General features: G+C 36.6%; 51 protein-coding genes and 1 tRNA gene (2 of these 52 running past the window's edge). 36 read left to right on the top strand and 16 right to left on the bottom strand.

Annotation, left to right across the window (positions count from 1 at the left end; all coding sequences use genetic code 11):
• The 15 genes from LGQ90_RS10105 to LGQ90_RS10035 all read left to right on the top strand — a co-directional run.
• On the top strand, positions 1–67 hold the end of the coding sequence (locus LGQ90_RS10105) for a hypothetical protein (RefSeq protein WP_229340738.1). Its footprint begins 515 nt before the window's first position; only the last 67 of its 582 coding nucleotides appear in the window; its start codon lies off the left edge, out of view; its stop codon occupies positions 65–67.
• 9 nt (positions 68–76) lie between these two features.
• Positions 77–610 carry a hypothetical protein gene (locus LGQ90_RS10100; protein ID WP_229340736.1) on the top strand — a complete coding sequence of 178 codons (534 nt, stop codon included), beginning with the start codon at positions 77–79 and terminating at the stop codon, positions 608–610.
• A 12-nt stretch (positions 611–622) separates the two neighbouring features.
• Entirely contained in the window at positions 623–1702 is a 1080-nt protein-coding gene (locus tag LGQ90_RS10095; RefSeq protein WP_229340734.1) for a DUF4917 family protein, read from the top strand.
• A gap of 162 nt (positions 1703–1864) precedes the next feature.
• Complete coding sequence (locus tag LGQ90_RS10090) at positions 1865–2287, top strand: hypothetical protein (protein WP_229340732.1); 423 nt, start codon at positions 1865–1867, stop codon at positions 2285–2287.
• A gap of 68 nt (positions 2288–2355) precedes the next feature.
• Positions 2356–2574: a hypothetical protein gene (locus tag LGQ90_RS10085; RefSeq protein ID WP_229340730.1), complete on the top strand. Its 219-nt coding sequence runs from the start codon at positions 2356–2358 to the stop codon at positions 2572–2574.
• Between the two features lie 3 nt (positions 2575–2577).
• Positions 2578–2868: a hypothetical protein gene (locus LGQ90_RS10080; protein ID WP_229340728.1), complete on the top strand. Its 291-nt coding sequence runs from the start codon at positions 2578–2580 to the stop codon at positions 2866–2868.
• Between the two features lie 139 nt (positions 2869–3007).
• Entirely contained in the window at positions 3008–4588 is a 1581-nt protein-coding gene (locus LGQ90_RS10075; RefSeq protein ID WP_229340726.1) for a type I restriction-modification system subunit M, read from the top strand.
• Positions 4585–5871, top strand: a complete 1287-nt coding sequence (locus LGQ90_RS10070; protein ID WP_229340724.1) for a restriction endonuclease subunit S — start codon at positions 4585–4587, stop codon at positions 5869–5871. Before LGQ90_RS10075 ends, LGQ90_RS10070 begins: the two co-directional genes overlap by 4 nt.
• Positions 5872–5873: 2 nt before the next feature.
• On the top strand, positions 5874–7919 hold the full coding sequence (locus LGQ90_RS10065; RefSeq protein WP_229340722.1) for an AAA family ATPase: 2046 nt from the start codon (positions 5874–5876) through the stop codon (positions 7917–7919).
• Positions 7920–8091: 172 nt separating this feature from the next.
• On the top strand, positions 8092–9375 hold the full coding sequence (locus LGQ90_RS10060) for an McrC family protein (protein WP_229340720.1): 1284 nt from the start codon (positions 8092–8094) through the stop codon (positions 9373–9375).
• Position 9376: 1 nt separating this feature from the next.
• Positions 9377–12571 carry a type I restriction endonuclease subunit R gene (locus LGQ90_RS10055; RefSeq protein ID WP_229340718.1) on the top strand — a complete coding sequence of 1065 codons (3195 nt, stop codon included), beginning with the start codon at positions 9377–9379 and terminating at the stop codon, positions 12569–12571.
• A 23-nt stretch (positions 12572–12594) separates the two neighbouring features.
• Positions 12595–13461, top strand: a complete 867-nt coding sequence (locus tag LGQ90_RS10050; protein ID WP_229340716.1) for a hypothetical protein — start codon at positions 12595–12597, stop codon at positions 13459–13461.
• 10 nt (positions 13462–13471) lie between these two features.
• Positions 13472–15436, top strand: coding sequence for a DUF2779 domain-containing protein (locus tag LGQ90_RS10045; protein WP_229340714.1), 1965 nt, complete (start codon positions 13472–13474; stop codon positions 15434–15436).
• A gap of 70 nt (positions 15437–15506) precedes the next feature.
• Entirely contained in the window at positions 15507–17213 is a 1707-nt protein-coding gene (locus tag LGQ90_RS10040; protein WP_229340712.1) for an AAA family ATPase, read from the top strand.
• Positions 17191–17544, top strand: a complete 354-nt coding sequence (locus tag LGQ90_RS10035) for a cyclic-phosphate processing receiver domain-containing protein (RefSeq protein ID WP_229340710.1) — start codon at positions 17191–17193, stop codon at positions 17542–17544. The genes LGQ90_RS10040 and LGQ90_RS10035 overlap by 23 nt, the downstream gene beginning before the upstream one ends.
• Here the strand turns inward: LGQ90_RS10035 and LGQ90_RS10030 are convergent.
• The 7 genes from LGQ90_RS10030 to LGQ90_RS10000 all read right to left on the bottom strand — a co-directional run bounded on the left by LGQ90_RS10030 (position 17541) and on the right by LGQ90_RS10000 (position 22402).
• Entirely contained in the window at positions 17541–18434 is an 894-nt protein-coding gene (locus LGQ90_RS10030) for a helix-turn-helix transcriptional regulator (RefSeq protein ID WP_229340708.1), read from the bottom strand. The genes LGQ90_RS10035 and LGQ90_RS10030 overlap by 4 nt on opposite strands.
• 11 nt (positions 18435–18445) lie before the next feature.
• Complete coding sequence (locus tag LGQ90_RS10025; RefSeq protein WP_229340706.1) at positions 18446–18940, bottom strand: YqiA/YcfP family alpha/beta fold hydrolase; 495 nt, start codon at positions 18938–18940, stop codon at positions 18446–18448.
• 307 nt (positions 18941–19247) lie between these two features.
• The gene (locus tag LGQ90_RS10020) at positions 19248–19595 is read right to left on the bottom strand and encodes a BfmA/BtgA family mobilization protein (RefSeq protein WP_229340705.1); all 348 of its coding nucleotides are present in this window, start codon (positions 19593–19595) and stop codon (positions 19248–19250) included.
• A gap of 553 nt (positions 19596–20148) precedes the next feature.
• Positions 20149–20820, bottom strand: coding sequence for a P-loop NTPase family protein (locus LGQ90_RS10015; RefSeq protein WP_229340703.1), 672 nt, complete (start codon positions 20818–20820; stop codon positions 20149–20151).
• Positions 20813–21622, bottom strand: coding sequence for a hypothetical protein (locus LGQ90_RS10010; RefSeq protein WP_229340701.1), 810 nt, complete (start codon positions 21620–21622; stop codon positions 20813–20815). The genes LGQ90_RS10015 and LGQ90_RS10010 overlap by 8 nt, the downstream gene beginning before the upstream one ends.
• Before the next feature lie 4 nt (positions 21623–21626).
• Positions 21627–21806, bottom strand: a complete 180-nt coding sequence (locus LGQ90_RS10005; protein WP_229340699.1) for a helix-turn-helix domain-containing protein — start codon at positions 21804–21806, stop codon at positions 21627–21629.
• A 164-nt stretch (positions 21807–21970) separates the two neighbouring features.
• On the bottom strand, positions 21971–22402 hold the full coding sequence (locus tag LGQ90_RS10000) for a hypothetical protein (protein ID WP_229340697.1): 432 nt from the start codon (positions 22400–22402) through the stop codon (positions 21971–21973).
• A 568-nt stretch (positions 22403–22970) separates the two neighbouring features.
• On the opposite strand from LGQ90_RS10000, the gene LGQ90_RS09995 reads away from it, so the two are divergent.
• Complete coding sequence (locus LGQ90_RS09995) at positions 22971–24062, top strand: Fic family protein (RefSeq protein WP_229340695.1); 1092 nt, start codon at positions 22971–22973, stop codon at positions 24060–24062.
• Positions 24063–24468: 406 nt separating this feature from the next.
• Entirely contained in the window at positions 24469–25491 is a 1023-nt protein-coding gene (locus LGQ90_RS09990) for a TolB family protein (RefSeq protein WP_229340693.1), read from the top strand.
• A gap of 911 nt (positions 25492–26402) precedes the next feature.
• Here the strand turns inward: LGQ90_RS09990 and LGQ90_RS09985 are convergent.
• A complete protein-coding gene (locus LGQ90_RS09985; RefSeq protein WP_229340692.1) occupies positions 26403–27506 on the bottom strand; it encodes a glycoside hydrolase family 130 protein in 1104 nt (367 codons plus the stop codon).
• A gap of 167 nt (positions 27507–27673) precedes the next feature.
• Here LGQ90_RS09985 and LGQ90_RS09980 point away from each other — a divergent pair, with 167 nt between their 5' ends.
• Both LGQ90_RS09980 and LGQ90_RS09975 read left to right on the top strand, forming a co-directional pair.
• Positions 27674–28867: a GAF domain-containing sensor histidine kinase gene (locus LGQ90_RS09980; protein ID WP_229340690.1), complete on the top strand. Its 1194-nt coding sequence runs from the start codon at positions 27674–27676 to the stop codon at positions 28865–28867.
• An 89-nt stretch (positions 28868–28956) separates the two neighbouring features.
• Positions 28957–30984 carry a protein-disulfide reductase DsbD family protein gene (locus LGQ90_RS09975; protein WP_229340688.1) on the top strand — a complete coding sequence of 676 codons (2028 nt, stop codon included), beginning with the start codon at positions 28957–28959 and terminating at the stop codon, positions 30982–30984.
• Here the strand turns inward: LGQ90_RS09975 and LGQ90_RS09970 are convergent, their stop codons facing one another.
• From LGQ90_RS09970 to LGQ90_RS09960, 3 genes are all read right to left on the bottom strand, one after another.
• Complete coding sequence (locus LGQ90_RS09970) at positions 30985–31494, bottom strand: hypothetical protein (protein WP_229340685.1); 510 nt, start codon at positions 31492–31494, stop codon at positions 30985–30987.
• Between the two features lie 89 nt (positions 31495–31583).
• On the bottom strand, positions 31584–31805 hold the full coding sequence (locus LGQ90_RS09965) for a hypothetical protein (protein ID WP_229340683.1): 222 nt from the start codon (positions 31803–31805) through the stop codon (positions 31584–31586).
• 32 nt (positions 31806–31837) lie between these two features.
• Positions 31838–32578, bottom strand: coding sequence for an SDR family oxidoreductase (locus LGQ90_RS09960; protein ID WP_229340682.1), 741 nt, complete (start codon positions 32576–32578; stop codon positions 31838–31840).
• Between the two features lie 203 nt (positions 32579–32781).
• On the opposite strand from LGQ90_RS09960, the gene LGQ90_RS09955 reads away from it, so the two are divergent.
• The 8 genes from LGQ90_RS09955 to LGQ90_RS09920 all read left to right on the top strand — a co-directional run bounded on the left by LGQ90_RS09955 (position 32782) and on the right by LGQ90_RS09920 (position 43390).
• Positions 32782–33714: a hypothetical protein gene (locus LGQ90_RS09955; RefSeq protein ID WP_229340679.1), complete on the top strand. Its 933-nt coding sequence runs from the start codon at positions 32782–32784 to the stop codon at positions 33712–33714.
• 151 nt (positions 33715–33865) lie between these two features.
• Positions 33866–36391 (top strand): type I DNA topoisomerase, encoded by a 2526-nt coding sequence (gene topA, locus LGQ90_RS09950; RefSeq protein ID WP_229340678.1) that lies wholly within the window; start codon positions 33866–33868, stop codon positions 36389–36391.
• A 3-nt stretch (positions 36392–36394) separates the two neighbouring features.
• Positions 36395–37555 carry a formimidoylglutamase gene (locus LGQ90_RS09945; protein ID WP_229340676.1) on the top strand — a complete coding sequence of 387 codons (1161 nt, stop codon included), beginning with the start codon at positions 36395–36397 and terminating at the stop codon, positions 37553–37555.
• Between the two features lie 115 nt (positions 37556–37670).
• Positions 37671–39035 carry a T9SS ring complex lipoprotein PorK/GldK gene (gene porK, locus LGQ90_RS09940; protein ID WP_229340674.1) on the top strand — a complete coding sequence of 455 codons (1365 nt, stop codon included), beginning with the start codon at positions 37671–37673 and terminating at the stop codon, positions 39033–39035.
• Between the two features lie 59 nt (positions 39036–39094).
• Positions 39095–39742: a type IX secretion system motor protein PorL/GldL gene (gene porL / locus LGQ90_RS09935; protein WP_229340672.1), complete on the top strand. Its 648-nt coding sequence runs from the start codon at positions 39095–39097 to the stop codon at positions 39740–39742.
• 50 nt (positions 39743–39792) lie between these two features.
• Positions 39793–41334, top strand: a complete 1542-nt coding sequence (porM, locus tag LGQ90_RS09930; protein WP_229340670.1) for a type IX secretion system motor protein PorM/GldM — start codon at positions 39793–39795, stop codon at positions 41332–41334.
• Between the two features lie 11 nt (positions 41335–41345).
• The gene (gene porN, locus LGQ90_RS09925) at positions 41346–42239 is read left to right on the top strand and encodes a type IX secretion system ring subunit PorN/GldN (protein ID WP_229340668.1); all 894 of its coding nucleotides are present in this window, start codon (positions 41346–41348) and stop codon (positions 42237–42239) included.
• 98 nt (positions 42240–42337) lie between these two features.
• Positions 42338–43390, top strand: coding sequence for an NAD(P)/FAD-dependent oxidoreductase (locus LGQ90_RS09920; RefSeq protein WP_229340666.1), 1053 nt, complete (start codon positions 42338–42340; stop codon positions 43388–43390).
• On the opposite strand, the gene LGQ90_RS09915 is transcribed toward LGQ90_RS09920, so the two are convergent.
• Entirely contained in the window at positions 43387–43773 is a 387-nt protein-coding gene (locus tag LGQ90_RS09915) for a DUF983 domain-containing protein (RefSeq protein WP_229340664.1), read from the bottom strand. The genes LGQ90_RS09920 and LGQ90_RS09915 overlap by 4 nt on opposite strands.
• Positions 43774–43838: 65 nt before the next feature.
• On the opposite strand from LGQ90_RS09915, the gene LGQ90_RS09910 reads away from it, so the two are divergent.
• The 8 genes from LGQ90_RS09910 (at position 43839) to LGQ90_RS09875 (ending at position 52986) form a co-directional block, all read left to right on the top strand.
• Positions 43839–45755, top strand: coding sequence for an ABC-F family ATP-binding cassette domain-containing protein (locus tag LGQ90_RS09910; RefSeq protein WP_229340662.1), 1917 nt, complete (start codon positions 43839–43841; stop codon positions 45753–45755).
• Positions 45756–45807: 52 nt separating this feature from the next.
• Entirely contained in the window at positions 45808–46977 is a 1170-nt protein-coding gene (locus tag LGQ90_RS09905) for an efflux RND transporter periplasmic adaptor subunit (protein ID WP_229340660.1), read from the top strand.
• Positions 46974–50237, top strand: a complete 3264-nt coding sequence (locus tag LGQ90_RS09900) for an efflux RND transporter permease subunit (RefSeq protein WP_229340658.1) — start codon at positions 46974–46976, stop codon at positions 50235–50237. The genes LGQ90_RS09905 and LGQ90_RS09900 overlap by 4 nt, the downstream gene beginning before the upstream one ends.
• A gap of 6 nt (positions 50238–50243) precedes the next feature.
• Positions 50244–51578 carry a TolC family protein gene (locus LGQ90_RS09895; protein WP_229340656.1) on the top strand — a complete coding sequence of 445 codons (1335 nt, stop codon included), beginning with the start codon at positions 50244–50246 and terminating at the stop codon, positions 51576–51578.
• A gap of 3 nt (positions 51579–51581) precedes the next feature.
• The gene (locus LGQ90_RS09890; protein WP_229340654.1) at positions 51582–51764 is read left to right on the top strand and encodes a CPXCG motif-containing cysteine-rich protein; all 183 of its coding nucleotides are present in this window, start codon (positions 51582–51584) and stop codon (positions 51762–51764) included.
• Positions 51765–51829: 65 nt separating this feature from the next.
• Positions 51830–52183, top strand: coding sequence for a SpoIIAA family protein (locus LGQ90_RS09885; RefSeq protein ID WP_229340652.1), 354 nt, complete (start codon positions 51830–51832; stop codon positions 52181–52183).
• Between the two features lie 276 nt (positions 52184–52459).
• Positions 52460–52532 (top strand) — tRNA-Met (locus LGQ90_RS09880).
• A gap of 127 nt (positions 52533–52659) precedes the next feature.
• Positions 52660–52986 carry a YegP family protein gene (locus LGQ90_RS09875; protein WP_229340650.1) on the top strand — a complete coding sequence of 109 codons (327 nt, stop codon included), beginning with the start codon at positions 52660–52662 and terminating at the stop codon, positions 52984–52986.
• A gap of 515 nt (positions 52987–53501) precedes the next feature.
• Here LGQ90_RS09875 and LGQ90_RS09870 read toward each other — a convergent pair.
• The gene (locus tag LGQ90_RS09870) at positions 53502–53738 is read right to left on the bottom strand and encodes a hypothetical protein (RefSeq protein ID WP_229340648.1); all 237 of its coding nucleotides are present in this window, start codon (positions 53736–53738) and stop codon (positions 53502–53504) included.
• A gap of 267 nt (positions 53739–54005) precedes the next feature.
• Between LGQ90_RS09870 and LGQ90_RS09865 the strand changes: the two genes are divergently transcribed.
• Positions 54006–54959, top strand: a complete 954-nt coding sequence (locus LGQ90_RS09865; RefSeq protein ID WP_229340646.1) for a calcium/sodium antiporter — start codon at positions 54006–54008, stop codon at positions 54957–54959.
• A gap of 81 nt (positions 54960–55040) precedes the next feature.
• Here the strand turns inward: LGQ90_RS09865 and LGQ90_RS09860 are convergent, their stop codons facing one another.
• The 3 genes from LGQ90_RS09860 to LGQ90_RS09850 all read right to left on the bottom strand — a co-directional run.
• Positions 55041–55580, bottom strand: a complete 540-nt coding sequence (locus LGQ90_RS09860; RefSeq protein ID WP_229340644.1) for a lipid-binding SYLF domain-containing protein — start codon at positions 55578–55580, stop codon at positions 55041–55043.
• 205 nt (positions 55581–55785) lie between these two features.
• Positions 55786–56385 carry a fasciclin domain-containing protein gene (locus LGQ90_RS09855; RefSeq protein WP_229340642.1) on the bottom strand — a complete coding sequence of 200 codons (600 nt, stop codon included), beginning with the start codon at positions 56383–56385 and terminating at the stop codon, positions 55786–55788.
• Between the two features lie 209 nt (positions 56386–56594).
• Positions 56595–57671: the 3' portion of an SLC13 family permease gene (locus LGQ90_RS09850; protein ID WP_229340640.1), read on the bottom strand. 402 nt of this gene lie beyond the right edge of the window; the window shows 1077 of its 1479 coding nt (coding positions 403–1479); its start codon lies off the right edge, out of view — the gene reads right to left on this strand; it ends in the stop codon at positions 56595–56597.

Raw genomic sequence — 57671 nt, 5'->3', positions numbered from 1 at the left:
TTATCTCGATAAGATCTGGGGAGAGGAAAAAACTTTTGATGATACCTATAGAAAGATCCAAATCTAATTGTACAGCATGATGAAGAAAATCTATTTTTTATTATTAGTGGGATTGACGAGTGTTTTTAGTATGAACGCGCAGACTGCCTACCAAACTTTTGAAAGTGCGGGATTTAAGGTGAAGTCGGATTGTATCTTTAGTAAGAACACCACCTTTGTTCGAATGGCCAGAGAGCAGGGTATGAATAATGTTTTAGCCGCATATATCTGTGGGGAGAATACTGAAGATCCTCAAACAGGTGTTATTACTAATATCAATATTTATGATGAGTCTTCTAACTACAAATATCTCAGGCCTTCAGAGTATTCTGATTTTGAAGCAAAGTATTTAAAACAATACAGTAGCAATCTCAGTGCTGCCGGTATAACCTATAATTATATAAACTACCAGGGTGTCTCTGCCATAGAGTATACTTTTTCTCAACAAGGATTACCTACAAAAGCGATTGTCTTTCTAAAAGATAAGAAATCTTATTTAATACAGGTAGGTACCAGAACGAATCTGGATTCAAAATTTAATTCGTTGAAGAGCGGGTTTGAAATACTTTAAAAAAAATATTAAATGTTAACCTTCCAAGAAGCAATAAAAAAATCCGAAAGTTATTCTACAAGACACTTAGTTTTAGGAAATGGTTTTAGTATTGCTTGTGTACCTTCAATTTTCACTTATACTTCTTTATATGAACAAGCAGATTTTAGTGAATATCCAGAAATAGAAAAAAGTTTCGAAATTTTAAAAACCACAGATTTTGAATTAATTGTAAATGCAATGGAAAATTCTTCTGCCGTTCTTCCAGCATATTTAGAAAACCACAAAAATATTTGTAAGAAAATGAATTTTCATTCATTAAGAATTAAGGAATTGTTGATTGAAACTGTAGCTAATAACCACCCACCTTTTCCTTCGGAAATTCCAGAAGAAAAGTATGAATCTTGTAGAAAGTTCCTGTCTCATTTTATCAGTAAAGGTAAAAAAGGTAGAATTTACTCACTGAATTATGATTTACTGCTTTACTGGACCCTGATGCATGAAATAGAGAATGAAACATTTAGTTTAATACATAACGATGGTTTTGGAAGAGATAGTTGGTTAGATGATGGCGAACCACAATTCTCTGATGAGTTAATTTGGCAAGGTAAAACTGACGGCCAAAACATTCATTATATTCATGGTGCTCTTCATTTATATGATCAAGGAAGTCAATTGGAAAAATTCTCATGGGTAGATACTGGCTTAAGATTAATTGATCAATCAAAAAAGGCCTTAGAAGAAAATAAATTTCCTCTTTTCGTAACAGAAGGGGATTCAACTAAAAAAATTGAAAAAATAGCACATAATCCGTATCTGTATAATTCCTATAAGAGTTTTGATGGAGTCACACAATCTGGAAAAGGTAAAAAGCCAGGAAACACCTGCATATTTACTTATGGAATATCTTTCAGCGATAATGATAAGCATATTTTTGAAAAAATTTCAAATGGTAGGATTAAAGCCCTATTTGTAAGTATATATGGTGAACCAGAATCTGAAATAAATAAAAAAATCATACAAATGGCAGCAGGGTTATCTGCAAAAAGATCGGAACATCCATTGAAAGTTTTCTTTTATAATGCTGAATCAGCACAAGTTTGGAATTCATAATAACATTGCTAACCTTGACATATCTTAATAGGTTTAATTTTAATTATACCGATAGAAGTGGTTAATCCGGAAACTCTGCATTATTATTATTCTATCAACTTCGGATAACCATTAAAAAATATCTTTTTTGTGTTTCTTATTCGACATTACAGACTTAGATTAATGAGATCCTTATTTTCACTGCTTTTACTGTTGGTATCCTTTACCTGCTATTCCCAACATATTTTATCAGAAGACAGATACGGCGACAAACTCTTTTTTATAGATGATCATACGCTTCATAAAGAGAGCCGCTACGGTGAAAAATTGCTTTACTGGGACGGCAGGAGCATACAGGAAAAAGACAGGTATGGAAAGGATCTTTATTTTATCAATAGAAATACGGTAAGAATTAAAAACCGTTATGGAAATAAAATCTATTTTTTCGACGGATTTACTATAAGATCAAGAGATCGCTATGGAGATAAATTATACTTTCTGGATGGTCAAATTTTAAGGCATAAGGACAGATATGGTGCTCCTATCTATTTTTTTGAAGGGATTCCTGATCGCTGGGTCATTATAGCTGTTATTCACTTTTTGTGATTGATATAAAAGTAAGGCGACATATTTTGTCGTTATTGTATCCTATACTTGTATGAAACAAAAAGAATATGAGAAAACTAGAGATCACCCTTACCGAAGAACAATACCAGCACATAGTGGCAGAACGGAGTTATGGCAACAGGGCTAATCTGGAAGAAGAGACTTTTGGAGGTTGCGATATCTGTTTACATGTGGGTAGTCCCGATGTTTTTACGGCATCCCTGGAAATGAAAATGATCAATACCATAGATCTTGGCGAAGTGGATTGGAAATTTTCTAAAATTTAGAATATGGAACCATATAAAGAAAAACTGATCATGACCTACCGGGAACTTCTAAAGTTTGATGAACAATTGCTCGAGCGAATCATAAATGTAGGTATGACCGGCGAATTAGCAGAAATCAATGAAACATTTCAGAAGAATGATATTTTTCAATTCGATAAGGAAATGTTTCGTGGGACCAAAGACCAGAATTTGAATTTGCTTTTGGATCTACATGACAATTTGGAAGATACGATGAATAGCTTTGTAAATATCAATAATATCACCCAGGAAGAGTTGGATGATTTTGAAGAATAATTCCAGTAATTGCGCTTTTCCGCTTTTTCTTCTTTAAGAAAATCTTTAGATTTACTCCGCTATCATTTAATCTTCCATCTAACCCTACTTCCGGAAGATTTTATGAAGCCTCGAAACCGATAATAACCTATTTACATATATGACTTACGAACAACTCAAAGATCTTGAAAAGCAACTTTGGGATGCTGCCGATGATCTTAGAGCAAATTCAAAATTGACTGCTGCCGAATATAAAGATCCGTTACTGGGGCTGGTTCTGCTTCGTTTTGCACAGAACCGTTATGAAGAGGCAAAGATCTACATAGAAAATAAATTAACTGTTAATCCAAGAACGGGTAAAAAGAGGGAAGCCACCAAGGAAGATTTTCTTGGTGCCGGTGCAATAAGACTTCCGAAAAAAGCACAATATGATTACCTGGTGAATCTTCCCAGCGATGTGAATATTGCTGAAAAGGTAAATGAAGCTATGAAACTGGTGGAAGCTGAATATCCTGATCTTGCCGGGATACTTCCAAAAAATTACCAGGAAATGGACGAAGCTTTACTTCGTTCCCTGGTGCGGACATTTAATTCTGATGCCGTAAAAAAAGCTTCCGGAGATGTTTTTGGAAGGATCTATGAATTTTTCCTGATGAAATTTTCAATGCAGGGTGCCGGCGCACAGGAAGGTGGTGAATTCTTTACGCCTCCATCACTAGTAAACCTTATTGTTAATTTTATTCAGCCCGATCATGGGATTATTCATGACCCTGCCTGTGGCTCGGGTGGTATGTTTGTACAATCTGCTCATTTTATCCAGGATCATGAGAACAGAAATGTGAATGAGGCAATCACGGTTTATGGAACCGAATATAAAAGCAATAACACCAAACTGGCCAAAATGAACCTTGCTATTCATGGGATCGAAGGCAAGATCATTAATGAGAATAGTTATTACAGCGACCCGCATCACCTGCTTGGGAAGTGTGATTTCGTGATGGCCAATCCTCCATTTAACATGGATAAGATCGATGCGAAGAATAAGTTCCTGGCAGAAGATAAGCGTTTGCCTTTTGGACCACCATTAACCGGGAAAGGAACTATCTCTAACGGAAATTACCTCTGGATACAGTATTTCCATTCTTATTTGAATAAAAACGGAAGAGCTGGTTTTGTTATGGCTTCCTCTGCTACCGATGCCGGCCATGCTGAAAAACGAATTCGTGAGCAACTGGTGGAAACCGGGGACATTGATTGTATCGTGGCTGTTGGTAACAACTTCTTTTATACCCGCTCGTTACCCTGCCATTTATGGTTTTTTGATAAAGGAAAGAAAAAGGAAAATAAGGATAAGATCCTGATGATCGATGCACGTAATGTATTCCGAAAAGTGAGCAGTACGGTGAACGATTTTAGTCCCGACCAGATGGAAGGTTTAACCGCGATTATTCAGATGTATCGTGGAGAACAACCAGAACTTAGTGATGATAACAAATGGTTTCAAGAGTATTTTTCTGAAGGAAATTATGAAGATATAGAAGGGCTTTGCAAAATAGTTGATCTCGAGGAGGTAAGAGAGCAGGATTATAGTCTGACTCCCGGCCGATATGTTGGATTAAGTATCGAAATAGACCATGATTTTGATTATAAAGGACGCATTTCGGAGATAAATACAGAATTGGCTAAGCTAAATAAGGAAGCTAATGGATTGATGAATCAAATTCAGTCTTTCAACTTATGATTGGAAACTGGGAAAATATAAAGTTCGGAACAATAGCCTCTTTCCGCAATGGATTGAATTTCACAAAAAATAGTCATGGGAAAGGATTAAAGTTGATTGGAGTTCCAGATTTTCAAGACTATTTCAAACCTGTTTATAGATCTTTAAGTGAAATTTCAATAATTGAAACTTTAAAGGAAGATGATTATTTAAAAAAAGGTGATATTCTATTTGTAAGGTCAAATGGTAATAAAGCTTTAGTAGGGAGAAGTTTATTTATTGATAAACCTATTACTGCAGTTTTTTCTGGTTTTTGTATAAGAGCTAGAATAATTAGTAAAGGTGTTTGTCCTCTTTTTTACGCTTATTTTTCTAGAACCGAAAAATTTAGGGCTTTGCTTTCTGCCGCCTCTGGAGGTACTAATATTCAAAATTTAAATCAGAAAATTTTAAATAATGTATTAGTACCGAGACCACCAATTGAAATTCAGCAAAAAATTGCCTCTATTCTTTCGGCTTATGATGACCTGATCGAAAACAATTTAAGGCGGATTGATTTAAACTGCGAATTAGCAGAAACTATGTTTTTGTCTTTGTTTAATAATAAGGTGAATTGGGGGGAATTTGAGCTCAATGAAGTATCCAAATATTTTGGACGTGGAGTAACACCTAAGTATGAGGAAGGTACGGGGCTCTATGGGATCAATCAAAAAGCAAACAAAGGATTGACTTTAAATAAAGATGTTTTTAAAGAATATAGAAAAGGTGATTGGATTCCTGTTGAGAAATATGCTTCAAAAGGCGACGTATTAATTAATAGTTTAGGGGAAGGAACTATTGGAAGAGTTCACTATTACATGGGGGATAATAAAAAATTCCCTGTTGATCAACATATCTCGATTTTTAGAGCAAAAAATATGGCAGTCGGTTTATTTGTATTTCAATTTTTCAATTCTGAATACGGTCAAGGTCATTTACATACTTTAAAAAAAGGAGGTACAAATATGACAATGTTAAATATTGGTGATTTAAGAAAAGTCCGTATTAGAATGCCTTCATCGGATATTTTAGAAAATTATTACAAATCGGTAATTGATTTATTTAAAGCTAAGGCTATTCTCGAAAAGAAAAATGAATTATTAAAAGAAGCCCGGGATATTTTATTACCCAGGTTAATGACGGGGATGATCGACCCTTCGGAAATCTCAGGGCAGGTTATGGAGAATTTGGACCTTGAAGAAATAAAAGAGCAGCCTTTGGATATGGTTGCGGAGGATGAATTAAATTATAGTAGAGAAAAATAGTTATGCAGTATTTTAAAATGCAAATTCGTGACGGAAGCGATGGAAAAAATTATGTTGATGAGGTTCTTGACGATAATAGAATTACTGCTCATATTGACTATGCAGGTGAGCAATTTGAGAAACTCCAATATGGAGATGTAGGTCTAATTCATAAAGGTAGTAACCCACATTCTCTTGTCAAAGTTCTCCACAAGATTCAGGATAAAACTAAAATTAACGGCACTACATTCGGAATAGATTATCGAGTTGAAATCTTAAATTTTTATGAGGACTTAGATTCATCTTTTCCATTTTATGATAAAAGCTTCAAGGTTGGTCATAATGGAACATTCAGTTATTTGAATGAGCCAAAAAAGACTAGAAAATTTATTAAAAAGTGGTATACATATATTAGACAAAATAACATTATGGATAATTGTAAACTTTCCGATAATAGAATACAAGAAATTACAACCCTATGGAAGAATTATAGAAAAAGAATTGACAAGAATGAAATAGATAAGGTTCGTAAAGAAATTGATGTTCTTAAAAATGGTTGGGAAATTTATAGAAGGAAACTTATAGATGATTCCTTAGAGCTTCAGGATTATACCAATAGGAAAGAGAATAACCATAATGTCCCTGGAAAGTACTTGTGTAATTTTCTTGAAAGAACCACAAAAACCGTATTTGGCTCCTCCAAACCTCCTGGGTCTGCTCATGGTTTTGAAGTAAAGCTGAATGATGATAATTCCAGTTATTTTGTGCTAAATGTAGATCCAAATTGCTCGTTGGATAAAGCAAATGATTACTATGAAAATAATATTAAACCATTGATTTGTGAAATTGCTAAAGAAGAAGATCCACTTTTGAAAATTTCACTTATCGAAGATTCTGAATACAGGGCAAAACAAATATTAAGGAAATTAGCCGTATTGAATCATTTGGATGATTTCCTCTTTATTTATAATGACACCATCGATATTCTATACGATGAATTTCTTATGCCAAATGAGAATTCAAACCTGGGAAAAAATTATGAATTGAGACAGTTACTAAATGAAATTTTTGATATTGATAAAACTGATGAGGTAGAATCAGTTCTGTTATCTTGGTTTATCTGGAAATACTCGAATGCAAAGAGTATAGTTGATAATAAAACACCAAATGTTATCTTTTATGGACCGCCTGGAACAGGAAAAACATATACTGTAAAAAATAATTTGGAATTTGTCTGTCAGGGTGATCAAACCAGATATAAAATATTACAATTCCACCCTTCATTTACTTATGAAGATTTTATTGAAGGTATTAAACCGAAAGGAGTTATAAATGGTAATATCAAATTTGAATTAGTTAACGGAATTTTCAAACAGTTCTGTATAGACGCTAGAAAACAACCCGAAAAAGATTTTTATTTTGTAGTAGATGAAATCAATCGAGCTAACTTATCTACAGTTTTCGGTGAGACCTTAATGTGTTTAGAAAGTAATTATCGTCATGATCTGGAAAAAGAGAATTGTTCTAATCTTGTAAAAACCCAATACTCCACTCTAATTGAAGATTTAATTGCAGATGGTGCCTCGCAAGATTTAGCGTATGATTATTCTGATGTTAATGGAGCTAGATTTGGAGTTCCAAACAATGTTTTCTTTATCGGTATGATGAATGATGTGGATAAAAGTATTGACACTTTTGACTTAGCCTTGCGCAGGCGCTTTAAATGGATTAGAAAGGATTGTGATTATGAAGTTATTCAGGAAGAAACCAAATCTGAAAAAGGTAATGAGTTTGAAAATATAGAATCATATTCAAAAGCTTGTAAGAAATTGAACAATTATATATCGGAGGAATTGGGGCTTGGGAAATCCTATGAGTTTGGTCATTCCTTCTTTATGAAAATTAGTGATATTGCTAAAAAAAGAACCATTACTGAAACAAATATTGAGAATTTATTCAATCTTTATTTACGCCCTACTTTAAAGGAGTATTTGAGAGCATTATTTCCAGAAAAAGATTTAGATGTTAAATTAGAAATCGCATTGAGTAAGTTTAAAGCAGCATTGTAAGGAGTTTTTTAGTATGGAAATAAGTATACCAAATAATCATAATTTTTTTGAAGAAAAACCTTTAATAAAATCAGATTTAAAGGGGACATTTGGATCGAGGTCCCAAAGAAAAGTTTGTGACTTATTCTCTTCAGTTTACGAATTAAATACCGGGAATGCTAGAATAAAAAGCTTGAAAATTATAGGTTTTAAAGATTTCTATAAAAAAGAAGATGAAAACAGATTAATTCTAAAGCTATATTCGAAAGAAAGCGATCAGGCCGAGAAAAAATATTATGTGCAAACTGGTTTGTTTTCTGGAATAGTTTTTCATAAAGAATGCCGATTTAATATAACTACCCGGTACGGGGATGTTTTTCTTCGGCGGATGCTGAATTATGTAAATGATATTTATGTTGATACTGAAAAATATAAAGCCTCCAAAAAAGAGAATTTCAACGAATTTCAATTTATTCTCGCTTATTTATTTATTCAAACCTTAGAGAAAGCATCTGTTCTAGGCTTACCCAAGGAATATCAAAATGTAACTGAAAGAAGTCATAAGGTTAGAGGAAGAGTAGATATAAATGCTTACCTGAAACATGATATGCCTTTTAGAGGGAAACTTACTTCAAGTTACAGAACTCAAAAATATATTCAGGAAATCATTGATGTTCTCTATTTATCATTACTTAAACTAGAAAAAACTTTTGGAAAAGATATTAATGATAAAATATTTGGAGTAAAACAGTTACTTAAAAGAGAATATTCAGGGATATATGTCAGTCAGGAAACTTTACTGAAGGCTAAAAATCATCGTGTCTTATCAAATCCTCTATTTGCATCTTTCAAAAAAGTTTTAGAATATGCTGAAATAATTTTACTTGATTATGAATTGACTCCAGAGAAAAAAAAGGATAACAAGCTCGAGACTACAGGTTTTTTATTTGATATTTCCCAATTATTTGAACTTTATCTGGAGAAATTACTGGCTAAGCGTTTTTCTGATTGGGAGGTGAAAGGACAGGAAGAAATTAAGCTTTATTCGAGTCAATTTTATAGCAGAAAAATGTTACCTGATCTTGTTCTAAAACATAAATATTCTGATAAGGTGATAGTTTTCGATGCTAAGTTTAAATCTATGAGAATGGAAAGAAAACCAAGTAAGATTTCAGATCTTGATAGAAATGATTTTTACCAGATCCATACTTATATGCAATATTATCAATCTGATTTAATCTTTGGCGGATTAATGTATCCATTATCCAATGAACTGAAACTAGATAATACGCATTCAGATTATTTGTTCGGTCATATAAACCATTCAAATACTAAATTCATTGTGGATGGTATCTATGTAAATGATAAGATGACTATGAAGAAAATTCTGGAATCAGAGAATAGATTTCTTGATAGAATCGAAAATTTAATTGAAGAACGCTTAGAAAGAAAAGAGGTTAAGTTAAAAGCTGTATAACATGAGCTATGAATACTCAGAAGATGCTTTAATAGAACAGGCTACCCAGGATACCCTGGAAGATTTAGGCTGGTGCGTTACTACCGCCTGGAGAAATGAGACTTTAGGGGAAGCAGGTCTTCTGGGTAGAGAAGATAAGACCGAGATCATCCTAAAAGGTAAATTGGAGAAGGCCATAAAAAACCTTAATCCCGGTTTGCCACAGCAGGCTTATGACCAGGCTATTGAAATTATAGATCAACGTGAGGCAGATAAAAAGCTTGCCCGGATCAATAAGGAAAAATACGATCTCTTTAAAAATGGGGTGCCGGTTTCTTTTACTAACGATAAGAATGAAGTTGTAAAGAAGAAACTAAAAGTCTTCGATTTCAGGGATTACCATAACAATGATTTCCTGGCGGTCAGACAATTTGAGATTTTCGGTCAGCATTATAATCGCAGGCCTGATGTGATTGGATTTGTAAATGGGATTCCTCTCATATTCATAGAACTAAAAGCTCATCATACAGATCTTCGTCACGCTTACGATGATAATTTAAAGGATTATAAAGAAGCGATCCCGGAGCTCTTCCATTCCAATGCTTTTATCATATTGAGTAATGGTACAGATTCAAAGGTTGGCACTATTACGAGTCCGTATAAGTACTTTCTGGACTGGAAAAGAATTGAAGAAGAGGAAAAAGGTCTGGTTAGTTTAGATACCATGCTTAAAGGCACCTGTGCACCTCATAGGTTTATGGATATTTTTGAGAACTTTCTTCTATACGATAATGCTGGAGGAGAAGTTGCTAAATTAATGGCCAAGAACCACCAGTATCTTGGGGTAAATAAGGTGATGGAAAACGCCAGAAATATAGATGACCTTAAAGGAAAACTCGGGGTTTTCTGGCATACCCAGGGAAGTGGAAAATCCTATTCGATGGTGTTTCTTAGTGAAAAGATCCATCGGAAATTTGGAGGCTCCTATACTTTTTTAATCGTGCTGGACCGAACCGAATTACAAAACCAGATCTATGATACTTTCTCAGGCGTTGGTGCTGTAAATAATAAAAATGTCATTGCAGGGAATAAAAAAGGCAGGACCGGACGGGAACATTTAAGGGAACTGCTCGCGGAAAACCATAAATATGTCTTCACCTTAATTCATAAGTTTTCGATAGATCCTAAAGAAGAATTAGAATATCCATTAATTACAGATCGAAAGAATATCATAGTGATTTCAGATGAAGCCCATAGAACCCAGGCCGGAACTTATGCCAGGAATATGCGTTATCATGGAATTCCCAACGCTTCCTATCTAGGGTTTACCGGAACTCCAATCATTAAAGAAGAGGAAGAAATTACAAAGAATATTTTCGGGGATTATGTTTCTATTTATGATTTTAAAAGGGCGATCGAGGATGAAGCAACACTTCCTTTACTTTATCTAAATAGGGGTGAGAAGCTTAATATTGAGAATCCTGAGCTGGATGAACAAATGGCTGAGGTTTTTGAAAATGAGGACCTGGATGAAGATCAGAAGAAGAAATTAGAATACCTGTTTAAAAAAGATTACCCGGTTCTAACGGCTGAGCCCAGATTGAGAACTATAGCCAAAGATTTGGTCTGGCACTTCAATGAAAGAGGATATCAGGGTAAAGCTATGTTCGTTGCCTTAGATAAGCCTACGGCCGTAAGAATGTTCGATTATGTGAAAGAATACTGGCCGGAATATCTTTTAGCACTTGAGAAAAGAATTCAGGATTGCGAGGATATTCAGGAAGAGCGGGAACTTAGAAGAAAATATCAGAGGGTAAGTGAAACTGAAGTTTGCGTAGTGGTAAGCGGAGAGCAGAACGAGATCGATAAATTCAGAAAACTAGGACTCGATATTGGTACGCATCGCCAGAAGATGGTAGAACGTAACCTGGAAAAAGAGTTTAAAGATCCCGAAAATCCATTCAGATTGGCAATTGTTTGCGCGATGTGGATCACCGGTTTTGATGCCCAATGTGTTTCTACCGTTTATCTGGATAAACCCATAAAAGGTCACACTCTTATGCAAACCATAGCCCGGGCTAACCGTGTTTATGATGATGAGAAAGAGAATGGGTTAATTGTAGATTACGGGAATGTATATAAACAATTAGAAAAAGCTTATTCTGTTTATGGAGAAGGAGGGAAGTCGCAACCAGAAGGAAGTAAGAATGAACCTCAAAAACCGGTTGAACTAGTTAAAGAGCAGGAAGGGGAATTAAGGACAGCAATAGAAGAAACCGAAAATTACTTAAAAGAATTAGATTTCGATCTAAGCAGTATGATGGATGTAAAACCGATGGAAAAAATAGGTCTTCTTAACCATTCTACTGAAAAAATAAATCTAAATGAAACCTCCAGAGCTTCTTTTGAAGTGATGGCTAGAAATGTTTTTAGAAAATATAAATCATTATTTCCAGATGATGTGGTGAAACCATACATTAATAAATATAATGCGATAGATGCAATTTATTCAGCTTTAAATCAAAAGGTGAAGTCTGCTGATGTTTCCGAGATCATCAAAGAACTTCAGTCTATTGTAAGCGATAGTATTTTGGTTCAGGAAAACGGAATGGTTCAAGAAGAGAATGTGTATGTGGATTTATCCAGTCTCGACTTTGATAAATTGAAGCAGGCATTTTCCAGGTCAAAAAAGAAAAATTCCATCGTCTATAATTTGCAGGAAGCAGTAGAGAAGAAAGTGCAGCAAATGATTCAGGATAATCCTTTGCGATTGGAGTTTTATGATCGTTATAAAGAGGTCATAGACGAATATAACAGAGGAAAGAGTTATGAGGACACGATCAAAGCTTTTGAGAGGCTGAATGAGTTTATACGTGATCTTGATTTTGAGGATAAACGGGCGATGCGTGAAAGTGTAGATCAGGATACTTTAGCCATTTTTGATTTACTTAAGGAAGGAAAGAAATTAGGTGATCAAGAACTCAAATCTATCAAAAAGATTGCTGTAGAAACCTTAGCTACTCTAAAGGAAGAGAAACTGAAAATTGATAGATGGAGAGAGAGCCGGATGCTGAGGTCGCAAATCAAAACGCTGATTTACGAGAAGCTTCTTTATCTGCCTGAAGATTCATATTCTGATGCTGAGGTAGGACAAAGAGCTGCTGATGTATATCAGCATATATATACGATGAGTAAAAGACAAACGATTAACTACTGATTTAATTTAAAAAGATAACCGTAATGAAATTTATTTCAACCACGGCATTAGCCAAAAAAAATAACCTTGAACCTAACGAATTATTTAGAAAGCTAACAGAAAAACAATGGATTTATAAAAAAGAGGGGACCTGGATTCTAACCAAAGATGGAAGGATTGCCGGCGGGGATTCGAAGTATAATCCAAAATTTGGTGAATATGTAGTTTGGCCAGAAAATTTAAATTTTAATAAAACTGTAAGCTCGACTAATACAGTTAATGCTACAAAAATTGGAGAGTATTTTAGTATATCGAACAGGAAAGTTAATCTTTATCTATCAGAATTAGGATGGATTGAAAAAGGGAAAGGAGGTTGGATTTCAACAAATTCTGGAGTTAGAAACGGCGCTAAGCAAATGGAAGCTCGAAATGGAAAGCCTTATATAATTTGGGACGAAAGTGTATTGTCCAATAAGCATTTAATACGAGAGATAAAAGAAAGTCAGGGTGATATCGATATTCAGGCCGAAGATCATGAACAGGAAAGTTTAGATGATTTTAGAACTAAGTTTCCTGCTACTTTAAGAACTCCAGATGGTCATTATGTTAGAAGTAGAGCTGAATTATTAATTGATGATTTTCTTTATAAAAATGGAATTGTACATGCCTATGAAAGGAAATTAAATATTGACGAAGATATGTACTGCGATTTCTATATCCCCAAGGAAAAGCTATATATAGAATATTGGGGTCTTGAAGAAAATGAGAAATATGCCCAGAGAAAAAAGGTAAAACAAGATTTGTATAAGAAGTACAATATTAACCTTATAGAGTTAAATGGCGATGATATTACTAACTTAGATGAAAGGTTAGCAGCAAAACTTCGTAGGTTCAATATAATTGTAGATTAAATTATATACCATGTCCCAACGCCTACTAACCAAATCCCGTTTTAAACTTGCCTTAGAATGTCCTAATAAGCTCTATTATACCAAAAAGCCTGAGTACGCCAATCAGCAATTGGAAGATACTTTTTTACAGGCGCTGGCTGAAGGTGGATTTCAGGTAGAAGAGCTGGCGAGAATGGAATATCCAGAGGGAGTTCTTATTGAAAATAATGATTGGGATTATGATCTTTTAGTTGAGCAAACCAATGAGTTGCTTTATCAGGAAAATGTTGTCATTTTCGAAGCGGCTTTTAAATTTGATAATCTTTTTATCAGGACTGATATTCTGGTAAAACAGGGAAATAATATTCAACTGATAGAGGTAAAGGCGAAATCTTTTGACCCTGCTGATGAGAATTTATTAGTTGGGTCTAGGGGAGGACTGGTAAGCGGTTGGAAACCGTATTTGTTTGATGTTGCTTTTCAACGTTATGTGATACAAAAATGTCATCCTGAATGGAATATCAAATCCTATCTTAAACTTGCGGATAAGAGCAAGACGGCTAAAATTGATGGTTTGAATCAGCTTTTCCGTATTTCAAAACAAGCTGATAATAGAACGGGAATTATTAGAAAGGTCGATAGCCTGGAAGAAACCGGAGGAACTGTTCTGGGAAATGTTGGTGTAGACGAGATACTAAATGATATCGAAGTAGGGAAACACAGAATTTATGAAGACCTGGGTTTTGAAAAATCCATAAAAGTCTTTGCAGATCATTACCAAAAAGATCAATATTTCAATTACCCGGTATCCTGGGCCTGTAAAAGTTGTGAATTTAAAACTACTCCGGAGCAAGACCATGAGGGATTAAAATCTGGATTTCAGGAATGTTTTGAAAAACAGCTGGGATGGAAACCTGAAGATTTTCAAAAACCTAATACTTTTAATATCTGGAATTTCAGAAAAGGTTCCAGGCTATTTGAGGAGGGATTGATACATCTTGAACATATAGATGAAAGCCATGTTGGATTACAGGAGGAAGCAGAAAAATTTTCAACCTCCCATAGACATTGGACACAGATAGATAAGACTGTGATGGGAGATTATTCGGTTTTTCTATTTAAAGATGAGTTGAGAAGAGAGATGGGAACCTGGAAGTTTCCATTAAACTTTATCGATTTTGAGACCTCAATGAGTGCATTGCCTTTTAACAAGGGGAGACATCCTTATGAGCAGATCGCGTTTCAATTTTCACATCACACCGTGAGTGAAAATGGAACTATCAAACACGCTTCGGAATATATAAATTTTGAAGCTGGTAAGTTTCCAAATTTTGAATTCGTACGCGAACTAAAAAAGGCATTATCTGGAAATGACGGCAGTATTTTTAGATATTCTAATCATGAAAACACGGTACTTAATCAAATACACGACCAGTTAAGTGAATCGAATGAAACAGATCAGGAAGAACTCAAAATGTTCATTGAGTCAATTACCCAACCAAGGAAGAATGATATAAGAAAAGATGCAGGAGATCGAAATATGATCGATCTTTTTCAGGCTATCAAGGACTATTATTATAGTTTATATATGGGAGGTTCAATTAGTATAAAATCTGTTCTCCCAGCCGCCTTGAAAACATCTGAGTTTTTACAGGGTAAATATTCCAGAACTATAACTGAAATTGGTTTAAGTTCGAAAAACTTCCCTGGAGATCATACCTGGCTACAGGAAATAGATGGTGAAATTCAAAGTCCGTATAAAACCTTACCGCCACTTTTTGAAGACTGGGACGAGGAACAATTGGATGCCACTATTTCAGAAATGGAAAATATTGCCGATGGGGGAGCAGCTCTTACTGCCTACGGAAAACTACAATATACCGATATGCCGGAAGAAGAGCGAATGGAAATAAAAACTTCTTTACTAAAATATTGTGAATTGGACACTCTTGCTATGGTGATGATCTATGAGCATCTGAGGGAACTTACCACTTAATTCTTACTAAGATTTTACGGCGACACCTTTTGTCCCCAACCACCTGTATTCTTGTAGGAAAGAATTACAAATGAATACAGAAAAAATCAACCAGCCCTTATATGCCATCTCCGGGATCTATACCGCTGCGAAAGGAAATCAGTTTGCCGGTTCCGTTACTGAAGAATATGAAAAGGAATTACAATTACTGTCCGAAAAACTTGGAATAGGTACTGAAAGTGCCTTTATCTTTTCGCTGATCTTCACCCAGAATATGGAGAATGACAGCGTCGGGTATTCTTCCATTGGAAAATATTTAAAAATCAATGTGGTCGAGGTGATGGCCAGATCTGGGAATTTTAGGGAACTAAAAGAAACTGGTTTGATAGAGGAAAAGAGAAGAAGGGGAAGGTTCAATAGAGGAAATGTTGAATTTATTGTTCCCGATCCGGTACAGGAGGCTATTCTAAATAACCGGTTGCCATTCGTTAAAGAAGAACCTGAAATAAAATCTTCTCTGGATATCCTTGAAAGGATCTCTGATTTGATAGATGAGTGCGGTGACGAAGAAATTTCTCCTGTGGAACTGTTTATCCAAACCAATGCCTGGCTTGATGAGTTTGAACATTTTCCTTTATTGGGAAATGTTAAAAAGCTTCGCTTAAGCGATTTTGAAAAAGCTATATTCTTTGATGTGCTATGGAATTCAATAACAGGGAGCGAATCCACGAGTATGTCCAGAACGGTGGAGGCTTTTATTAGGAGTATCAGTGCTAGGGTAAAATTTTGTCAGAGGCTGGTCTCGGGTGATACTAAGCTTTTAAAATTAAACTTGATTGAACTGGAAAAAGCAAATTTTTTCAATGACTCTGGACTAAAATTAGGTGAGTCCGGTTTTAAAATGCTGGAGGAAGAGGGAGTAAAGCTGGCTGAAGTGGATCAAAAAGATGTTTTAGATCATAAAGCCATAAAAGACAAAACACTATTTTATAACGAGCAGGAGCTTAGCAGCATTGAAATGCTAACTAAAACTTTTGAGGCCCAAAGATTTAAAGAAGTTCAGCAAATATTAGAAGCTAAATCTTTACCAATTGGAGTAAACTGTATTTTCTACGGACCACCGGGTACCGGAAAGACCGAAGGTGTTTTGCAATTAGCAAGGGAAACCGGGAGGGACATCGTGCGGGTGGATATCAGTGAAACCAAATCAAAGTGGTTTGGAGACAGTGAGAAACTGATCAAAAAAGTATTTACCCGATATCAAAAACTGTATGATATAAAAGAGGTGGCTCCTATACTATTGTTCAATGAAGCGGATGCGATTTTGTCCAAACGGACCGGTAATTCAGAGCAGGGAGTGGATCAAACCCGAAATGCCATTCAGAATATCCTTCTGGAGGAACTGGAAAATTTTAAAGGCATATTTATCGCTACCACCAACCTTATCGATAACCTGGATGCGGCCTTTGAAAGACGCTTCCTTTTTAAAATAGAAATCAAACGTCCGGGAATCGCTGCCCGTCAAAAAATATGGCAGAATAAAATTGATTTCTTATCACCAGAACACTGCCTTGAGCTGGCTCAACAATTTGATTTTTCAGGAGGTGAGATCGAGAATATCACCCGTAAGATCTTAATGCATGAAATTATCAATGCTGAAAAAATTGATTTCAAAGCGATTCTGGATTTATGTCGTCAGGAAAAGTTTGAAACAAGTTCAGGAACAAATGTTGAAGAAAAGAAAACTACCATCCTTGGATTCCAAAACTATAAAAATGAGGACCCTTATCTGGCTTGATGATTTACGAGATCCAAAAGATTTGAGGTTAGATTGGCTTGCTTATAGTCCTATTGGAAAAGAGGTGGAAGTGATCTGGGTGAAGAATATGCAGGAATTTGTAAGCTGGATTCAGGCTAACGGATTGCCAGAGGGAATCTGCTTTGACCACGATCTGGGAGAAAACGAACCTACGGGTTATGAGTGTGCCAAATGGCTTGTGGAATATTGTCTGGATAATAAAGTATTGCCACCATTATGGGCTTGCCAAAGTGCAAACCCGGTGGGGAAGGTGAATATCAATAGATTGTTTAGGAGTTTTATACTGAGATTTGAATCTGGATTTCACTAATACCGATTTAGTGCAGCGGTTAAATTTTCGAATATAGTCTCTCTTAAACTTTCAGGCTGCAGAACTTTCACCTGATCGCCATAAGATAGTATCTCCATTTTAAAATCGTAGGTTGGGCTTATAAAATAGCTAAATCTTATTTCCTCTTCATTTTCGAGAATCAGTTCCTGACTGTGGTGGAGAGGAAGTGATTTTATGTATCTGCCCTGCTGTAATGTAAAGGATAAAATTACTTCTATGGCCTTTTCTCCTGTTCCGTTAATGATTCCGAAGCTGTCTTTAAATTCTTTAGCAACATTATAGGAAGCACTTTTAAATTTTTCTGCGGATATAATTAATTCCTGAATTCGATCCAGTGAAAAATTCTTTATACGGTCGTCTTTATCATCCATGCCAATGAGATACCAACGGTTCCTGGCTTCTTTTAATGCAATAGGTTTTACTCTACGATTACTTTTAGAACCATCCCAGAATTTAATATAATTGAACTCGATAAAGAGATTGTTTTGGATAGCATGTATCAAGCCGGCCATATGTTCTGTCCCCAAATGCCGTCTTTCTTCAAAAATTAGGGTATTTCCAAATCCTCTGGACATTCTTATGGCATTCACTATCTCAAAATTTTCCCTTAATCTTCGGGAATGTATTTCTTCAACATCTTCTTTTATGTAATATTTATTAGTGCTCTTATTAGAATCTATTTCAATCTCGTAAATAGAGGCGATGTCAATAATATCTCGTTGTAAAGTTCGCTGAGAGGTTAGTAGCTTTTCATCTATAGCATCTGGATCCAGTGATATTTCATCCTGAATTTCCTGATAACTCATAGGTCTTCTTCTTAGAAGGGAAATGATTTTTGTATAGCGTTTTAAACTTTGTCGTACAGACATAATTGCTGATTTTAATAACAAATTTTACTGAAGAATTCTTTTACTTCAGCTTCAAATACATCCAATGGAATTCGGTGACCAAGTTGAGGATGGATTTTGATTACCACTTCATCACCACAGAGGCGACTCCCAATATAGTTTAAAGTCTCCTGCGGATTTACAACTTCATCTCTGGCTCCTAACACCATTTGTTTTAAAGCAATACCCCTGATAAATTTCTCCTTCGGATGCATAATACTCCAGGGGTGTTTAGACAAAGGAGGATTGAATAATAGAGCAGGGCGGCCAATCCAGTTTGAAATGATATAGGAATTTAGAGCACCCATACTGCTACCTATAATAACATTGAATTCGGTATTAGGAAATTTTCGAAGAACTTCTGTATACTGAACATGATCTTTGGAATAGTCAATATCTGGAGCGAAAACTTTGCCGTATTGTTCTAAAATTTTTCGTTTTTCAGTACTCAATTTACTTTTGAGTCCGTGTAGATATAAAATATTCATCCTGTTAATTTAGAAGTTCAAAACAAATAAAATGAAAGTAAGCGACAAAATATGTCGTTTATATGAATTTTATGGAGATGAAGAACAAACGCTAATAGACCGTGTAGAATATGATCCTAATTTTTGGGGTAATTTTCAGCTGAACTAATCAATTATATTCCAGCCCCATTTCTACCATAACTAACCTTGCGCGGGTTCCTTTGCTGTTTTTATAGTGTTCCGTAGATAAACGTGAAATAAAAACAGCATAGGGCGCATTATGAGGATTTGATCTAGAATTGAATTTTCCTCTTCTTTAAGCTTATAGCTATTTATAAAAATCGGGGTGCGTATCATCCTCTTCATAATCCCTTTTCTTTTGGTTCCTGGGATCTGCAGCGTTTATAAGTTTTAGAAGGATAGTAAGAGTAGGTTCCAGGGTTTCTTTTTCCATTTTACGCAACAGGGATTCTACCGCATCCATTCGTTTATTGAGAACATGAACCAAACGGGCATTCGTATATGGAAAAGGTTCAAAAGGTGAGATATAATTACTCTCAAAAAAGTCCAGCATAGCCTCTAAGGTTTCTGTATAATTGACCTCATTTTTAATGGAGTATTTTTTAAAACGTTCCACCGTTTCATTGTGGAAATTAATCCGTGAAAATCTACTCATGGTTCCTTTTTTTTAGAAATTAGGATAATGCACTGTACTATTTATAAGGGTTGTCAGCCTTTTGTATCAAATGGTTCTTTTTTGTGGCTCCTTAAATTTTAAATATAATTCACAAGTATCTAAAAATCAGATATATAAGTAAAATGAGAAAATTATAACACCGCCCCGCGTGTTATCCTCTTGCTTCTCATTTTTCATTCGGGTCCCCCTCCTGAAACGAGAACTTTAATCCGTAGATTATCATGCGAGTTTTTCATTTTAAGACCATTTTATTTGTATCCATTTATGCTTATTTGATTAATTGAAAAACAATCCAAATAGCATCATTTTAACTGTTTTTAAATCTGTATTTATAAAAAAAATTAATGCCGCGGAGGTAAGCCAAAATAATTTTAAGTCAGTTTTATTTAGAATATTCCTTTAATGAAATCTTCAAAAATGTATGCAAATGGATTTTGGCTTACTTCCAATTCCAGATCCCAGGACGAACCTCTTTTTCCTAAGGTGAAGCCTTTTTGCTACATCGTGGAAAATGTGGTGAGGACTTTTAGGATCATTCTCTCCAACTCCTACCCTCCCATTTTATAATATTGAACATCTCCGGAAGCCGATCCCCAATATGATTTCCATACCGCTCTGCTATGGCCGATGGTTTTTCATTGGTGGTCACAAAAGTTTTTAATCTCCGCCGGTGTCGTTCAAAAAGCAATTTCCCGATAAGTTCCTCCCGATTATAAGCCTTGTCTTCTTTTCCCAGATCATCCAGATATAATTTTCCTCTATAATAGTTTTCCAGTTTAAAATCACTTGTAGGATCTTTTTGAGAATCATAATACCGGGTCAGCATATTTACGGTAGTTATCTTTGGAAACCAGAGCTGGGAAATATTCGTTTTAAGGATGATCGTTTTTCCAACCTCATGGATGATGTTGAAAAGGGTCGATTTTCCCACTCCGTAATCGCCATAGACTAGTAATCCTTTTTGAAGGCTTGCCCTGTTTTTTAAAATTCCATAGGCATTAAAATCTTCCAGCAGCAGAAAATAGCGCAAAATGGTATAGATGATCTTTTCGTTTTCAGCTGTGATCTTAAATTCCAGCCCCTGTCGACTTGCTTCCGCCTGGAACATGTTCCAAAAGACTCGTTTGCCAATGCGAGGCCGATCTTTACCTCCCACAGCTGGCAAAGACTTAGTCAAATTTGATACAAGTGTTAAACTAGTCATAGCTTTTTATTTTTTCAGTAGTGCGCAGATCCATTTCTTTTGTTTTTGGTGGTATTTTTCGTTGTGCGATCAGCTGTCCTATTTTCTGTCGAAGTTTATGTGTGTCCAGGATGATCCCTTTCCAGAATTCATCTTCAGCATCTAAAAGTTCGAAGGCCAGCTGCAGTTGTGCTTTGGAGATTTTGTCACTTTCCATCATCAACCGGATGGGAGTTACAAACTCTTTGAAACTGGCATTTTCTGTTTTTTTCAAAGGCGCCCCTTTATTTTTCAAATTTTTTAAAAAGAGCTTTTGAAATTTAAGCGCCCATTCAAAATAGTCCTGGTGGTTTTTTGGAATTTCAATTTTTTCAATTTCAAATAGACGCTTTTTGTTTAATAGGTTTATTAAGTTTAAAGGTTTATTGTTTAATAATTTATTTATACTAACAATGCTTTGGACCTGCTCAGGGTTATGCATTGTACAAGGCTCCGACACTGCTTTGTCTAGTGCTTCGGTGGGTGCTTTGGTCATTTTTACCAGGGCAATGACATTGGCGGTGTACTGGTTCCTGCTTTTTTGGATCCACTGGACAAATCCCCAGTCCACCAGATCTTGTAAAGCTTTACTGTAGGTTTTGTAATTTTTAATCCCTAAAACTTCCATGGCCAGGTCGGTAGGAAAACCAAATTCAGACTTCCACCCCAGCCGGTTACAACGTTCTATGGCAAAAAAGAAAATAGCGGTGTGCACAGGCTTTACTTTGCCGGAATTGGCAAAGCTGAAATCGAACCATGCTTTGGAAAACTCGTATCCGTTCATAGCCTTATTGCTTTAGATTTCCCAACAACCAGGCATTGAGTTTCGTTCTCTCAAAGTAGATGGATTTTCCCCGGGGTTTGGCGTAGGGGATCTTGTTCATCGAAGTAAGCTTGTACATGTAGTTTCTGGAAATACCTGTATATTGACAGGCTTCCTCCAGGGTCAGTACTTCTTTGTTTGCCATGAGCAGTTGTTCGATTCTGATCAACCGCTCTTTTAATTCTAAATGGTCCATGATTGCTATTTTTTTAAAGCCAACAACAGCGTTGGTTTGTGGTTTATAGCAACAAATGACTAATTAAAATTACTGATAATCAATATGGTAACAGGTAATCTAGTGGTAATTCCTTATAAACAGCTTTGAAAAAGTCTGGAAATGTCCTGGAGGTAGGGAGCCTCATTGGTACGCCAATCGGAGATGTTCTTAGTTGATAAGTGCAGCTGCTCTTTCCCGGCTGGATTTTTCAGAATGAAATAATGCCGTGCTAAATCTATCATCTGCTGATTTTCGAGGTTCTTAAAACCGATCAGCAGCTGATTTAAAAATTCAAGCAGGGATTGGCGGTTGACCTCTTTTGGTCTTTTAGGAGAAGTATCTATCCAGATAAGGCGTTTGTTGGGCGGAATGGGTGTTAATGCTGTTAATGCCCAAAAGCTTTGATAACTGCCACTCAGGTATTGTTTTGAAAATTCCCTGAACAGTTTTTCGGTCTGAACTTCGGTTAATGCAATCGCCTTAATATTATAAAAATGTAAATTTTCAAGGCCTTCTCTATCCAAAGTGTAAACTTCCAGTGTATTTGCATTCTTTCTGATCCTCTTTTGTTTGAGATGGAAATAAATTGCGGAAATACAGAATAGAAAGCATAGTAAATAAATAATACTGAAAATAAGTTTAATCCACAGCGAAGGAGAAAATATCCAAACATAATATAAAGCCAGAGTTAGAAAGAAAATGCAACCTAGAAAAAGGAGAAGGCCAATCTGTGAATTTGTATCCCTTACTAGAGAAATGAGAAATGTTTTAAGCTTTGCCCTCAACTGAAGTGTAAAAATTGCAAACCGCTCTAAAAACATACTGAATGTCTTATGATTAACTAATTAAAGATAACCAAAAGAAAGATGAAAGGTTATTTAGAAATACTGCTTCTATAAAAAAGTTTCTTCTCTTGTGTGCAGAATGATAATATACCGTAAGGGACGAGCTGAATTATTCCATCAGTTTGACGATGTTCTGGTTCATATTTGTGAAAGTCTTTTTGAAATTATTTAATTGTGAGCTATATAAAGATTTTTATAGCTCAAATATTGGCTATATATTGAGCTATAAATTATTAATTAATAGCTCATGACTTGGAACTGGCAACTTAAAAACTGGCCTAACTTCGAATACATATCAGAAGTTTTGCTTCCCTATGAAAAAGTATTTTTGGAAAAATCGGGAATGTTGTATGGTAGTATGAAGCATATTAGTACTGAAGGTCAGGATGAGTTAAAAGTAATGCTGCTTAGTGATGAAGCGTTTCAAACTTCTAAGATTGAAGGTGAACTTTTGGATAGGGATTCATTACAATCCTCAATTCGTAAACATTTTGGCCTTAAATCAGATAAAGGTAGAGTGTCTCCTGCAGAATACGGAATTTCAGAAATGATGATTGATTTATATACGAATTATTCATCTCCTTTAACTCATGAGCAATTATTTTTATGGCACGAAATGCTGATGAATGCACGCCGTGATCTTCAGAATATAGGTAGTTATAGAACGCATCCAGATCCAATGCAAATAATCTCAGGTTCAATGGGGCGGCCGATAGTTCATTTTGAAGCTCCTCCATCTCGTGCAGTAAAAAAAGAAATGGATAAGTTTATTTCCTGGTTTAATAGCACCACCTGTGAACGCTCAGGCCCAGTGATTAAGGCTGGTATTGCGCATTTATACTTTGAGAGTATCCACCCTTTTGAAGATGGAAATGGAAGAATTGGCCGTGCAATATCAGAAAAAGTATTGTCACAATACTTAGAACGGCCAACCTTGATTGCTCTTTCGCATATTATTGAAAATAATAAGAAGCTTTATTATAAATCCTTGCATCTCAACAGTAAGGAAATTGAAATTACTGGATGGCTGGAGTATTTTTGTAGAACGATACTTCAGGCTCAGGATTATACCCAAAGAATGATTGATTTTCTAATAGGCAAGACAAAGTACTTTCAGAGGTTTGATAAAAAGTTTAATGATCGCCAAAGGAAAGTGGTGAATCGGATTTTTAGAGAAGGTATAGAAGGATTCAAAGGAGGCTTAAGTGCAGATAATTATATCAAGATCACTGGGACAACAGCTTCAACCGCTACCAGGGATTTGAGAAAAATGGTAGATCTGGGAGCTTTAAGAAAAACCGGGGAGAGAAAAGGCACTCGATATTATTTAAACCTTTGAGCTGATTTTTAGCTATAAAATTAGCCCGCTCTAAAAACATGTTAATGTCCTATGATGGTCTAATTAAAAATAACCAAAAGAAAGAATAGCTATTTTGCTTTGTATCAACTCAAGAAAGAGATTCAGATCTCACAAAAATATAACGCAACCATTTTGTAAAATTATCATCTATAATATAAAGGAGTTATGGAAAGTCGAGTTTGCAAACTGATAATTATCTGTGTTTTATCATTGATTTTCGGTTCTTGTAATATCCTTCAATAGAAGTGATTTTGGGTTTTATAAATACGAGCTGACTAAGGAATAAACCATTTAATAGGAGATATTTAAGATTTTGTACATTAAGCAATTGCCAACTTGTAAAAAAAATTAAAAAACTGTGATCTGAAACGGCTATAACCACATCATGAAAAAATTCAAATTTTACCTTTTTATTTTTGCTGTCTTTATCAGCTGCAGTTCAAGTGACGATAGTTTTGATGAAACCGAATCACGAAACCTTATATCTTTTGAACTAACCCAGTCCTTTGGAGATTATTTCGGAGATCCCAGATTGTTTTTATATAATATTGATAAGGAGGAACAAATTGAATTTTTGACAGATTACGATTATTACGACTGGCATAAAAATGTTATTTATTACACCAAAGGTTTAGACGTATGGAAAAAAAGTTCTCGTGGGGATAATAGACAAATTGCTTCTATAGATGCACCAAGGGTGTGGGATATAATGATTAGCCCAGACGAAAAACTATTGGCATTCTCTACCAACGATGCGATACTTGTTTTGGAACTTTCTTCAGGAAGTCTGACAAATATTACTTCTTCACTTCCCGAAGCACGTTATAGAAAACCTATATGGTCTGCGAATGGTAGTTCATTATTAATGCAGCAACAACTTCATAAAGTTAGAGAAGGCGACGAGTATCCAACAGTAACGGGTAATTATTTTGTTTACAACATTCGAAACGAAGATTTTATAGAGGTAGAGATGTTTGATGAATTTGCTTTTCCAGGAAGTGCCGGATGGTTTCCCGATGGAACTGCAATAGTATATGAACAGTATAACGGCATATTTAAATATGTTTTAGCAAATGACGAATTAATTAGAATGACCCCGGAAGATATTTATGCTATTAGACCAAAAATTTCACCTGATGGAAATAAAATGAGCTATAAGATGCGAAATAATGTTGAAGGTGTCTATGATGATGGATTGAATATACTTGCGATAATGAATACAGTTACACTGGAAAATGAAATTGAAACAGATTTTTCAGGAGGGCCGTTAAATTGGTCTCAAGATTCTGAAAAATTAATTTTACCCTATAATGGAATCTCAATTTTTAATGTGAATACTGGTACCCTAGAAAATGTTATAGGACCAATCGAATCTTATTATATTTCAGATCCTACCTGGCTACAATAATTTACTTATAAAGAAATTTTTACCTGCAGTAATATTCTTATTTTTCTTACAGATCATTTTCTACTAAATAAAGCGAAAAATTTATTTGTATAGTCGAAATAAGAAATTGTATATTTGCCAGCCCTCTTTGAAAACCTAGGTTGACATCGAGTTTGTTCTTAGAAAAATAGTATCCGAATTATATCATTTGCATTCAAATAGCACTCATTGAGTATTTACTCCTTGAGAGCTTGTTAAAAGCTGTTAAAAGGTGGCGAATTCGGTGCTCCTAAAATATAGGCCTTTGGAGAGGCCTATGAATAAAGACATTATGCGGTTAGTTCGAGTCTCGTCCAGACCGCAAAGTTGCAAAAAAGCTCCTCTATACGGGGGGCTTTTTTTGGCACTAATGAGTAGTTGTGTTGTTTGTCCCGACTTGTCGGGATGTGTAGTTAGCCAAGTTATAATCCTATGTTGTGTGGATTTTGGTTAACCAATGAAAAGCTTTTTTCCGTCTAAACGGGAAGAGGCTTTTTTGTTTTTAGGGCTTTTCTGAGATTATGAAAAACGGCAACACTTATGCTAATCCAAGTAAAGTGTGACACTATTATACCATAAGTTTGTGCTTTGATAATCTTTATAGATAACATTATCGTCTGGGGCGGTGTACATGTAGACTATACACAATTCAGATGTTATGAGTAACTTCCTTTTTTTTGCTTCTATAATCCTGGCCATCCTGGCTGTTCTAAATACAATTTATCTACTTATCGTTCATTTTAAAAAAGATAAATGGTTTAGAAATCGTTAATAGATCAATCAATATAATCAGATTTTTATTTCTAAATTTTCTTAAGATCTCTTCAATATATAATACCGTGTGTGCTGATTAGTGGATAACTCCCATGTAAAATAGCGATCCACAAAACTCTTTAATTAAGTCTGGTTCTCACTACACCTACCATGCTATCTGCGGTGCCATAAAAAAGATACCATACTCCTTTAAAATAAACCAAACCTTCGATAAATGTGGTTCCATCTTTATATTGTCCCGATTTTTCGAATTCCATTTCCGGTTTTATAAATGGTTTCTCAGCTCTATCAAGGATCTTCCAGGGCTCGCGGGAATCAAATAAAGCCTGACCTCCAGTATAGATCCTGTTTCCTAGTTCTTCTACGCCAATATTTTTAGAATTACCGGCATTATAAAGAACAAGGATTCCGTCACTGGTAAGAATAGGGGGTGGACCGGCTTCCACCAGCCATGAATCAAAATAACCGGGTCTTGGACTAAGTACCGGTGCAATCTTTCCTTCGTAATCTTCAACCGGCTCCCAGTTAATGAGGTCTGTTGAACTGGCCAGGTAAATATGCGGCACACCAAAATACATCCAGTATTTCCCGTTAATTTTTGCGGCCAATAATTTTCCGTTTTCCAGTCTGGTAAGGATTGCTCCAGATTTGGTCTCGCGATCCATGTATTTACCGTTTTTAAAGTATTTAAAAGCTGGCCCGTGTTTTTTCCAGTTTTTGAGATCGGTCGAGGTTGCGACCGCCAGCCTTGGAATGTCCCGGTTCCATTGGGTATAGGTGAGTACATAAACTCCTTCCGTAGTCTCCACAATTCTTGGGTCTTCTGTTCCGCCAGGCCATTCATACTTTTTCTGATCATCATTATCAGGAAAGAAGATAGGGGCAGGTTTTCTTTTATAGTGAAGCCCATCTGCTGAAATGGCCATCCCTATTCTTGAAGTATGACCACCAATTTCCTTTTCACCCAGCTTTTCTTCGGCACGATATAAAACATGGATTTTATTATCTTTTACAATTGCTGCGGGATTAAAAGTAGCCATAGACTCCCATTTTACAACATTACCGGTCACAGGATCTTTAAACTCAGAGTTTGTTTTCTTCTGAATTATTGGTTGTTGTTGGGTAAAGCGTTCAAAAGGACCCAGCATCCATTCTTTTTCCTGCGCCAGCAAACCGGATAGAATGGGCGATAAAATAAACAGGATCAGAAATAATTTTTTCATGATTTCTTAGATTGAAGTTGTTAAAGTAAGAAAGCTGTGTTGAATTACTATTAAAAAAGTTGTGTTATTAATGTGGTTTTTGATTTTAGTTTTCATGATTTCTTAAGATTTTTAAGAGCTACTTTGTTGAAGATTAACTATATATTTGCACTCCCCAAAACTTACCTATGTTAGATAATATCGAAAGTAGCGAGGTGGAATATCGAAGGATAAAAAGCCTAAGTAAATTTGACCTTGATTATGAAGAATTACAGGAGGAATTTAGATTCCTGGTGGAATTAGCGGCTATGATTGCCGATACAGAGATTTCTGCTATTAATTTAATTGATAATTATTTTCAATGGACGGTGACCTCACAGGCCATAAAGTCAACTCAAATTCCGCGGGAAGAATCTGTTTGCGATAGAACGATACGATCTAATAAGCCTCTCGAAATTATGGAATTAGATCAAGATGAACACCTAAAATATCAGGGTTTTTCAAAGGAGGAAGCTGGTTTTAATTATTATCTGGGTATTCCGCTAACACTTGAATCTGGAGACAATATCGGTGCATTATGTGTTCTGGATAAAAATTCAAAAGAGATTTCAGACAAAAATAAGGCAATGTTGGGCCTGGTCGCAAAGGAAATCGTTAACAAACTGGAGCTAAGAAGAAAAATGGATGAAAGTCTTTTTTCTTTAAATACGGCCGTAAAAATTAAAAACCAGGTAGCCCATGACGTACGGGGACCTATAAATGGAATTACGGGTCTTGCCGAGCTTGTGGAGTCTGAAGATTTTAGCCGGGAAGAAATGCTGCAGTATTTTCAGCTCATAAAAGATTCCGGAAAAAGCCTTCTGGAGCTTACTGATGATATTCTGAAAGTAGGAATGTCAATCGATCCGGCAAAAACACGGCTTATTAATTTAAAGCAATTAAAGGTCAAATTGCTGAAATTATATAGATTACTGGCCAAATCAAAAAATATCGATCTTCAGATCAAATTAAATCCTGATAAGGCAAATTTTACACTTTCAAAAAGGAAGTTACTTTCAATTTTTGGAAATCTGATTTCTAATTCAATAAAATTCACTCCAAGTGGCGGGTCGATCCAGGTAAATCTGGATATTCTCAATTTGGATAAAGGGAGATTTCTTGAATTTGTAATTATTGATACCGGGTTGGGAATATCTCAGGAAGCACTTTCAGAATTACGGGAAAATAAATTAGTGTCTTCCAGGGGTACTTCGGGAGAGAAAGGCTTTGGATTGGGACTTAAATTGGTGCAGGAAATAATCCAGGATTTTAATGGGGAATTGAATATTTATTCCGAGAAAGGTCAGGGAACAAAAATTGAGGTAAGACTTCTACTTAAGTAATGTAATTTTACAAAGAATCCCGAATTTGAAGTCTCTTAAAAATCCTTAAATTTGGACGCATTTCAAGAATTAATTATATCAGGATTTCAATGATAGACAATTTGTTTAAAAAAGGTCTTTTCTTTCTCATCTTACTTGCCGGATTTTTTGCTCAGGCTCAAATCCACGATCCTGTGGACTGGAATACTGACGTTGAAAAGGTATCCGAAACAGAATACCAGCTAATATTTACTGCTTTTATTGAAGATAACTGGCATTTATATTCCCAGCAACTTCCTGAAGGAGGCGCTTTACCCACGGTTTTTATTTATGAAAATGCTGAAAATAAATATGAACTTATAGGAAAAACCGAAGAAAGTGAATCGGTGACGGAGTATGATCAGGTTTTTGAAATGGAACTTTCCTATTTTTCTAATCAGGCAATTTTTACCCAGAATATAAAGCTTTTAGATACTACACTCAATGCTATTAAAGCAAAGGTAGAGTACCAGGTTTGTGATGACAAGGCATGTATATTTGAAACTGAAGAATTTGAATTTATATTAAATGAAGAGGCGGCAGATATTTCGCTGGGAAATAATTCAGCCGACCCACAAATAGAAAGTAAGGATGAAATTGAGCTTGCCAATCCCGAAGAAAAACGTTCATTCTGGGGAATATTCATAGTCGCTTTTTTATCGGGTTTTGCCGCGTTGCTAACTCCCTGTGTGTTTCCTATGATTCCCATGACGGTGAGTTTCTTTACAAAACAAAGTAAATCCCGGGCTGCGGGGATAAGAAATGCCATTTTTTACGGGGTTTCTATCATTGTAATTTATGTATTATTAGGCTCTTTGGTCACTCTTATATTTGGAGCCGATTCTCTTAATGCACTTTCCACCAATGTCTGGTTTAATATCATATTTTTTATTCTCCTGGTAATTTTTGCGATTTCATTTATGGGAGCTTTTGAAATAGTCCTGCCGAGCAGCTGGGGAACGAAAATAGATTCTAAAGCAGATAAAGGAGGGCTTATAGGCATCTTTTTTATGGCTCTGGCCCTGGCAATTGTATCCTTTTCATGCACCGGTCCAATTGTAGGAACTTTATTGGTGGAAGCCGCTTCTAAAGGAGGAATCGCTCCAATTATCGGAATGTTAGGTTTTTCCCTTGCTATTGCTCTGCCTTTTGGACTTTTTGCAGCTTTTCCGGGATGGCTCAATACCCTGCCAAGATCTGGAGGCTGGTTAAATACGGTGAAAGTCACCCTGGGTTTTCTTGAACTTGCCCTGGCTTTCAAATTTTTATCTAATGCCGACCTGGTTTTACAACTACATATTATTGAACGCGAAATATTCCTGGCCATCTGGATAGCAATATTTGGAATGCTGGCTCTTTATTTATTCGGAAAAATTCGTTTACCCCATGATTCAAAAGAAGATCATATTTCAGTAGGAAGATTACTTACCGGGCTGGTTGCATTGATCTTTACAATTTACCTGATCCCAGGTTTGTGGGGAGCTCCCCTGAAAATTATTAGTGGCTTTCCTCCACCTCTTCAATATAGTGAGTCACCCGATGGAGTTGGAAATTCAAAGGGAGGGAATTTTATTTCAAATTCTGAAGGACTTCCGGAAGGAGCTGAATATGGGCCTCATGATATCATCTCTTTTCATGATTATAAAGACGGATTGGCTTACGCGAGGGAAAAGAACTTACCTGTTTTGATCGATTTTACGGGGCATGCCTGTGTAAATTGCAGAAAAATGGAGGAACGCGTCTGGAGTGAGCCCCAGGTTCTGGAAACTTTGAGAAAAGATGTGGTCCTGGTTTCACTGTATGTGGACGACAAAAGGAAATTGCCGGAAAATGAACAATATGTTTCCGAAACCACCGGAAAGGAAATTGAAAGTATTGGTAACAAATGGAGTGATTTCCAGATTTCCAGATATAAAGCGAATGCTCAGCCCTATTATGTGCTTATAGATCATAATGAGGAAATGCTGGTTGCGCCTTCAGCATACGAGCCAGATGCAGATGAATACTATAACTGGCTTAAAAAAGGAATAGATAGTTTTAAGAGTGTTGATTCTTCATCGCAAAGTCTGAATAAAGCTTCAGAAAGTATTTTTCAGTAATCAATCAGGTTGCTTTTTTCTGTAAGTTCCTTCAAATGCGGTATTGAGAAGATTTCCCTGGGGATCATAGATTTCCCATAACTGGGTTACACTTCCATCTGAATTTTTTGTCCAGGTTATCTGATTATAAAATTCTCCTTTGTCACTTCTGGTAAGCTCGCTTTTTAAGATCATTTGATCTACCTGTGCTTTTCCTTTTAACTTGAGGATATTGCCCGAATTGCTTATCCATAGCTGATTCCAGGTGTCGTCTTCAGGATCATAATAATTATAACTTTTACCGCTGCTGCCATTTTCTCCTTTCCAGTTCTCGTTTAAAATGCAGTTGTCTTCTAATTTTTCTACCAGATTCTCTCCGATCTTTTCATCGTTTCTATTGAAAACATCCCAGTCTCCAACCCAAAAATCAAATTGAGAATGTTGTGAAGAACAGCACGCACAATCTGAATCCTGAGCGAAAGTTATAACAGATATAAAAAAGAACAGGCAGTAAACTAATTTTTGCTTCATCTCACATATTTGACCCTCAAGATAACTATTTGCCATTTTCAATCGCTTAAATTGATCTGAAGCGAATGATTATAGATGTAAGCTGAGTTTTACACAACTATCTTTCTCTGTGTCGCCCTTTTTTCTTTTTTCCTTTTTAATTCCTTTTCCCTCTTTTGTAATAAAGTATAGCCTATATAACCTCCTGCTAATAAGGAAGCGGCTCCAATTCCCACTTTACCTCCTTTAACAGCAGCCTTTTTTCCAGCTTTGAATATAAAACCTCTTGCTATAAATTTTCCTGCTAATTTTAAAAAATGTCCTAATCCCATAATTTTATTTTTATAATTTTTTAAGATCCAAATCAGGATTTTCCTGTTGGTTTTACAAGTAGCTCATTCACATTGACCGAAGCTGGCTGTGAGATCGCATAGAAGACTGCGTCTGCTATATTCTTAGCGCTCAATTTCGGTTCATCTTCATCATAATTTTTATCGTTCAGTAATTCTTCGTCGGTGATATCATTTCGTAGATCGGTTTCTACAGTTCCAGGCTCGATTGCGGTAACTCTTATATTGAATTCAGGAGATAACTCCATTCTCATTGCCTGGGATAATTCAATAATTGCAGCTTTGGATGCCCCGTAAACGGCTCCGCCGGCAAATATTTCTTTTCCATCTACAGAAGCAATATTAACTATATGACCATCTTGTTGTTTCTTCATCATCGGTAGTGCCGAGTAGATACAACGCAGTGTACCCTTCACATTTACCTCTATGGTAGACAACCATTCGTCCAGATGTCTGTTCTTTAGATAAGTTAAAGGCATGACGCCTGCAGAATTCACCAAAATATCGATCTGGTTAAATTTTTCTTCAATTTTATTAAAAGCCTTCGTAACACTTTCAGTGCTGCTAACATCTAATTCAACGACCAGAGATTCAGTGTCTAACTTCTTTTGAATTTCCCTTAGCTTATCTGTACTTCGGCTGGCTAGAACAATTCTGTAATTCTCTGCTGCCAGTTTTTCTGCAATAGCTTTACCAATTCCACTACTGGCACCGGTAATCACTGCAACTTTATTTTTTTTATTACTTTTTTCCATATCTTAATATGTAAAGAATGAGTTGAAAAGAGCGTTAAAATAGATTCAAATAACAGATTTTTAACGTCATTAGACTACCGCGAGATTTACTACGTTATATCTTCGTAAAAAATTTAGTTTTGAATAGATCACATTTATTTCTTTTAAGTTTTATAATTTTTTCTCTTTGGTCGTGTAATAATAATGACGACCTAAACGCTGGAGTGGAAACTTCTGCGACCGCACATTTATATGCCACCTCGCATAATGGCCAGGTAAGGCGCTATGACATTAATGATGCCGTGGTTACAAATTATGCAGTTAATTCCTCAGATATTGAAGGTTTCTATTTTTCTCCTGAAGATGATGCGTTTAGTATTGTTTCCCGGTCCTCAAATCAAATTGAATCTTACACTAATATAAGTGAGCTTGGTGCTGGTGGCACAAAAGATCCGGAATTGGGATTGATAGGAACTTCAGAATTTGAGAGTCCCAGAGATCTTGCAGTTAACGGACAGTTCTTCGTGGTTTCAGACGATACCGATCTTGATGGAGATGAAGCGACACCGGAGGGAAGACTCTTTATATATGTTAAAACTGAAACAGGCTTTGTCTTAAGAAATGTGTTGATCACTAAATTTAAAGTCTGGGGGCTGGAATTTGTAGGTTCAGATCTTTATGCCGCGGTAGATGAAACGAATAAAATAGCGATGTACAGGAATTTTATTGAAACACATACCAGCAATAGAATTATTACTGCCGATAAAATTGTTGGTTTCCAGGGATTGATCAGATCTCATGGCCTGGATTTCGATAAAGGAACTATGGTTCTTTCTGATATTGGAGAAGCTGAATCTGCAACCGACGGTGCTCTTCACATCATTCAGGATTTTGAATCTAAATTTTCAAATGCGACCAATGGAGGTTTTATAGGAATAGATGAGCAATTAAGAATTTCTGGCGCTAACACCCAGCTGGGTAATCCTGTAAACCTTGTTTATGATAAGGCTTACAATGTGATATTTGTCGCTGAAGCTCTTAATAATGGAGGTCGTATACTTGCATTTAATGATGCTACTTCAATTTCTGGAAATATCGCTCCAGACCTAAAATATGACCTGGCGGGAGCCTCTTCCGTATTTTATTTTACCAGATAGTTTCATATATCCCCCTGTCTTTTGAGTTTTTTTTACTCCCAGACAAGCGTCTAATTCAGGTGTTTCCATGGCTGATCTTTCGGTTTTAATGCAAGTTTAACGGGCAGAAGAAAAATTTGATATACTTTTGCAACTACAAACCAACAGATTTATGGCTAAGAATTTAGTGATTGTTGAGTCTCCTGCGAAGGCTAAAACCATTGAAAAATTTCTGGGAAAAGACTATAAGGTCGCTTCCAGTTTTGGGCATATAGCAGATCTACCAACCAAGGAAATTGGAGTAGATACTGAAGGAGATTTTACACCTAAATATATTGTATCCAAAGATAAAAAGGATGTAGTTAGGAAGCTTAAAGGGCTTGCTAAAACAGCTGAAATGGTATGGCTCGCTAGTGATGAGGATCGTGAAGGAGAAGCGATAGCCTGGCATTTGGCAGAGGAGCTTAAGCTAAAAAAGGAAAAAACAAAGCGTATTGTTTTTCATGAGATCACAAAATCTGCGATACTTCGTGCAATAGAAAATCCGCGTAGCATAGATTATAACCTCGTAAATGCTCAGCAGGCCAGGCGTGTTCTGGACAGACTGGTGGGTTACGAACTTTCACCTGTCTTATGGAGAAAAGTTAAAGGCGGACTTTCTGCCGGTCGGGTGCAATCAGTTGCCGTAAGACTTATTGTAGAAAGAGAGCGTGAGATCACAGATTTTAAGCCACATGCCTCTTATAGAATTGATGCTGAATTTTCTACGGAAGATGGAAAATCTTTCAAAGCAAAAATTCCTAAGAATTTTGAAACAAAGGAAGAAGCTGAGAAGTTTCTGAAAAATAATATCGGGGCGAACTTTAAAGTTGCCGATCTTACAACGAAACCGGCCAAGAAAAATCCGGCACCGCCTTTTACTACTTCTACATTACAACAAGAAGCAGCAAGAAAATTATATTTTTCAGTAAGTAAAACCATGACTCTGGCTCAGCGTTTATACGAGGCCGGTCATATTACTTATATGAGAACTGATAGTGTGAACCTTTCAGAAGATGCTAGAAAAGGAGCTAAAGAAGAGATCCTTAAAGCCTACGGCGAGAAATATTCCAAGACCCGTCAGTTCAAAGGAAAGTCTAAAGGGGCACAGGAAGCTCACGAGGCTATCAGGCCTACCGGATTTCAGAAGCATTCCATTTCAGGAGAGCGTGATCAGCAGCGATTGTATGATCTTATCTGGAAAAGAGCAATTGCTTCCCAGATGAGCGATGCGCAGTTAGAGAGAACCAATGTGAAGATTGAAGCAGATAAGCATGATAATCATTTTACTGCGAACGGTGAAGTTTTGAAATTTGATGGTTTTCTAAAAGTTTACCTTGAGGGAAGTGATGACGAAGATGAAGAACAAAGCGGAATGTTGCCTGCTCTAAAAGTTCAGCAACCGCTTAATAATGAATATATAACTGCAACGGAGAGATTTACCCGTCCTCCTTATAGATATACCGAGGCTTCCCTGGTTAAGAAACTGGAAGAACTAGGTATTGGTAGACCATCCACCTATGCGCCGACAATCTCTACTGTACAGAGTAGAAATTATATTGAAAAAGGCTCAGTAGATGGAACAGAAAGAGATTATGTTCAGTTTGAACTGAAAAATGATAAGTTTTCTGAAAAAAAATTAACCGAAACCGTTGGTAGTGACAAGGGTAAGCTAGTGCCAACCGCGACTGGAATGGTGGTAAATGATTTTCTTGTAAATCACTTCTCCAATATTCTGGATTACAATTTCACGGCGAAAGTTGAAGAAAGCTTTGATAATATTGCTGAAGGAAATGAGGAGTGGACGGTAATGATGAAAGAATTCTATAAAGATTTTCATCCTCATGTTCAGGACGTTGCAAAAAATGCCGACAGGGAAGTTGGGGAGAGAATCCTTGGTGAAGATCCTGAAAGTGGAAAACCCGTGAGCGTAAGATTAGGAAAATTTGGGCCTATGGTTCAAATTGGAAGCGTGGAAGATGACGAGAAGCCAAAATTTGCCAGTCTTAGCCCGGACCAGAATATGGAAACGCTGACTTATGAAGAAGCGATGGACCTGTTCCAGCTTCCAAAGAAACTGGGAGAATACAAGGGCGAGAATGTTGAAGTTAATAATGGGAGATATGGCCCTTATGTAAGATTCGGAAAGAAATTCGTTTCCCTGGAAAAAGGCGAAGATCCTTTAAATGTAGACTTTGACCGTGCCATGGAACTAGTGAAGGAGAAAGAAAAGGCAGATGCGCCTATTTATGAGTATAAAGACCATCCTGTACAAAAGGGAGTGGGTAGATTCGGGCCTTATTTGAAATGGAACGATATGTTCATTAACGTGAACAAAAAATACGATTTTGATAACCTTTCTGATAAGGATATCGAACAACTTATAGAAGATAAACTTCAGAAAGAGCGTGATAAATTGATACATCACTGGGAGGAAGAAGGTATCAGGGTAGAAAAAGCAAGATGGGGCAGATTTAATGTTATCAAGGGTAAGACCAAGGTGGAGCTTCCCAAGACTACAAACGCAGAAGAGCTTACATTGGAAGAGGTGAAAGACATCATCGAGAAGAATACCAAGAAAAAGAAGAAGCCTGCTGCGAAGAAAAAACCCGCTGCGAAGAAAAAAACTACTCATAAGAAAACCACGAAAAAGAAATAAAGCATGGAGTTCGATTTTCTTAGTCCGGTGCATGAAGATCTACTGGGCGAGATTAGCCATTTGAATCAGCAATCCATAGGTGCCCAAATTAAACTTCATACTGAAAGATCAGGTATTCCTGATGTAGAAGGAGTAAATGTGGCCATTTTCGGAGTACGTGAGAATAGAAGAGCGGTAAAAAAAACCGATTCTCCCGCTTTTGATAAAATAAGGAGTCAGTTTTATAGACTATATCCTGGAAACTGGAGGCTTAAGCTGGCAGATCTTGGAGATATAAACGCGGGAGCAACAGTTGAAGATACCTATTTTGCAGTTCAAACCCTCGTTGAAAGTCTTATAAAACAAGATATAGTACCTGTGATTATAGGAGGTGGGCAGGATCTTATTTATGCGCAATATAGAGCCTATGATAAATTAGATCAAATGGTTAACCTCGTAAATATTGATAGCAGGTTTGATCTTGGAGATGCCGAAAAGATGATTTCCAATCAATCTTATGTAGGAAAAATCGTAGTTGATAAGCCTTATAATTTATTTAATTATTCGGCTGTAGGTTATCAAACTTATTTTAATTCACAGGAAGAAATTGAATTAATGGAACGTCTCTTTTTTGAGGCCTACAGGTTAGGTGAGGTGACCTCTGATATTTCATTAATGGAACCTATATTTAGAAATGCAAATCTGGTGGGTCTAGACCTGGGATCGATAGATTCAGCTTCATCCAATTCAGGTTTTTTTAATTCGCCTAATGGGTTTAATGGCAGGGAGATTTGTGCATTATCCAGATACGCTGGAATTAGTGATAAGGTTTCATCTTTTGGAGTTTACGAATATCAAAATGAACTGGGAGACCTTGCGAATATGCTGGTTTCTCAAATTATATGGTATTTCATTGAAGGAGTGAATTATCGTACTAATGAAAATACTATTTCAGCGAAAAAGGAGTTTATAAAGTATCAGGTGCCCATAGATGATGAAGTACTTGTATTTTTTAAAAGTCCTGTAAGTGGACGATGGTGGATAGAAATTCCATTTTTGTCGAACGTAAATACTAAATTAAAAAGGCATACGTTATTACCTTGCAGCGAAGAAGATTATCTTGAAGCGTGCAATCAGGTAATCCCGGAACGCTGGTATAAAGCCAAAAGAAAAAACGAAGTCTAAAATTATATTCAGACATTATTCTGATTTACTGTATTTTTATCTGAAATATTGTTTTTTAAAAAATAATTAGATAGGTTTACTGCCGTAAATCAAAATGTCTTAACCTAAGATAATTATGAAGAAGTATATTTCGCTCATTGCTGTTCTAGCCTTGCTTTCAAGCTGTGGCGGAGGTGATCGTGGACAGCTTGTAGGTGCGGAGGGAAAGAAGTGGAATCCGGAGAAGCCTTATGGTATGACATTGATCCCTGGTGGTGCTTTTGTTATGGGTAAATCTGATGATGATATAGCCGATCAGAAAAATGCGCCTCCTAAAACGGTTACCGTTCGTTCATTCTATATGGATGAAACGGAAATAACCAATTCAGAATACAGGCAATTCGTAGAGTATGTAAGAGATTCCATAGTACGTGTGGAACTTGCTAAAATGGCAGAGCTTCAGGGCGCTATGCCCGGAGATGATGGTATCGGGGAATTTGCTTTTGCAGATGCCGATCCAGAGAATCTTACTCCTTACCAGGAATATATGCTAAACACCTACGGTCAGGGTGGTCCAACAGATGACTATGAAAATAGAAAATTGAATAATGATGTTGAAATATACTGGGATACTGATGATTATCCTGATGTGTATTATGCTGAGGTAATGGATTCTATGTACATCCCAATGGACGAGGTTTATAATGGACAACGTACGATAGATGTAAAAAAATTAAAATTCAAATATTCTTATATGGATATTCAATCCGCTGCTAAGACGCAGGGGAAAAGGAGTAATTTCATTAAGAATGAAGAAGTAGCTATTTATCCTGATACCACGGTTTGGATAAAGGATTTTAACTATTCTTATAATGAACCTATGCACAATGACTATTTCTGGCATAGTGCATTTGATGATTATCCAGTGGTAGGTGTTTCCTGGAAACAGGCCAGAGCTTTTACACAGTGGAGAACAAAAAATCATAACGATTTCCGTCGTCAAAAAGGAGATGCGAATGTTCCGTCTTATAGACTACCTACCGAAGGGGAGTGGGAATATGCTGCAAGAGGTGGTCTGGAAGGAGCTTCTTACCCATGGGGTGGTCCATATACCTTGAACGACAGAGGTTGCTTTATGGCGAATTTTAAGCCCTTACGAGGTGATTATGCTGCCGATCAGGCTTTGTATACTGTTGAAGCAAAATCTTACGATCCTAACGATTATGGCCTTTACAATATGGCCGGTAACGTTGCGGAATGGGTAGATTCATCATACGATCCGGGATCATATGAATATATGTCTACTATGAACCCTACCGTTAATAATCCTGAAGATCGTAGAAAAGTTGTACGTGGAGGATCATGGAAAGATGTTGCATACTTCCTTCAGGTAAGCTCAAGGGATTATGAGTATATGGATTCAGCAAGAAGTTATATTGGTTTCAGAACCGTTCAGGATTATCTTGGAACAGATGTGACCCTTAACCAGAAGAATCCATAATTAAAATTAGAACTTAAACCTATCAATAAAACAATCAAGAAAATCTAAACATTAGAGTTATGGCAAATTCAAGAGGAACAAAAAAGGTGACCAACATGGTGTATGGTCTGGGAGCATCTGTAGTTATACTAGGTGCCCTGTTTAAAATTATGCACTGGCCTGGAGGAAATCCAATGTTAATTTTAGGTCTTGTAGTAGAAGCACTTGTATTTGCTTATTCTGCATTTGAACCAGTAGATGATGACCTGGACTGGTCTTTAGTATATCCTGAACTTGCCGGTGGTGAGGGCAGAAGAAGAGATGTAGTAGTTGCTGAAGAGAAGGAAGCTGAAGGAATGCTTTCTAAAAAATTAGATGCTATGCTTAAAGAAGCTAAGCTTGATGCAAATCTTATGTCTTCCTTAGGAGAAAGTATTAAAAATTTTGAAGGAGCCGCTAAAGGTATAGCCCCTACCGTAGACTCTATGGCTTCTCAAAAGAAGTACAGTGAAGAATTAGGTGTTGCTGCCGCTCAAATGGAGACATTGAACAATATTTATAAAGCTCAGGTTGAATCTGCAGCCAAACAGGCAGAGGTTAATCAGGAAGTAGCTGAAAACGCTGGAAAACTAAAAATACAAATGGATTCACTTGCAAATAATATGGCTTCTTTAAACAATGTTTATGGAGGAATGTTAACTGCAATGAACGGAAAACCAAGAGTCTAATTGATTTTTCAATTAAGCTGTTTTATTAATTTCAAAATAAATAATTAGACATGGCATCCGGAAAACAATCGCCAAGGCAGAAGATGATTAACCTAATGTACCTGGTTTTCATCGCCATGATGGCACTAAATATGTCCAAAGAAGTACTTACTGCTTTTGGATTAATGAACGAAAAATTAAATGCATCTACAGCTAATTATGCTGAAAGAAATAATGCATTGATGGCTGGGCTTGCTACCAAGGTAGAAGAGCAACCAGCAAAATATACTTCCATTAAGGAAGATGCAGATAGAATTCATGAACTTTCTTCAAATCTTAATGAATATATTGAAGGGATCAAGAATGAATTAAAGACTTCTGTAGATGATCCTACAGATTATGAAACTATGGATCAGTCTAGCGCAATGGATGAAATGTTCTTCCAGAGTGGTAGAATTTCTCCAAAAGGAGAAGAATTCTTGAACAATATCGAACAGTACAGAGAAAATATTTCTGAAATACTTAGTGGGGAATACCCGGCTATTGCAAGCAAGGTAAATATTCAAAGAGAATTTGCAACGGAACCTGAAAATGTTGAAGGGGCAAAAGTACCCTGGTTAAAATATCGTTTCGAAGGATTTCCTTTGGTAGCGTCCATTACTCAGCTTACTCAAATGCAAGCCGATATTAAGAGCACAGAAAGTGAAATTCTTTCTTCCATGCTTTCGGGTCAGCTTCAGAGTGATGTTTCTTTAAAGAACTATCAGGCCATTGTAATTCCGAGTAAACCAGCTTTCTTTAGTGGAGAGAATTTTACTGGGAAAGTAGTATTAGGTCGATTTGATAATACACTTCAGTTTGAGAACGTTGTAATAAACGGGAAAGAAGTAGAGAATACTCAGGCAGGACAGGTAATGTTAGAATTCCCTGCAGGAAATGTTGGGGAGCAAAAAATTACCGGAGAGCTTAAATACATGGAAAATGATTCATTGAAAAGTATTCCAATCTCTGATTCTTATAACGTAATTCCTTTGCCAAACTCAGCAGTTATTTCTGCAGACAAGATGAACGTCGTGTATCGTGGTGTACAAAACCCAATGACGATTTCTATTCCTGGCGTAAGCAGTGTAAGTGCTAATGCTCCGGGTCTTAGACAGTCTGGTGGTGCGGGAAGTTATCTTATGGATGTAACTACTTTACAGGCAAGAGAAGTAACCATTAGTGTTAGTGGTACGCTTCCAGGAGGTAAAACTGTTTCAGATAAGAAGTCCTTCAGAGTAAAAGATATTCCAAGACCTGTAGGAACCATTCGTGGTGAAGACGGTGCTGTTTCCATGCAAAGAAATAGCCTTGAGATCGCAACGGTTGGTGCTAATTTACCAGATTTCGATTTTGACCTTAATCTTAACGTAACCGGATTTAAATTCAAAGTACCAGGACAACCTACGGTGGTTGTGAATGGAAACAAACTAGATGGTGCTGCTCAAAATGCTTTAAGAAGAGCTGGTAGAGGTGAGTCGGTTACTATTTATGATATCAATGCTTCTCTTGCAGGAAACTCAAGCTATAAGCTTAAAAAAGTAGCTCCCGTAGTGATAGAGCTTACAAACTAAAATATTTTAAAATGAGCAAGAAAGAATTTTTTGTATATGGTTTTGTGATGATGCTGGGTATATCTTCTTTCGGTCAGGCAAACATACTGAACGCGGATAAACCTGATGATATCGGGAAAAAATCGGAAGCTCAGGCATTAGTAGATGCAGAAGATAAACCATTAGAATATGGTTATGTTGGAGATCGTGATATCTTGTGGTCTAAAGGGACCTGGGAGATCGTTGATCTTGATGAAAGAGTAAATTTCCCTCTTTATTACCCAATTGATACCAATAACATTGGTACAAACAGGAGATCTCTTTACGATGTTCTTGTAAAAGGTATTAAGGAAGGTAAGATCGAAAACGTTTATGCGGATTCATATTTTACCGAAAAACGTACTCTGAAAGATATTGGGGCTACCTTATCTAAGGTGGATACCACAGATCTTGGTATTGAACAATATAATGCCGGTGAAGAGGTAGATGCTCAGTTTATTGATCGTCGTGATCTTGGTGCGGCCGATATTGCCGAATATCATATTCGAGGAATGTGGTATTTCGATAAGAGATTAGCTGAATTGAAATATAGATTATTAGGGATCGCCCCTGTGGCGCCAGATGTTAACTTTATAGATTCAGGGCAAACTGACCTTGTAGAATTATTCTGGGTGTGGTATCCAGATGCGAGAGAAATTCTTCATGAAGCTAAAGTTTTCACTGGAGGGAATACCTCACAGGAAATATCTTTTGATCATTTATTGAATTCGCGAAGATTTGACGGAGTCATCTACAAAGAAGATAACGTCCAGGGAGACCGTGAGATCGATGAGTATATTGCAGATAATGCCTTTATGCAATTACTAGAATCCCAACGTATCAAAGAACAAATCAGAAACTTTGAACAGGATATGTGGAGTTACTAATTTCATAAGAATATATATACTACAAAGGCACTCTTTTAGAGTGCCTTTTTTTATGTGCTTTTTTGGATATTCATAAAAAGCCTTAATATCTTTAACCCATGTTGGATTATATTATTGTTGGTCTGGGATTAAGTGGCCTGGCCGTCGCAGAAGAACTGGAGAAAAGGAACAAGTCTTTTGTTATTTTTGAAGATAATTCTCAGAGATCATCTTACGTTGCCGGTGGTATTTTTAATCCCGTCATCTTAAAGCGTTTTACACCTGCCTGGAATGCTGCTGAACAATTGGAGAAAGCTTTGCCTTTTTATGGCAGCCTTGAACGTAAATTAAATGTAAAATTGATTTACGAATGGAATATATATCGCCGATTTCATTCTATAGAGGAACAAAATGAATGGTTTGTGGCTCTGGATAAACCTAAATTATCCTCTTTTCTTCATCCCGAAATTATAAAGAATTCAAACCCAAATTTAAATGCGGAATTCTCCTTTGGGAAAGTTCTTAGAACCGGTAATATAGCTACTGAAAACTTGCTAAATAACTACAAATCTTATTTAAAGGAAGTTCTTATAGAAGAACGCTTTAAATATCTTGAATTGAAAATAGAGCAGGATTATTTTGAATATCGAGGGCTAAGATCTAAAAGGATCATTTTTTGTGAAGGCTTCGGACTTAAGAAAAATCCTTTCTTTAATTACTTACCGCTTCGGGGAAATAAAGGAGAATACATAACTATTCATTCGGAAGAGCTGAAGGTGGATTTTGCGATAAAATCTTCTGTCTTTCTGATGCCTCTGGGAAATAATCTATATAAGGCTGGAGCTACTTATGACCATATAGATAAAACACCTGAAATTACTACGGGAGCAAGAGAACGTTTGGTAAATGAATTAAAAAAATTAATTAAATGTGATTTTGAAGTGGTAGATCAGGTGGCAGGTATACGTCCGGCGGTTTCAGACAGGCGTCCCCTGGTTGGCTCTCATCCAGAAATTGAAAATATGCATTGTTGTAATGGTTTTGGAAGCAGGGGAGTCCTGATTGCACCTGTGATGGCAACAGCACTACTTAATAATATCCTAGAAGAAACAAGTCTTGATCCGGAAATTGACTTAGCGCGTTTTACTAAAAAACACTATAATATAAATTAAGCTTTGCCTGCATTTTCTTTATAGCTAAGGAAGAAGTTTATCCAGATATTTCGGGAAAGTCTCATAATAACAGGCATAAAGACTATCAGGGTGCCTACGATGGCAAAAAAAGAGACTAGTAAGCTGGCATTTAGAAAAATATGCGCAATGATAAAGGCAGCGACAGAAAAAGCAATTCCCACAGCGTAGCTCACGTACATCGCCCCGTAAAAAAAAGATGGTTCAATCTTATATTTAGTATTACAATTGCTGCAGCGCTCATGCATCTGGAAAACCTTATTAAGTTTATATGGGTTGGATTCAACATACATACTTTCTTCATGACAAACAGGGCAGTTTCCAGTTAAAATACTATAGATTTTAGAGCCTTTAAGAAATTTCATATCATTTTTTTTGCATTACAAATTTAAGCATCTTTGCAGCAATCAAAAAGTTACATAAAGTACAAATGCTGAATATTCATAATCTTTCGATCTCCTTTCAGGGGGAATACCTCTTTAAAAAAATTAGTTTCAGGCTTGGAGCCGGGGACAGGGTTGGTCTTATTGGGAAAAATGGTGCTGGAAAATCTACTTTATTAAAGATAATTTCGGAAGAACAGGAATATGATTCGGGACAGATCGCGAAAGACAAGGAACTTAAAATTGGTTTCTTAAAACAGGACCTGGACTTTGAAAAAGGAAGGACTGTAATTTCTGAAGCTCATCAAGCTTTTGAAGAAATAATGAAGCTGGAATCAAAAATGGCCGTGATCAATGATCAGCTGGCTACCAGGACAGATTACGAAAGCGAGTCTTATAATGACCTTATTCAGGATCTAAGTGAGATCACCCATCAATACGAGATCATTGGCGGATATAATTATGAAGGGGAGACTGAAAAAGTACTCCAGGGACTGGGTTTTGAAAGAGAAGATTTTGATAAACTTACCGAAACTTTCTCAGGAGGATGGCGAATGAGAATTGAACTTGCCAAGCTTTTACTTCAGAATAACGATATCTTACTTCTGGATGAGCCTACCAACCACCTGGATATTGAAAGTATCATCTGGCTGGAAAGCTTCCTGAATAACTATGCAGGCTCTGTCATGCTAGTTTCCCATGATAAGATGTTCCTGAATAATGTGACCAATCGAAGTATCGAAATTTCTTTAGGCAGTATCTACGATTATAGAAAGCCTTATTCAGAATTTATTGAATTCAGAAAAGAACTTAGGGAACAACAGCTGGCGGCTCAAAAGAATCAGCAGAAAGAGATCGAAAATACCGAGAAGCTGATTGATAAATTTCGTGCTAAAGCCAGTAAGGCTTCCATGGCGCAATCACTTATCAAAAAACTTGACAAGGTTGATCGTATAGAAGTTGATGAGGATGATAATTCAGTGATGAGTGTGAACTTTCCGGTTTCTGTGAACCCAGGGAAAGTGGTTATTGAAGCGGAACACCTTGAAAAATCTTATGAAGAAAAAAAGGTTTTAAAAGATGTGAATCTTTTAATTGAACGCCAGAGCAAGATCGCTTTTGTGGGACAGAACGGTCAGGGGAAAACTACCCTGGCAAAGATCATTATTGGAGAGGTCAAACACGAAGGAAAACTTAAGCTGGGACATAATGTACAGCTTGGATATTTTGCTCAAAACCAATCTGATTATTTAGACGGGGAGAAAACGGTTCTTAGAACTATGGAAGACGCTTCCAATGAAACAAACCGAACCAAGGTAAGAGATATGCTGGGCGCATTTCTTTTTAGAGGTGAGGAAGTAGAGAAGAAGGTGAAAGTGCTTTCAGGAGGAGAGCGAAACCGACTGGCGCTTTGTAAAATGTTGCTGGAGCCTTTCAACGTTCTTGTAATGGATGAGCCTACCAACCACCTGGATATTAAATCCAAGAACGTCCTGAAGGATGCTTTAAATAATTTTGAAGGTACACTTATCATCGTATCGCACGATCGTGATTTTCTTCAGAATCTTACGAGCAGGGTTTATGAATTTAGAAATCATAAGATCAAAGAATATCTTGGGGATATCGATTATTACCTGGAGCAAAGAAAACTGCAGGATATGAGAGCGGTGGAAAAAAAGGACAAGACCAAAGTTGCTAAAATCAAAAATAACAGTACTGAGAAAACTTCATTTTCAGATCAAAAGGAAATGAAAAGATTGAAGAATAAGCTTAGTAAGACCGAAGCAAGTATTACTAAACTTGAAAAAGAGCTCAAGACTAAAGATAAGCAACTGGCAAATAATTATGAGGATACAGTTACTAAACCTGATTTTCTCACAAATTATAATAAATCCAAAAAGAAACTGGAAAGTTTAATGCAAGAGTGGGAAGAGATCCAGCTGGATATCGAACAAATAAGCTAAATTTTTTAAATCAAATTAAACTATAGGGGCTAGGCTTAGTCCTAGTACTACTATGGATAAACGCAAGATCATTCTCTCAATATTGGGCGTTGTGCTCATTATTGCTGCAATCTTCGCAGCAAAAGCTATTATAGATAGCAAAGAACAACCAAAACCGAATATTCAGAAAACAGTAAAAACGGTTTTTGTAGATACAATTCAAAATTCTACTGTTTCAATTAATATTCCTGCGAATGGAAATCTTGTTGCCAAAAGACGAGTTGAGCTTTTTGCTGAAGTACAGGGAGTTTTTCGTTATAGTTCACAACCATTCAAGCCTGGGCAAGCATATAAAAAAGGGCAGACTCTTTTAAAAATAGATGCTGAAGAGTATGCGGCAAGTGTGCAATCGGCTAAAAGCGATCTTTATAATCAAATCACGGCAATAATGCCCGATTTGCGTATGGATTACCCAGATATTTTTGATAAGTGGCAGAAGTATCTGAATAATTTTGATGTGAATGGATCCATTCCGCCATTACCTGAACCGGAAAGCGATAAGGAACGTTATTTTGTAAATGGTCGCGGGGTCAATGCAGCTTACTATAACATTAAAAATTTAGAACAGCGTCTTGTTAAATACCGTATATCGGCTCCGTTTGATGGGGTATTGACGGAAGCACTTGTAACCGAAGGTACTTTGATTAGAAACGGGCAAAAGTTAGGAGAATTTATAGATCCAGATGTATATGAACTCCAGGTTTCTATCGCTAAACAATACGCAGATCTTTTACAGGTTGGCGAAGAAGTGAGTCTCACGAATAATAATGCTACAAAAACATACCAGGGTAGTGTTAGTCGAATAAATGCCAGAATAGATCAGGCTACGCAAACAGTTAGTGTTTTTATTGAGGTTGAAGGTAGCAATCTTAAAGAAGGAATGTATATGCAAGCCAATCTGGATGCGAAGAAAGAAGAAAATGCCATAGAAATAGATCGCAGCCTGGTGAGTGATAGAAATGAAATCTTTATAGTGCAGGATTCAATATTACAAAGTATTGAAGTAAATCCTGTTTATTTTTCTGATAAGAAGGCCGTGGTCAAAGGAGTTCCTAACGGGGAAGTTATATTATCCAGACAGGTTTCCGGGGCTTATAACGGTATGCCTGTTAATATAGCCGAGGAAAGTGAAACCAGAAGTAAGGATAATTCAGATAAGAATTCCGAAAGACTTAGTCAATGAGAAAGATCATCAGTTACTTTATCAAATACCACGTAGCGGTAAATATAATGCTTATCGCCTTTTTGATATTTGGGGTGATAGGGATGTTGCGTATGCAGTCATCTTTCTTTCCTCTGATAGAATCTGAAATAATCAATATCAATATTGCGTATCCTGGAGCAGCTCCTGAAGAAATAGAAGAAGGTATTGTTCTTAAAATTGAAGATAACCTCAAAGGTTTGGTTGGAGTTGAGCGGGTAACCTCTGTTTCCAGGGAAAATGGAGGTAGTATTACCGTAGAAATAGATGCTGATGAAAATATTGATGTGATGCTTTCTGAAGTTAAGAATGCGGTAGACCGCGTCCCTAACTTTCCAACCGGTATGGAGCCGCTGGTCGTCGCCAAGCAGGAAAACATTAGAGAGACTTTCGATTTTTTTGTTAGTGGAGAAGGGGTTGACCTGGCCACACTTAAACAAATTGGGAGGCAGATAGAATATGATTTGCGTAACATGGATGGCCTTTCGCAAATTGAATTGTCAGGATTTCCCGAAGAAGAGATCGAGATCGCAGTAAACGAAAATGATCTGCTAGCTTATAATCTTACTTTTACTGAAGTAGCACAGGCTGTATCTCAGGCAAATATTTTAACTACTGGTGGAAGTATTAAAACCCAGCAAGAAGACTTTTTAATTCGAGCCGATAACAGGTCTTATTACGGTAAAGAACTAAATAACCTGGTGGTTAAGTCTCAGCCTGATGGAACTACGGTTACATTAGATGATGTAGCTACAATTAGAGACCGTTTCTCAGAAACACCGAATGCTTCCTATATAAATGGTCAAATTGCTGTAAGTGTTAATATTTCCACTACCAATAATGAGGACCTTATCTCTGCCGCCGAAAAAGTGCGTGCCTATGTAGAAGAGTTTAATCAGAAAAACGATACGCTGCAGATCATTGTAGAAGATGATCGTAGTATCACTTTGAATCAAAGAACACAGCTGCTTATTGAAAATGGAGCTGTTGGAATTATTCTGGTATTGCTATTCCTATCATTCTTCCTAAATACTCGTCTGGCATTTTGGGTAGCTTTTGGGTTGCCTATTTCTTTCTTAGGAATGTTCATTTTTGCAGGGTCATTTGGTGTGACTATCAATGTACTCTCTCTTTTTGGAATGATCATCGTAATCGGGATCTTGGTGGATGACGGTATTGTGATTTCAGAAAATATTTACCAGCATTATGAAAGAGGTAAAAAACCTGTACAGGCAGCCATAGACGGAACTCTGGAAGTTTTACCGCCAATCCTTTCAGCAATAATTACTACCGTTCTGGCTTTTTCCACTTTCTTATTTTTAGATAGCCGTATAGGTCAATTCTTTGGGGAGGTTAGTACTGTTGTAATTTTGACGCTGGTGGTTTCCCTGGTTGAAGCTTTAATTATTCTCCCCGCTCATATTGCGCACTCCAAAGCTCTGGTAAGGGAAACTGAGGAAGAAAAACAAAAAAAGAAGGGTCTGGCGAAATTATTTCTGAAATTGAGGAAATTTAACGAATACGGTGACCGTTTTATGCAGTATTTGCGGGATAGGCTATATGAACCGGTAATTCGTGCAACGGTAGCCAATCGTTTCTTGAGTCTGTCTATTCTAATCACCTTGTTTATTCTAACTATTGGCTCAGTAATGGGTGGAGTAGTGAATGTAACACTTTTCCCAAGTATTGCAAGTGACAGGGTTAGTATTGATCTATTGATGCCGGAAGGAACAAATCCTAAAAAGACAGATAGTATCATATCTATGGTTGAAGATGCCGCATGGCGCGTAAATGAAGATTTTACCGCTCGTCAAACCGGTAATAAAGAAGTGGTACAAAATATAGTTCGTCGCGTAGGGCCTGGAAATAATAAGGCCTCTCTTAGAGTGAATTTGTTACCTGGTGAAGAACGCGATTTTGGTTCTCCTGAAATTACCAATGCCATAAGAGATGAAGTGGGTGAAGTCTATGGTGTGGAACGCTTAACATTTGGTTCAGGTGGAAATTTTGGAGGAAAACCTGTCTCGGTATCCTTATTAGGTAATAATATGGAGGAGCTTGAAAATGCGAAGGAGGAGTTGAAGGAGGCTATGGATGAAAATTCAAGTCTTAAAGACGTTACTGACACTGATCCAGATGGTATTAAGGAGATAACGATAGATCTAAAAGAAAATGCGTATGCCCTTGGACTAAATTTAAGCACGGTAATGAGTCAGGTTCGTGCCGGATTTTTCGGTCTTCAGGCTCAGCGATTTCAGAGGGGACAGGATGAGATTCGTGTTTGGGTAAGATACGATCGTGAAAATAGGGAATCTATTAATGATCTTGATGACATGCGTATTGTAACTCCGCAAGGGGACCGTGTTCCATTTGGTGAGATCGCCAGTTACAGTATTCGTCGAGGCACGGAGTCAATAAGTCATTTAGAAGGATTGCGGGAAATTAGGGTAGAGGCAGACATGGAGGATCCAGATGCAAGTGCTACCGATGCTATTGCCAATATAGATGAGAACATTCTACCAGGCATTCTTTCTAAATATCCAAGTGTATCGGTTTCTTACGAAGGGCAGAACCGTGAGGCAGAAAAACTGACGAAGTCCGCGCAGAAAGTGTTTCCTGTAATTCTATTTTTGATCTATGCTGTAATAGCCTTTACATTTAGAAGTTACAGTCAGCCATTTTTATTGATCCTAATGATTCCATTTAGTATTATTGGTGTTGCCTGGGGTCATTTCATACACGGTTTTCCGGTAAATATTCTTTCCCTTTTGGGAATCATTGCTTTAGTCGGGATTATGGTAAATGATGGCTTAGTATTAATAGGAAAGTTCAATACTTACCTCAGGGATGGTATGCGCTATGATAAAGCTCTTATTGAAGCTGGTAAATCACGTTTTAGAGCAATTTTCCTTACTTCATTAACAACTATTGCCGGTATTGCACCACTTTTATTGGAGAAAAGCCGTCAGGCTCAGTTTTTAAAACCAATGGCTATTTCAATTGCCTACGGTATTTTTATAGCAACCTTTCTAACCTTATTGGTATTACCGCTGCTGTTGTCTTTGACAAATACTACAAAGACGAAAATAAAGTGGTTAAAAACCGGTGAAAAGGTGAGCAGGGAATCTGTGGAGCGAGCTATAAAGGAACAAAATGAGGAAAACAAGCGTCAGGATGAACTCAATGAGGCAAATGGCCAGAGAAATTCTCAGGAAAAGAAATTTCAACCTCAAGATAAATAAGCTTTGATGAGATTAATACAATTCATTTTTTATTGTTCGATCATATTTTTTAGTACTGCTAATAGTTTTGCGCAACAAAAGGTTCTTACTAAAGAAGAGGTAATTGCCCGGGCTCTTGAAGAAAATTTCGGAATCAGACTGGCAAATAACGAAGTTGAAATTGCGGAAAATAATCAGAGCATTTGGAATTCAGGTTACCTGCCGACTTTAACCGGACTCGCTGGAGCAGATTATGATCTTAATGACAGGCTTACCGAGCCAAATGAGGGGGATATCGTAGACCAGAGAGGTATTGAAAGCAACAGGTATAATGCATCCATCAACATGGGCTATACGCTTTTTGACGGCTTGGGAAGGTATTATAACTATAAGAGCTTAAAGGAACAGTATGATCTCTCTCAGCTTCAGGCCAGGGAAACAATTGAGAATTCTGTTTTGCAGATCATGAGTGTTTATTATGAGATTGCCCGGCTTTCTGAAAATATAGGGGTGCTGGAAGAAACTCTTGAAATATCAAAGAACAGGGTCACCAGGGCACAATATCAATTTGAGTATGGACAGGCCAATAATCTGGTAGTTCTAAATGCGAGGGTAGATGTGAATAATGATAGTATTGCCTTACTGGAAACTGCCCAGCAATTAAAAAATACCAAACGAGATCTTAATGTATTGTTGAATAGGGAGATCAGTGCAAATGAATTTGAAGTAGATACCACGGTTTATTTTGTTACAGAACTTGAGTTGGAAAGTTTTATTGATAAAGCTGAAATGAATAATGTTTCCTTGCTTCAAATAGAGCAAAATTTGGAAATAAGCGATTACGATATCAAAATAAGCAAATCTGGTTACCTGCCAAGCGTAGATCTTACCGGGTCCTATGGCTGGAACAGGAATCGAAGCGCCGCGACGGCATTCTTTCCAGGTTCTACCACCACAACCGATGGTTTTGCGGCAGGGGTAAGTCTTAGATGGGATATTTTTGATGGCGGGGCTACGAATGTTCAGATTAAAAATTCAAAGATAAGGTATAACAGTCAGGAGTTGCTAAAGCAGCAACTGGAGAACGAAATACGTCGGGATATTCAAAATGCCCTCGGAAATTACCGGAATAAGCTTTATATTTTACAAGTTCAGGAACAGAATGTTAAGACTAATCTCGATAATTTTAATCGTTCTGAAGAACAGTATAAGCTTGGTAGAATAAGCTCTATAGAATTCAGACAGGCACAAATAAACCTTATTGATGCAAGAACCAGCCTGAATCTTGCAAAATATGACGCAAAACTTTCAGAATTACAACTGCTGCAATTAACCGGGCAGTTGTTGAATATAGAATTATAATGTATGTACGAACATTTTTTTCAATGTCCATATTGCTGGGAGGAAATATCGGTACTTCTAGATCCTTCAGTCACCCGACAAACTTATATTGAAGATTGTGAAGTTTGCTGCCGGCCTATCGAATTCAAGGTAGCTTTTGAAGAAAATGAACTGGTGGAATTTCAGTCTTTAGATATTGAGCAATAATCATTTAACTGGTTTTTGAGAAGGAGGGGTCAATCTATTTGTTATATTGTAATAAACAATTTCCAATGATTTCCACCTTCGAATTTGCCGATCATGTAGTAGGTTTCTTAGTTAATGATGATATTGATAAAGAACTTATTGAAAAGATTCATGAGGCTATTGATTCAAAATTGAGGAAGCATGAAATGGTAAATCTCTTTGTGGAAATCACAGAGGGGAACCAGTTTTCATTTTCTGCTCTCATGAAGGATATTGTTTTTAAGACAAAGCATTCAGGACAGTTTGGGAAAATAGCTATAGTAACCAATCTGGAATGGTTTAAAGCCTATGCATCTATGAAAGATGTATTCATGGATGCAGATGTACGATCTTTTTCTAACAATGATCGTTTAGAAGCGATTAATTGGATCTCTCAGTAAGAAAATCAAGTATTGATGTTACATAATTCTACCGTAAATAGGGTTCAAATCCTTATTTAAGATCACAATGATGGACATACATACTGGAAAACAGACGTAAAGCAATTCAATGAATTTTCAAGTAAATATTTTCTCAAAAAAGTTTGGAAGAATCCTTTTTTCTGTCTTATATTTGCCGTCCAATATCGCGGGATAGAGTTAGCTTTTGCAAACTCGATTTAAAGTCCGCACATCGGGATTATAACCCGAAGCTTTGACAGATATTGGAAAATACATCGCGGGATAGAGCAGTAGGTAGCTCGTCGGGCTCATAACCCGAAGGTCACTGGTTCGAGTCCAGTTCCCGCTACTGAATTAAAAACCGCCTTTTTGAGGTGGTTTTTTCGTTATTCCCTTTTTGCTTTTTTAAAAGTGCAAAACCCTAATCGTCTGTTTTTTGTATATTTAAAATAAATTAACTAAAACAACTATTATTAATGGGAAAATTTGAAATTAAAAAAGATAAAGCGGGAGAATTTCGTTTTAATTTAAAAGCAGGTAATGGCCAGGTTATTTTAAGTAGTGAAGGTTATAAAGCTAAACCTTCATGTATGAATGGTATCGAGTCTGTACGTACAAATTCACAATCTGATGAACGCTTCGAACGTAAAGAAACGGCAACGGGACACAAATTTAACCTGAAATCTACTAATGGTCAGGTGATTGGTACCAGTGAGGTTTATACAACTGTTTCAGCCATGGAAAATGGTATAGCTTCAGTAGGTAAAAATGCTCCAGATGCTAAAGTCGATGACCAATCATAAACCTTCCTGGGCAAATTTAATATAAATGATAGCTTGAATATCAAGGATAATTTTGTTCGATATTTCGGATTTTCCGATAATAAATCAAAAGCCACTCAGTCTGAGTGGCTTTTTTTTTGTTCCAATCTAAAATAATTTATTTTTCAATTACAGCGATTGGTTCATTCTATTTTATTGTTTGATATAGCCTTGTATTGGTTAAAACATATGAGAGACAACTGTAGTGATATATAACTCTTCCTTCCTTAATATTCTAACGCAGCCACATCCGTTAAATCCTGTATGAACTGGTTCGATATTTCACAATTCCTCGCTACTAGCAAAGACAAGGCTTCACAGAAATGTGAGGCCTTTTTTTATACCTATATGTTTAGAGTGATTTCCGATTTCCGGAACCTCAGGAATTTTTATGCTCAATAATAATACTACCTGAGCAAAGAAGGAAAATATTAAAAATAAAAAAACCGTGGCAAAAACCACGGTTAGATCTAGTATTGGCAAATTATCCTAATAATTTATATCTTATCGGAACCTGGAACTTCTGCAGGAGTAATCTCTGCGCTGTCAACCTGAGTTGTTGAGTCTTGCTCTACTTCCAACTGGGTTTCTTCCTCAATAATTTCTTCTTGAGTAGCGTTCATTGTTGATACTTCCTCTACAGTTTCTTCTGTAGTTTCAGCAGTAGTTTCTTTACAAGAACTAAAGCTTAAAACCATTGCGATAGCTGCAACAGTCATAATTGATTTTTTCATTTTATAATGAAATATTAATTGTTAAACGGGTCAAATGTAAATCAAAATTAAATCACTTTTACAAATCGATAAAAATAATTTTAGGTACTCAAAACTAGAGTGGTATGAGACATTTTAGTTTTAAAAAAATTGATCTCGTCTGATTTTTTTCTGAAATTTTAACGAAAGCCTTTTATACATTAGCGCTGTTTTTTAGATGTAATTAATAAATGAATCGGATAATAATAAAGTATCAGGCTTATCCTGAAAATACTTAGCTTATAGAGTATGTTGTTACAAATTTCACTTTTAATCCTGGGTTTTTTGCTTTTGATAAAAGGAGCTGACTGGCTAATTAAAGGAGCTTCAAGCCTTGCAAAAGCTAAAAATGTATCAGATCTAATTATCGGTTTGACCATAGTGGCCTTTGGTACCTCTGCGCCGGAGCTGGTGGTAAATATTGTGGCGGCTTTTCAGGAAAGAGAAGATCTGGTATTTGGGAATGTATTAGGTAGCAATAACTTCAACTTATTTATTATTCTTGGAATTACCGGTTTGATAAGCCCACTAGTAGTTCAAAGAAGTACTATAAGAATGGAAATTCCTATTTCATTGGGAGCTGTAATAATATTCTATATTCTTGGAAATAGTTTTTTAAGTGAACAGGCTATATTGAGCAGGTTTGAAGGAGTTTTTCTGCTAGTTTTGTTTGGTGGGTTCTTATTTTATATTAAAAGACAGTTAGCTAATAAACCAGTTGAGAGACCAGCAGAAACTAAGACAGTATCTTCCCTGAAGATCACCGGATTGATCATTATTGGCTTAATTGGGCTTGTACTGGGAGGAAAACTGGTGGTGGATAGTGCTTCAAGTATAGCCGGTTTTTTTGGATTAAGTGAGAAGATAATCGGGCTTACCATTGTAGCTGCCGGTACATCTCTACCAGAACTTGCCACGTCTGTTATGGCGGCCTTAAAGAAAAATACTGATATTGCCGTTGGTAATATAATTGGTTCCAACATATTCAATATGCTGCTTATTCTTGGTTCCAGTGCTGTGGTTCGTCCTTTGGTATATGACCCCATCTTCAATAACGAGGTGTTTTTATTACTGGGCGGTACTCTGTTCCTTATGATCTTTATGTTTACGGGAGCTAGAAAGAGGCTGGATAGATGGGAAGCTCTGATTCTCCTTGTATCTTATCTGGTTTACACCACTATTCTTATACAGAACGAAATTTAAACTGATGCTCTATAGCTGAAAAGTTCGAGCAAAAAAAAGCCGACAATTAAGTCGGCTTAAATTTTTTGTTGAATGTTTAGATTACTTGGCAGTATATCCAAATCTCTGTCCGGCAACAGATACTCCTACCATAGCTCCTGCTTTTGGCATGGTAGCTACCGCAATTCCATCCTGGAATTTAATAGTTTTAGATTTACCTTTTTCAATAATCACCGCACTGGCATTACCTGAAAGTTCATATTCTCCATCTTTAAAATCCTCAAGAGCTTCCTGAGTTTTAAAGAACAGTACTTCTCTATAAGCTTTTCCACCTACCTGAAGTCCTACATCTACCTGCTTTAAATTTGAATATCCCACGGCAGTTCCATTTTGGTAAACCACACCATTACCTGATGCTCCACCAATGATATAAGCTCCTTTTCCAACATTTGGGAAAACAGCATAACCTGCGGAAGTATTAAATAATTCCTCAACACCTTTATCTGCCTGGATCATAGCTGTTTTAGCCTCCATCGCATCCTGCATTAGCGCATTAGCGTCTCCGCTTCCATTCTTTCCTGGTCCACAACTTATCAATGTTATAAACATCACGAATAGACCTAATCTGCTTAAATTTTTCATAATAATTACTATTTTTTGGTTACTCGAATTTAGTGGTTTGAAGGCATGCAGGTTGTTAATCGGAAGTTATTTAATATTACTTTAATTGATTTTCTAAAAGGATGTTAATATTTATCTATTGAATATCAGTTGTTTAGGCTATAATATATAAAAGCCACTCTATTGAATAGCTTTTATATATCGGGCAAAAAAAGGGCAAAGTTTATTATTCTTCAGGTATAAGAACTTTATTGATTACATGGATCACCCCATTACTTGCGGCAATATCAAATAATCCTGCTTCCACAAGGATAGCGGAGTCAACTTGCATATCTGCATCGTTGGTGTCTATTCCACCTGTACTGTTAATGTATATGTTAGACCCTTGTAATGTTTCGATCTCTTTCCAGTTATTTTTTCCAAGTACACTGTTACTAAATCTTCTACCCTCGGTAACATGATAAGTAAGGATATTTGCCAGGAACGCAGGATCTAAGCTGTTTAGATCTATATCTTCTCCTAACAAAGCGATAAAGGCATCATCTGTAGGGGCGAAGACAGTATATTGATCGGTTCCATTTTCGAAGATATCCTTTAAATCAGTGTATTCCAGGGCTGCTAATAATAAAGTAAATCTGCCATCATCTTCTGCGATTGCGACTATAGATTTATCACTTTTTTGTGAAGCCGGAGAGGCTTTTGTACTGGCATCAACTGCCTGAATATCTTCTGGAACTGCTTCTTTTTCACAGGATGTAAAAACGAATACAAATGCCAGAAATAAGCTCTTAAATAATACTTTTGATAATGTAATAGAAGTTTTCATAGACCATATTTTTTTTGATTATGAGTCTAATATAGAGACAATTACAATATTGTTTAATTATATTAACTAAACTTTAAACAAAATTACTTTAATGGATTCAAATCCGGGATATAAGTAATAAGTCGCTATATAATTGAAAGAAAAAAGCCACTCGAAATAAGTACCTTTTTTATTTTTTAGAAAAGTGTAAAATAATGCTTCTGCATGAATTATGGTTTTTCTATAATAAATTGTTCACTGAATCCGAATGGATCAAAATCCCAAAGGATTGGTAGCATGAGATATACCATAGCGGTCAGGATCAGGATTGAAATTAAATTCATCCAGATACCTGTTCTAACCATATCTGGGATGCGAAGATATCCAGAACCAAATACTACGGCGTTTGGTGGCGTGGCCACGGGTAACATAAATGCACAGGAAGCTGCTACGGTGGTGGCCACGAGGAGCATATAAGGATTCAAATCTAATTTTAAAGCAATAGGGGCCAGGATGGGTAGAAGCATTGCAGTAGTGGCCAGGTTTGAAGTGAGCTCAGTGATAAAGTTTACACTGAAGATCACAATTAAAATCAGCAATAATAGCGGCAGTGCATCGAGTAAGGTCATTTGTACCCCAAACCATTGAGCCAGTCCCGTAACTTCAAATCCAGAAGCCAGGGCCATACCACCACCAAAAAGCAGGATGATGCCCCAGGGCATTTTCACGGCTTCTTTCCAGTTAATAATTCGTTGGCCTTCCTTACCAGAACTTAAAGTAAAAAGGCTAATTCCCGCGATCATGGCAATAATGGTATCGTCTATTCCCGGAAGGAATTTCTCCAGTATAAAAGATCTGGTGATCCAGCAGATGGCTGTGAGAACAAATACACTCATTACAATTTTTTCTTCCTTTTTCATGGGTCCAAGGGCAGAGATAAGTCGCTGGATTTCTTCTTTTCCCCCGGGAAATTCTTTCTGTTTAAAATTGAAGGCGATATGGGTGATATAGAACCAGGAAATTATCAATAACGTAATAGAAATGGGGAGTCCGAATTTCAGCCATTGGAAAAAAGTAATTTCGATATTATAGACTTCTTGAATATATCCTGCAAATACAAGATTTGGAGGCGTGCCGATTAAAGTCGCAATCCCCCCAATAGATGCGCTATAAGCAATACTTAGCATCAAAGCTTTTCCAAAGAGTCTATGTTCATTCTGTTTGGTGGACGGGTTATCTTTTAACTGAGAAACTATAGACATTCCAATGGGGAGCATCATTACCGATGTTGCGGTATTAGAAATCCA

It is taken from the genome of Christiangramia sediminis (assembly GCF_020552705.1).
Lineage (GTDB): Bacteria > Bacteroidota > Bacteroidia > Flavobacteriales > Flavobacteriaceae > Christiangramia > Christiangramia sediminis.
The sequence above is the reverse complement of the archived record's forward strand: the minus strand, read 5'-3'. Positions and strand labels throughout refer to the sequence as shown.

Coding starts and splice junctions, on each gene's coding strand:
- LGQ90_RS09920 (WP_229340666.1), top strand. CDS start 42,338: ATGTTGGATTATATTATTGTTGGTCTGGGATTAAGTGGCCTGGCCGTC.
- LGQ90_RS09865 (WP_229340646.1), top strand. CDS start 54,006: ATGTTGTTACAAATTTCACTTTTAATCCTGGGTTTTTTGCTTTTGATA.
- LGQ90_RS09870 (WP_229340648.1), bottom strand. CDS start 53,738: ATGAAAAAATCAATTATGACTGTTGCAGCTATCGCAATGGTTTTAAGC.
- LGQ90_RS10085 (WP_229340730.1), top strand. CDS start 2,356: ATGAGAAAACTAGAGATCACCCTTACCGAAGAACAATACCAGCACATA.
- LGQ90_RS09915 (WP_229340664.1), bottom strand. CDS start 43,773: ATGAAATTTCTTAAAGGCTCTAAAATCTATAGTATTTTAACTGGAAAC.
- LGQ90_RS09970 (WP_229340685.1), bottom strand. CDS start 31,494: ATGAAGCAAAAATTAGTTTACTGCCTGTTCTTTTTTATATCTGTTATA.
- LGQ90_RS09885 (WP_229340652.1), top strand. CDS start 51,830: ATGATTTCCACCTTCGAATTTGCCGATCATGTAGTAGGTTTCTTAGTT.
- LGQ90_RS10010 (WP_229340701.1), bottom strand. CDS start 21,622: ATGAACGGATACGAGTTTTCCAAAGCATGGTTCGATTTCAGCTTTGCC.
- LGQ90_RS10090 (WP_229340732.1), top strand. CDS start 1,865: ATGAGATCCTTATTTTCACTGCTTTTACTGTTGGTATCCTTTACCTGC.
- LGQ90_RS10040 (WP_229340712.1), top strand. CDS start 15,507: ATGAATACAGAAAAAATCAACCAGCCCTTATATGCCATCTCCGGGATC.
- LGQ90_RS09975 (WP_229340688.1), top strand. CDS start 28,957: ATGATAGACAATTTGTTTAAAAAAGGTCTTTTCTTTCTCATCTTACTT.
- LGQ90_RS10050 (WP_229340716.1), top strand. CDS start 12,595: ATGAAATTTATTTCAACCACGGCATTAGCCAAAAAAAATAACCTTGAA.
- LGQ90_RS10100 (WP_229340736.1), top strand. CDS start 77: ATGATGAAGAAAATCTATTTTTTATTATTAGTGGGATTGACGAGTGTT.
- LGQ90_RS09875 (WP_229340650.1), top strand. CDS start 52,660: ATGGGAAAATTTGAAATTAAAAAAGATAAAGCGGGAGAATTTCGTTTT.
- LGQ90_RS09985 (WP_229340692.1), bottom strand. CDS start 27,506: ATGAAAAAATTATTTCTGATCCTGTTTATTTTATCGCCCATTCTATCC.
- LGQ90_RS10055 (WP_229340718.1), top strand. CDS start 9,377: ATGAGCTATGAATACTCAGAAGATGCTTTAATAGAACAGGCTACCCAG.
- LGQ90_RS09910 (WP_229340662.1), top strand. CDS start 43,839: ATGCTGAATATTCATAATCTTTCGATCTCCTTTCAGGGGGAATACCTC.
- LGQ90_RS10075 (WP_229340726.1), top strand. CDS start 3,008: ATGACTTACGAACAACTCAAAGATCTTGAAAAGCAACTTTGGGATGCT.
- LGQ90_RS09890 (WP_229340654.1), top strand. CDS start 51,582: ATGTACGAACATTTTTTTCAATGTCCATATTGCTGGGAGGAAATATCG.
- LGQ90_RS10005 (WP_229340699.1), bottom strand. CDS start 21,806: ATGGCAAACAAAGAAGTACTGACCCTGGAGGAAGCCTGTCAATATACA.
- LGQ90_RS10070 (WP_229340724.1), top strand. CDS start 4,585: ATGATTGGAAACTGGGAAAATATAAAGTTCGGAACAATAGCCTCTTTC.
- LGQ90_RS10015 (WP_229340703.1), bottom strand. CDS start 20,820: ATGACTAGTTTAACACTTGTATCAAATTTGACTAAGTCTTTGCCAGCT.
- LGQ90_RS09855 (WP_229340642.1), bottom strand. CDS start 56,385: ATGAAAACTTCTATTACATTATCAAAAGTATTATTTAAGAGCTTATTT.
- porM (WP_229340670.1), top strand. CDS start 39,793: ATGGCATCCGGAAAACAATCGCCAAGGCAGAAGATGATTAACCTAATG.
- LGQ90_RS09995 (WP_229340695.1), top strand. CDS start 22,971: ATGACTTGGAACTGGCAACTTAAAAACTGGCCTAACTTCGAATACATA.
- LGQ90_RS10045 (WP_229340714.1), top strand. CDS start 13,472: ATGTCCCAACGCCTACTAACCAAATCCCGTTTTAAACTTGCCTTAGAA.
- porK (WP_229340674.1), top strand. CDS start 37,671: ATGAAGAAGTATATTTCGCTCATTGCTGTTCTAGCCTTGCTTTCAAGC.
- LGQ90_RS10035 (WP_229340710.1), top strand. CDS start 17,191: ATGAGGACCCTTATCTGGCTTGATGATTTACGAGATCCAAAAGATTTG.
- LGQ90_RS10030 (WP_229340708.1), bottom strand. CDS start 18,434: ATGTCTGTACGACAAAGTTTAAAACGCTATACAAAAATCATTTCCCTT.
- topA (WP_229340678.1), top strand. CDS start 33,866: ATGGCTAAGAATTTAGTGATTGTTGAGTCTCCTGCGAAGGCTAAAACC.
- LGQ90_RS09900 (WP_229340658.1), top strand. CDS start 46,974: ATGAGAAAGATCATCAGTTACTTTATCAAATACCACGTAGCGGTAAAT.
- LGQ90_RS10065 (WP_229340722.1), top strand. CDS start 5,874: ATGCAGTATTTTAAAATGCAAATTCGTGACGGAAGCGATGGAAAAAAT.
- LGQ90_RS09895 (WP_229340656.1), top strand. CDS start 50,244: ATGAGATTAATACAATTCATTTTTTATTGTTCGATCATATTTTTTAGT.
- LGQ90_RS09905 (WP_229340660.1), top strand. CDS start 45,808: ATGGATAAACGCAAGATCATTCTCTCAATATTGGGCGTTGTGCTCATT.
- LGQ90_RS09860 (WP_229340644.1), bottom strand. CDS start 55,580: ATGAAAAATTTAAGCAGATTAGGTCTATTCGTGATGTTTATAACATTG.
- LGQ90_RS09960 (WP_229340682.1), bottom strand. CDS start 32,578: ATGGAAAAAAGTAATAAAAAAAATAAAGTTGCAGTGATTACCGGTGCC.
- porN (WP_229340668.1), top strand. CDS start 41,346: ATGAGCAAGAAAGAATTTTTTGTATATGGTTTTGTGATGATGCTGGGT.
- LGQ90_RS09990 (WP_229340693.1), top strand. CDS start 24,469: ATGAAAAAATTCAAATTTTACCTTTTTATTTTTGCTGTCTTTATCAGC.
- LGQ90_RS10080 (WP_229340728.1), top strand. CDS start 2,578: ATGGAACCATATAAAGAAAAACTGATCATGACCTACCGGGAACTTCTA.
- LGQ90_RS09980 (WP_229340690.1), top strand. CDS start 27,674: ATGTTAGATAATATCGAAAGTAGCGAGGTGGAATATCGAAGGATAAAA.
- LGQ90_RS10025 (WP_229340706.1), bottom strand. CDS start 18,940: ATGAATATTTTATATCTACACGGACTCAAAAGTAAATTGAGTACTGAA.
- LGQ90_RS09945 (WP_229340676.1), top strand. CDS start 36,395: ATGGAGTTCGATTTTCTTAGTCCGGTGCATGAAGATCTACTGGGCGAG.
- LGQ90_RS10095 (WP_229340734.1), top strand. CDS start 623: ATGTTAACCTTCCAAGAAGCAATAAAAAAATCCGAAAGTTATTCTACA.
- porL (WP_229340672.1), top strand. CDS start 39,095: ATGGCAAATTCAAGAGGAACAAAAAAGGTGACCAACATGGTGTATGGT.
- LGQ90_RS10020 (WP_229340705.1), bottom strand. CDS start 19,595: ATGAGTAGATTTTCACGGATTAATTTCCACAATGAAACGGTGGAACGT.
- LGQ90_RS09965 (WP_229340683.1), bottom strand. CDS start 31,805: ATGGGATTAGGACATTTTTTAAAATTAGCAGGAAAATTTATAGCAAGA.